The 55,752-nt window shown below is 67.9% G+C and carries 49 protein-coding genes, 2 pseudogenes and 1 riboswitch (1 of these 52 only partly in view); of the genes and pseudogenes, 28 read left to right on the plus strand and 23 right to left on the minus strand.

Annotated features, from left to right (window positions below; all coding sequences use genetic code 11):
• Positions 1–86: 86 nt before the first annotated feature.
• Positions 87–371 (plus strand): hypothetical protein, encoded by a 285-nt coding sequence (locus AC07YH_RS13065; RefSeq protein WP_494747418.1) that lies wholly within the window; start codon positions 87–89, stop codon positions 369–371.
• Between the two features lie 204 nt (positions 372–575).
• Positions 576–2,681, plus strand: a complete 2,106-nt coding sequence (locus AC07YH_RS13070; protein WP_494747419.1) for a TonB-dependent receptor plug domain-containing protein — start codon at positions 576–578, stop codon at positions 2,679–2,681.
• Positions 2,682–2,810: 129 nt separating this feature from the next.
• On the opposite strand, the gene pgi is transcribed toward AC07YH_RS13070, so the two are convergent.
• Positions 2,811–4,430: a glucose-6-phosphate isomerase gene (gene pgi, locus AC07YH_RS13075; RefSeq protein WP_494747420.1), complete on the minus strand. Its 1,620-nt coding sequence runs from the start codon at positions 4,428–4,430 to the stop codon at positions 2,811–2,813.
• A gap of 106 nt (positions 4,431–4,536) precedes the next feature.
• Between pgi and AC07YH_RS13080 the strand changes: the two genes are divergently transcribed.
• Positions 4,537–5,031, plus strand: coding sequence for a hypothetical protein (locus AC07YH_RS13080; protein WP_494747421.1), 495 nt, complete (start codon positions 4,537–4,539; stop codon positions 5,029–5,031).
• Here AC07YH_RS13080 and AC07YH_RS13085 read toward each other — a convergent pair.
• On the minus strand, positions 5,028–5,642 hold the full coding sequence (locus AC07YH_RS13085) for a thioredoxin family protein (RefSeq protein ID WP_494747422.1): 615 nt from the start codon (positions 5,640–5,642) through the stop codon (positions 5,028–5,030). The genes AC07YH_RS13080 and AC07YH_RS13085 overlap by 4 nt on opposite strands.
• Before the next feature lie 172 nt (positions 5,643–5,814).
• Between AC07YH_RS13085 and AC07YH_RS13090 the strand changes: the two genes are divergently transcribed.
• Complete coding sequence (locus tag AC07YH_RS13090; protein ID WP_494747423.1) at positions 5,815–6,546, plus strand: DUF1353 domain-containing protein; 732 nt, start codon at positions 5,815–5,817, stop codon at positions 6,544–6,546.
• Positions 6,547–6,549: 3 nt separating this feature from the next.
• On the opposite strand, the gene AC07YH_RS13095 is transcribed toward AC07YH_RS13090, so the two are convergent.
• On the minus strand, positions 6,550–8,709 hold the full coding sequence (locus AC07YH_RS13095) for a protein-disulfide reductase DsbD family protein (protein ID WP_494747424.1): 2,160 nt from the start codon (positions 8,707–8,709) through the stop codon (positions 6,550–6,552).
• A gap of 113 nt (positions 8,710–8,822) precedes the next feature.
• On the opposite strand from AC07YH_RS13095, the gene AC07YH_RS13100 reads away from it, so the two are divergent.
• Entirely contained in the window at positions 8,823–9,215 is a 393-nt protein-coding gene (locus tag AC07YH_RS13100; protein WP_099581833.1) for a hotdog family protein, read from the plus strand.
• 68 nt (positions 9,216–9,283) lie between these two features.
• On the opposite strand, the gene AC07YH_RS13105 is transcribed toward AC07YH_RS13100, so the two are convergent.
• On the minus strand, positions 9,284–10,084 hold the full coding sequence (locus AC07YH_RS13105; protein ID WP_494747425.1) for a SapC family protein: 801 nt from the start codon (positions 10,082–10,084) through the stop codon (positions 9,284–9,286).
• 322 nt (positions 10,085–10,406) lie between these two features.
• Positions 10,407–12,443 carry a TonB-dependent receptor gene (locus AC07YH_RS13110; protein ID WP_494747426.1) on the minus strand — a complete coding sequence of 679 codons (2,037 nt, stop codon included), beginning with the start codon at positions 12,441–12,443 and terminating at the stop codon, positions 10,407–10,409.
• A 146-nt stretch (positions 12,444–12,589) separates the two neighbouring features.
• Here AC07YH_RS13110 and AC07YH_RS13115 point away from each other — a divergent pair, with 146 nt between their 5' ends.
• Positions 12,590–13,414, plus strand: a complete 825-nt coding sequence (locus AC07YH_RS13115; protein WP_494747427.1) for an acid phosphatase — start codon at positions 12,590–12,592, stop codon at positions 13,412–13,414.
• A gap of 130 nt (positions 13,415–13,544) precedes the next feature.
• Here the strand turns inward: AC07YH_RS13115 and AC07YH_RS13120 are convergent, their stop codons facing one another.
• The 4 genes from AC07YH_RS13120 to AC07YH_RS13135 form a co-directional block, all read right to left on the minus strand.
• The gene (locus AC07YH_RS13120; protein WP_494747428.1) at positions 13,545–14,072 is read right to left on the minus strand and encodes a GNAT family N-acetyltransferase; all 528 of its coding nucleotides are present in this window, start codon (positions 14,070–14,072) and stop codon (positions 13,545–13,547) included.
• Positions 14,069–14,947, minus strand: a complete 879-nt coding sequence (gene aguB / locus AC07YH_RS13125) for an N-carbamoylputrescine amidase (RefSeq protein WP_494747429.1) — start codon at positions 14,945–14,947, stop codon at positions 14,069–14,071. The genes AC07YH_RS13120 and aguB overlap by 4 nt, the downstream gene beginning before the upstream one ends.
• On the minus strand, positions 14,947–15,948 hold the full coding sequence (locus AC07YH_RS13130) for an agmatine deiminase family protein (protein WP_494747430.1): 1,002 nt from the start codon (positions 15,946–15,948) through the stop codon (positions 14,947–14,949). Before AC07YH_RS13130 ends, aguB begins: the two co-directional genes overlap by 1 nt.
• Before the next feature lie 177 nt (positions 15,949–16,125).
• Complete coding sequence (locus AC07YH_RS13135) at positions 16,126–18,585, minus strand: TonB-dependent receptor (RefSeq protein WP_494747431.1); 2,460 nt, start codon at positions 18,583–18,585, stop codon at positions 16,126–16,128.
• A gap of 186 nt (positions 18,586–18,771) precedes the next feature.
• Here AC07YH_RS13135 and AC07YH_RS13140 point away from each other — a divergent pair, with 186 nt between their 5' ends.
• From AC07YH_RS13140 to AC07YH_RS13150, 3 genes and pseudogenes are all read left to right on the plus strand, one after another.
• Positions 18,772–20,343 (plus strand): ArnT family glycosyltransferase, encoded by a 1,572-nt coding sequence (locus AC07YH_RS13140; RefSeq protein WP_494747432.1) that lies wholly within the window; start codon positions 18,772–18,774, stop codon positions 20,341–20,343.
• 77 nt (positions 20,344–20,420) lie between these two features.
• A complete protein-coding gene (locus tag AC07YH_RS13145; RefSeq protein ID WP_494747433.1) occupies positions 20,421–21,410 on the plus strand; it encodes a DJ-1/PfpI family protein in 990 nt (329 codons plus the stop codon).
• A gap of 4 nt (positions 21,411–21,414) precedes the next feature.
• Positions 21,415–21,531, plus strand: a pseudogene (locus tag AC07YH_RS13150) (hypothetical protein); the annotation flags it as partial.
• Positions 21,532–21,535: 4 nt separating this feature from the next.
• Here AC07YH_RS13150 and AC07YH_RS13155 read toward each other — a convergent pair.
• Complete coding sequence (locus AC07YH_RS13155; RefSeq protein WP_494747434.1) at positions 21,536–22,177, minus strand: 3-oxoacid CoA-transferase subunit B; 642 nt, start codon at positions 22,175–22,177, stop codon at positions 21,536–21,538.
• Positions 22,177–22,887 (minus strand): CoA transferase subunit A, encoded by a 711-nt coding sequence (locus AC07YH_RS13160; protein WP_494747435.1) that lies wholly within the window; start codon positions 22,885–22,887, stop codon positions 22,177–22,179. Before AC07YH_RS13160 ends, AC07YH_RS13155 begins: the two co-directional genes overlap by 1 nt.
• Here AC07YH_RS13160 and AC07YH_RS13165 point away from each other — a divergent pair.
• From AC07YH_RS13165 to AC07YH_RS13175, 3 genes and pseudogenes are all read left to right on the plus strand, one after another.
• Positions 22,790–22,995 (plus strand): annotated as a pseudogene (locus AC07YH_RS13165) (hypothetical protein). The gene AC07YH_RS13160 and the pseudogene AC07YH_RS13165 overlap by 98 nt on opposite strands.
• Positions 22,995–23,588 (plus strand): glutathione-regulated potassium-efflux system oxidoreductase KefF, encoded by a 594-nt coding sequence (gene kefF, locus AC07YH_RS13170; RefSeq protein ID WP_494747436.1) that lies wholly within the window; start codon positions 22,995–22,997, stop codon positions 23,586–23,588. The pseudogene AC07YH_RS13165 and the gene kefF overlap by 1 nt, the downstream one beginning before the upstream one ends.
• A gap of 5 nt (positions 23,589–23,593) precedes the next feature.
• Positions 23,594–25,498, plus strand: coding sequence for a monovalent cation:proton antiporter-2 (CPA2) family protein (locus AC07YH_RS13175; protein WP_494747437.1), 1,905 nt, complete (start codon positions 23,594–23,596; stop codon positions 25,496–25,498).
• A gap of 137 nt (positions 25,499–25,635) precedes the next feature.
• On the opposite strand, the gene AC07YH_RS13180 is transcribed toward AC07YH_RS13175, so the two are convergent.
• The 3 genes from AC07YH_RS13180 to AC07YH_RS13190 form a co-directional block, all read right to left on the minus strand.
• Complete coding sequence (locus tag AC07YH_RS13180) at positions 25,636–26,643, minus strand: sterol desaturase family protein (RefSeq protein ID WP_494747438.1); 1,008 nt, start codon at positions 26,641–26,643, stop codon at positions 25,636–25,638.
• Positions 26,644–26,696: 53 nt separating this feature from the next.
• The gene (gene cerH, locus AC07YH_RS13185; RefSeq protein WP_494747439.1) at positions 26,697–27,749 is read right to left on the minus strand and encodes a ceramide hydroxylase CerH; all 1,053 of its coding nucleotides are present in this window, start codon (positions 27,747–27,749) and stop codon (positions 26,697–26,699) included.
• Positions 27,750–27,861: 112 nt separating this feature from the next.
• Positions 27,862–28,533 (minus strand): YiaD family glycine zipper/OmpA-like lipoprotein, encoded by a 672-nt coding sequence (locus AC07YH_RS13190; protein ID WP_494747440.1) that lies wholly within the window; start codon positions 28,531–28,533, stop codon positions 27,862–27,864.
• 155 nt (positions 28,534–28,688) lie between these two features.
• Between AC07YH_RS13190 and AC07YH_RS13195 the strand changes: the two genes are divergently transcribed.
• Complete coding sequence (locus AC07YH_RS13195) at positions 28,689–29,624, plus strand: isopenicillin N synthase family dioxygenase (protein WP_494747441.1); 936 nt, start codon at positions 28,689–28,691, stop codon at positions 29,622–29,624.
• Between the two features lie 79 nt (positions 29,625–29,703).
• Here AC07YH_RS13195 and AC07YH_RS13200 read toward each other — a convergent pair whose 3' ends face one another.
• Positions 29,704–31,308 (minus strand): ubiquitin-activating E1 FCCH domain-containing protein, encoded by a 1,605-nt coding sequence (locus AC07YH_RS13200; protein ID WP_494747442.1) that lies wholly within the window; start codon positions 31,306–31,308, stop codon positions 29,704–29,706.
• 131 nt (positions 31,309–31,439) lie between these two features.
• On the opposite strand from AC07YH_RS13200, the gene trmD reads away from it, so the two are divergent.
• Together trmD and rplS are read left to right on the plus strand one after the other, a co-directional pair.
• Positions 31,440–32,177: a tRNA (guanosine(37)-N1)-methyltransferase TrmD gene (trmD, locus tag AC07YH_RS13205; RefSeq protein ID WP_494747443.1), complete on the plus strand. Its 738-nt coding sequence runs from the start codon at positions 31,440–31,442 to the stop codon at positions 32,175–32,177.
• 3 nt (positions 32,178–32,180) lie between these two features.
• Positions 32,181–32,576 carry a 50S ribosomal protein L19 gene (gene rplS, locus AC07YH_RS13210; protein ID WP_494747444.1) on the plus strand — a complete coding sequence of 132 codons (396 nt, stop codon included), beginning with the start codon at positions 32,181–32,183 and terminating at the stop codon, positions 32,574–32,576.
• 82 nt (positions 32,577–32,658) lie between these two features.
• Here the strand turns inward: rplS and AC07YH_RS13215 are convergent, their stop codons facing one another.
• A complete protein-coding gene (locus AC07YH_RS13215) occupies positions 32,659–33,411 on the minus strand; it encodes an SDR family NAD(P)-dependent oxidoreductase (RefSeq protein WP_494747445.1) in 753 nt (250 codons plus the stop codon).
• A 136-nt stretch (positions 33,412–33,547) separates the two neighbouring features.
• Between AC07YH_RS13215 and AC07YH_RS13220 the strand changes: the two genes are divergently transcribed.
• The 9 genes from AC07YH_RS13220 (at position 33,548) to AC07YH_RS13260 (ending at position 43,979) form a co-directional block, all read left to right on the plus strand.
• Positions 33,548–34,450 carry an AraC family transcriptional regulator gene (locus AC07YH_RS13220; RefSeq protein WP_494747446.1) on the plus strand — a complete coding sequence of 301 codons (903 nt, stop codon included), beginning with the start codon at positions 33,548–33,550 and terminating at the stop codon, positions 34,448–34,450.
• A 232-nt stretch (positions 34,451–34,682) separates the two neighbouring features.
• A complete protein-coding gene (locus AC07YH_RS13225; RefSeq protein ID WP_494747447.1) occupies positions 34,683–35,642 on the plus strand; it encodes a LysR substrate-binding domain-containing protein in 960 nt (319 codons plus the stop codon).
• Between the two features lie 299 nt (positions 35,643–35,941).
• Complete coding sequence (gene leuC / locus AC07YH_RS13230) at positions 35,942–37,369, plus strand: 3-isopropylmalate dehydratase large subunit (protein WP_494747448.1); 1,428 nt, start codon at positions 35,942–35,944, stop codon at positions 37,367–37,369.
• Positions 37,369–38,286, plus strand: coding sequence for a hypothetical protein (locus AC07YH_RS13235; protein WP_494747449.1), 918 nt, complete (start codon positions 37,369–37,371; stop codon positions 38,284–38,286). Before leuC ends, AC07YH_RS13235 begins: the two co-directional genes overlap by 1 nt.
• A 12-nt stretch (positions 38,287–38,298) precedes the next feature.
• Positions 38,299–38,907 (plus strand): 3-isopropylmalate dehydratase small subunit, encoded by a 609-nt coding sequence (gene leuD, locus AC07YH_RS13240; RefSeq protein WP_494747450.1) that lies wholly within the window; start codon positions 38,299–38,301, stop codon positions 38,905–38,907.
• Between the two features lie 146 nt (positions 38,908–39,053).
• Positions 39,054–39,356 (plus strand): putative quinol monooxygenase, encoded by a 303-nt coding sequence (locus tag AC07YH_RS13245; RefSeq protein WP_494747451.1) that lies wholly within the window; start codon positions 39,054–39,056, stop codon positions 39,354–39,356.
• 12 nt (positions 39,357–39,368) lie between these two features.
• Complete coding sequence (gene leuB / locus AC07YH_RS13250; protein WP_494747452.1) at positions 39,369–40,427, plus strand: 3-isopropylmalate dehydrogenase; 1,059 nt, start codon at positions 39,369–39,371, stop codon at positions 40,425–40,427.
• A 94-nt stretch (positions 40,428–40,521) separates the two neighbouring features.
• The gene (locus AC07YH_RS13255) at positions 40,522–42,327 is read left to right on the plus strand and encodes a methyl-accepting chemotaxis protein (RefSeq protein ID WP_494747453.1); all 1,806 of its coding nucleotides are present in this window, start codon (positions 40,522–40,524) and stop codon (positions 42,325–42,327) included.
• A 65-nt stretch (positions 42,328–42,392) separates the two neighbouring features.
• Positions 42,393–43,979, plus strand: coding sequence for a long-chain fatty acid--CoA ligase (locus AC07YH_RS13260; RefSeq protein WP_494747454.1), 1,587 nt, complete (start codon positions 42,393–42,395; stop codon positions 43,977–43,979).
• 3 nt (positions 43,980–43,982) lie between these two features.
• On the opposite strand, the gene AC07YH_RS13265 is transcribed toward AC07YH_RS13260, so the two are convergent.
• The 3 genes from AC07YH_RS13265 to AC07YH_RS13275 all read right to left on the minus strand — a co-directional run bounded on the left by AC07YH_RS13265 (position 43,983) and on the right by AC07YH_RS13275 (position 45,919).
• Positions 43,983–44,462 (minus strand): GNAT family N-acetyltransferase, encoded by a 480-nt coding sequence (locus tag AC07YH_RS13265; protein WP_494747455.1) that lies wholly within the window; start codon positions 44,460–44,462, stop codon positions 43,983–43,985.
• Complete coding sequence (locus AC07YH_RS13270) at positions 44,459–44,854, minus strand: SRPBCC family protein (RefSeq protein WP_494747456.1); 396 nt, start codon at positions 44,852–44,854, stop codon at positions 44,459–44,461. Before AC07YH_RS13270 ends, AC07YH_RS13265 begins: the two co-directional genes overlap by 4 nt.
• A gap of 66 nt (positions 44,855–44,920) precedes the next feature.
• Positions 44,921–45,919 carry an aldo/keto reductase gene (locus tag AC07YH_RS13275; RefSeq protein WP_494747457.1) on the minus strand — a complete coding sequence of 333 codons (999 nt, stop codon included), beginning with the start codon at positions 45,917–45,919 and terminating at the stop codon, positions 44,921–44,923.
• 94 nt (positions 45,920–46,013) lie between these two features.
• Between AC07YH_RS13275 and AC07YH_RS13280 the strand changes: the two genes are divergently transcribed.
• Together AC07YH_RS13280 and AC07YH_RS13285 are read left to right on the plus strand one after the other, a co-directional pair.
• On the plus strand, positions 46,014–46,907 hold the full coding sequence (locus AC07YH_RS13280) for a LysR family transcriptional regulator (RefSeq protein ID WP_494747458.1): 894 nt from the start codon (positions 46,014–46,016) through the stop codon (positions 46,905–46,907).
• 99 nt (positions 46,908–47,006) lie between these two features.
• Positions 47,007–47,543 (plus strand): hypothetical protein, encoded by a 537-nt coding sequence (locus AC07YH_RS13285; RefSeq protein ID WP_494747459.1) that lies wholly within the window; start codon positions 47,007–47,009, stop codon positions 47,541–47,543.
• 347 nt (positions 47,544–47,890) lie between these two features.
• On the opposite strand, the gene AC07YH_RS13290 is transcribed toward AC07YH_RS13285, so the two are convergent.
• A complete protein-coding gene (locus tag AC07YH_RS13290; protein ID WP_494747460.1) occupies positions 47,891–48,055 on the minus strand; it encodes a hypothetical protein in 165 nt (54 codons plus the stop codon).
• A 498-nt stretch (positions 48,056–48,553) separates the two neighbouring features.
• Positions 48,554–48,634: riboswitch (ZMP/ZTP riboswitch) on the plus strand.
• A gap of 26 nt (positions 48,635–48,660) precedes the next feature.
• Here AC07YH_RS13290 and purH point away from each other — a divergent pair.
• A complete protein-coding gene (gene purH, locus AC07YH_RS13295; protein WP_494747461.1) occupies positions 48,661–50,265 on the plus strand; it encodes a bifunctional phosphoribosylaminoimidazolecarboxamide formyltransferase/IMP cyclohydrolase in 1,605 nt (534 codons plus the stop codon).
• A gap of 12 nt (positions 50,266–50,277) precedes the next feature.
• On the plus strand, positions 50,278–51,033 hold the full coding sequence (locus AC07YH_RS13300; protein ID WP_494747462.1) for a dienelactone hydrolase family protein: 756 nt from the start codon (positions 50,278–50,280) through the stop codon (positions 51,031–51,033).
• Here the strand turns inward: AC07YH_RS13300 and AC07YH_RS13305 are convergent.
• The 3 genes in view from AC07YH_RS13305 to AC07YH_RS13315 are tightly spaced (at most 57 nt apart) and all read right to left on the minus strand, a layout consistent with a single transcriptional unit that may run on beyond the window.
• Positions 51,030–52,235: a DUF418 domain-containing protein gene (locus tag AC07YH_RS13305; protein WP_494747463.1), complete on the minus strand. Its 1,206-nt coding sequence runs from the start codon at positions 52,233–52,235 to the stop codon at positions 51,030–51,032. The two genes, AC07YH_RS13300 and AC07YH_RS13305, sit on opposite strands and share 4 nt — an antisense overlap.
• Before the next feature lie 38 nt (positions 52,236–52,273).
• Positions 52,274–53,593, minus strand: coding sequence for an MFS transporter (locus tag AC07YH_RS13310; protein ID WP_494747464.1), 1,320 nt, complete (start codon positions 53,591–53,593; stop codon positions 52,274–52,276).
• 57 nt (positions 53,594–53,650) lie between these two features.
• Positions 53,651–55,752 carry the 3' portion of an NAD-glutamate dehydrogenase gene (locus AC07YH_RS13315; RefSeq protein ID WP_494747465.1) on the minus strand. It continues 2,725 nt past the right edge of the window, so 2,102 of the gene's 4,827 nt are visible here — the last part of the coding sequence; its start codon lies beyond the right edge, outside the window — the gene reads right to left on this strand; it ends in the stop codon at positions 53,651–53,653.

The raw sequence follows: 55,752 nt of genomic DNA on the forward strand, positions 1-55,752 counted from the left end.
CTTCTCTCCTCCCCCTCTTGGGGGAGGGGGACCGCCGAACGGCGGTGGAGGGGGCCAGCGCCGCGCCCATCAAAAAGGAGAACCCCATGCCCAAGTCCAAGCCCCCGCGCCGCAAGCGCCCGCGCCACGTCGTCTCCCGCACCCGCTCGCTGCTCGACTTCTACGACGATCTGGAACGCCTCACCGCCAGAGCCGAACGCGAGGCCGAGGCGCTGGCCGGCAAGGTCCCGGCCGAGGAGCTGGCGATCATGCGGGCGACCTGCGCCGAGAACCGGCGGATCTTCGCCGAGGGCCGGGCCGACCTGCTGGCGCCCAGTCGCACCCCGGTGCTGGACCGCCTGGCGACCGAGGCGCGGAAAAGGACCAAGTAATCGCCGTTCAGACGTGCGCTGTCCTTGGCCTGTAAATGCTTTCTTAAGTCAAACCCGATCCGGGCCAGACTTATCCACACACCCCTCCGGTATAACCAACATGAACGCCCTGTAATGTGACCTAGAAGTAATGCACATTTCGGTCTTGTAACTTGAGATGAACACCCTAGCCCGGCACTGCTTCCCCCACAGAGGGGAACGTTGATGACCAAGACCATGCTGATGGCCACCGCGGCCATGTTCTGCATCGCCAGCGCGGCTCACGCCGGCGACGCGGAAAAGCCCACCACCGCTCCCGCGCCGGCCGGCCAGGAAGCCGCCCAGACCCCGGTTCCGACCGGTCCGACCGACAAGGCGCCGCTGGACGACGCGGCCCAGCGCGGGGTGCTGGTGTTCCAGCCGGAGTTCTTCGCCGCTCAGCGTCCGAACACCGCCCTGGACATGGTCCAGCGCGTGCCAGGCTTCATCATCAATGACGGCGCCGGGACGCGCGGCTTCGAGGGCGCGGTCGGCAACATCCTGATCAACGGCGACCGTCCGGCGTCGAAGAACGACACCGGCTCCAACGTGCTGGGCCGCACCCAGGCCAACCGCGTCGAGCGCATCGAGCTGATCCGCGGCGGCGCCCCGGGCGTCGACATGCAGGGCTATGCGGTGATCGTGAACGTGATCCTGAAGAAGGGCGTCAGCCGTCAGTCGATCGCGACCTGGAACGCGATGATCTTCGACGGCGGCCACGACATCTACGGCGGCAGCTACCAGTTCACCGCCACCAACGGCGACAAGAGCTGGGGCGTGACCCTGAGCGACGGCATGGGCAGCAGCGACAGCAACGGCCCGGGCACGAACGTGCGCCACGACGGGACCGGCAAGCTGATCCGCGACGAGAAGTTCGTCAACGACGGCTATGGCGGCGGCGACTCGATCCGCGGCAACTACAAGTCGCCGTTCGCCGGCGGCAAGATCGAGGCCACGGCCCGCTACGGCGTCAACGACTGGCAGAGCTGGCAGGAGTGGAGCTCGGCCGCCGCCTTCCGCCGCAGCGCCTATGAGGAAAAGTACCACTCGGGCGAACTGGGCCTGACCTTCACCCGGCCGCTGGCTCCGAACTGGAACCTGGAAACCCGCGCGATCTATTCGGGCGAGACCTTCACCAACCTGTCGACCAGCGACGAGACCCTGAGCGGCGTGAAGGGCGGCCAGCAGAAGTTCTCGGCCGACGGCAAGGACTCCGAGTCGATCTTCCGCGCCCTGGTCCGCCACGACTACAGCAAGGCCATCACCGTCGAGGTCGGCGGCGAGGTGGCCTACAACATGCTGGACGTGAAGCAGGCCTTCACGGTCGGCGGCGCGCCGGTGGCCCTGCCCTCGGCGTCGGTCAAGGTCGAGGAGCTGCGCGGCGAGGCCTTCACCAAGGCGACCTGGCGGGTCAATCCGAAGCTGACCCTGGAAGGCGGCCTGCGGTTCGAGAAGTCGCAGCTGAAGCAGTCGGGCGACGCCGACAACAAGAAGAGCTTCTTCTATGCCAAGCCCCGGTTCCTGGCGACCTGGACGCCGGTGGCCAACAACCAGGTGCGCGTCCGCTTCGAGCGCGAGCTGGGCCAGCTGGACTTCAACGACTTCGCCGCCTCGGCCGAGCTGTCGGACGAGACCGTCTACGGCGGCAATGTCGATCTGAAGCCCGAGCAGCGCTGGATCTCGGAGATCAGCTACGAGCGCCGCTTCTGGGGCGAGGGTATCGTCTCGATCGGCTATCGCCACGACGAAATCATCGGCGTGATCGACCGCCTGCCGCTGCCGGGCAACCTGTCGGCGACGGGCAATATCGGCGACGGCACGCTGGACCGCCTGTCGCTGAACATCGTGGTGCCGACCGACAAGCTGGGCATCAAGGGCGGCCGGTTCACGTTCAAGAACGACTGGAACGAGACCCACGTGAAGGATCCGACGACCGGCAAGGATCGTCCGATCACCCAGGTGCGCCCGACCCAGGCCAATATCGGCTTCCAGCAGGACCTGCCCAAGTACAAGACCCAGTGGGGCATCAACTGGCTGCCGCTACTGGGCCAGGGCACCTACGACGTCGACCAGACCAATGTCTGGCGCGGCTCGAACTATTACGAGGCCTTCGTCGAGTACAAGCCGACCCCGACCTGGGCGATCCGCACCCAGCTGAACATCTGGGACGACTACACGATCCGCCGCACGGTCTTCGCCAACCGCGCGACGGAACGGGCCGTGGCCTATGTCGAGGACCGGGCGATCAACCCGCGGACCTTCGTGTCGATCCGGGTGCGGAAGACGTTCTAGGAGAAGCGCCCTTCCCCCTCGATGGGGGAAGGGTCGGGGATGGGGGTGACCTACTGAGCTGGACGCAGCGCACGGCATCAACCGCCGCATCACCCCCCTCCCCCATCGAGGGGGAGGGAGCAGACTGGGCTACTTCTTCAGGCGCTGAATGAGGGCGCTCGTCGACGGGTCATGCTGGCCCGTCGCGCCGCTTTCCAGTTCGGGCAGGATGCGGCCAGCCATCACCTTGCCCAGCTCGACGCCCCACTGGTCGAAGCTGTTGATCCCCCAGATCACGCCTTCGACGAAGGTCTTGTGCTCGTAGAGCGCGATCAGGGCGCCGAAGGTCTGGGGCGTCAGGCGCTCCAGCACCACCAGGGTCGAGGGCCGGTTGCCGGCGAAGGTGCGCTGCGGGGCCAGGGTCGCGATCTCGGCTTCGGAGACGCCCTTGGCTTGCAGCTCGGCGATCACGTCCTCGGTCGAGCGGCCGACCATGAAGGCTTCAGCCTGGGCCAGCAGGTTGGAGAGGAGCTTCTCGTGCATGCCGGCCGGGCCTTCGTCCGACTTGGCGACGCCGATCAGCTCCATCGGCGTGATGTCGGTGCCCTGGTGCATGCACTGGAAATAGGCGTGCTGGACATTGGTGCCCTCGTCGCCGAACACCACGGTCGCGGTGCCGCGCTTGGCCGGCTGACCGTTCGGACCGACCGACTTGCCGTTGCTCTCCATCTCCAGCTGCTGGAGGAACGAGGCCAGGCGGCGCAGGCGGTGCGAATAGGGCACGACCGAGCGGGCGCGGCGGTCCAGGCCATTGCGGTTGAAGATCTGGGCCAGGGCCACCAGCACCGGCGCGTTCTTCTCCAGCGGCGCGGAGCGGAAGTGCTCGTCCATGGCCGCGCCGCCGTCCAGGAAGCCCTGGAACGCGTCCCAGCCGGCCGCAACGGCGACCGACAGGCTCACCGACGACCACAGCGAATAGCGGCCGCCGACCCAGTCCCAGAAGCCGAACACGCGGTCATCGGGCACGCCGAACGCGGCGGTCTTGTCCAGCGCGGTCGAGATGGCGGCCAGGTGCTGATTGGCTTCCTTATCCCCGAGGGCGGCGGCCAGCCAGGCGCGAGCCGCGGCGGCGTTGGACATGGTCTCCTGCGTCGTGAAGGTCTTGGAGACCACCATGACCAGGGTCTCTTCCGGATCCATGTCGGCCGTCGTCAGGGCGAACTCGGCGCCGTCGACATTGGCGATGAAGCGCAGGTCGATGTCGGGCTTTATCGGGCGCAGCGCGTCCCACAGGAGACGCGGGCCAAGGTCGCTGCCGCCGATGCCGATGTGCAGGATCGCCTTGAACGGCTTGCCGGTCGCGCCCTTGATCTGGCCCGAACGGACCGCCTCGGCGAAGGCCTTCATCCGGACGCGGACGGCCTCGACATCGGCCATGACCGGCTGGCCACCGGCCTTGAAATCGGCGTCGGCGGGAGCGCGCAACGCCGTGTGCAGCACCGCCCGGCCTTCGGACGAATTGATCGCCTCGCCGCCGAACATCCGGGCGCGGGCGCCTTCGACGTCGGCCGCGTGGGCCAGGTCGAGCGCGGCTTCCAGGCCGGCCTCGTCCCAGGCTTGCTTCGAGAGATCCAGATGCAGGCCGGCGACGTCGAGCGTCAGGCTGTCCAGCCTTCCAGGCTCGGCGTCAAAGAACTCGACGATGCGCTTTTCGCCCGCGGCCTTGGCGGCGTCTTCCAGGCGGTTCCAGGCGGTGTCGAGATCGGCCATGAGCAGTCCTCTGAATCTTGGTAAATCGCTGTTTACGATAGCGGGCTTATCAAACGCCTGCCGCCACGTCATGGCAGACCAATGACGTTTTTTGCGGGAGTACCAGATGTCCTGTGACGCCGTCGCCTTTTCCGCCATGCTTTGGATGGCTTCGTTCAATCCGGGGCAGGCCGCTGGCCCGGCGCCGGCCGTGCTGCAACAGCCCGCCGTCCCGCAATCGGTGGCCGGCGAGCCCTTGTTCCAGGACATCGTCAAGCGCGCCAAACAGCTGAAGGCTCAGACCGAGGCCTATCGCTCGGCCCTGGCCAAGGCCGATCCGGCCGGCGCGGCGTCCAAGCTGAAGAACTTCGACGCCTTCTCCGCCAGCATCGGCGACCTGTCGGCGCTGGACATGAAGGGCCACGTGACCCTGAAGGAGCGCGGCGCGGTCGACGACCTCAAGTGCATCCTGCGCGGCATCAGCCAGGACCTGCCCGAGAAGCTCTCGGCGGTCACGGCGGCCACGACGATCAAGACCCAGGACCTGGCCCTGCGCGACATGGTCTATCTGCTGAACGACAATGTCGAAGTGATCACCGCGCCGCCGCAGCCGGCGGCTTAAGCGTCCTTGTATTTCACTGAGCAGCCGTAAGGCGTCGCGAACGGCGTGGCGACCTTGCGGCCGGCCTTCACGTCAGCCAGAGCGGCGGCGACCAGGTTCTTGGCCTTGCCCAGGTCCTCGACCTTGGCCGTCGGGATGTCGTCGATCGCGCCCTCGTAGACGACCGCCCCGGTCTTATCGATGACGAACATGTGCGGCGTGGTCTTGGCCTTGTAGGCCGTGGCGATCTTGTTATCCCCATCCAGCAGCAGCGCCGTCGGCTTGGCGCCCTTGGCGTCCATCCAGGTCTTGGCGGCCGGCCCGTCGAAATAGCCCTGCTTGCCGGGCGCCGACGAGGCGATGGTCAGCCACACCACGCCATCGGCGCGGGCGGCCTGCTGCAGGCCCTGCATGTTCCCCGAATAGTGCTTGCGGACATAGGGGCAGCCTTCGTTGACCCACTCCAGCACCACGGTCTTGCCGCGGAACTCCGACAGCGAGCGGGTCTTGCCGTCGGCGTCGATGGCGGTGAAGTCAGGCGCGGGCTTGGCCCAAGCAATACCGGGAGCGAGGGTCGGGACGAGTGCGGCCAGCGGCAGGGCTGCGGCGACGAGACGGCGGGTGATCGACATGTCGGTTCTCCAGCTCCAGGACTCCCCCGCAGAGACCTTCTCACGGATCGAGGTTTTGCGAAACGGTCGCAGGCTCTATCCTGGCGACTGTCGAAACTCCGCCATTCTTGCTTGATCCAATGGGCCCCGGCGCTCAGAAGATCGCCCAGTCCTCCCCTGCTCTCTCGGCTCGATGTCCCGCACCAAGACCCTCGCCGCCGTCGTCGGCTCCGGCCTGCTCTTCGCCGCCTGCGCCAGCGAGACGAACACCACCGTCTTCGTGCCGGTCGTTGCGCCCGTGCTGCCCAGCTCGCTGACGCCGCAGCCGATCATGCTGTTCAACCAGACCAAGGACGGCCGCAAGCTGTTCACCCTGGACGCCGAGTTCCCCTATTGCGACGTCGAGACCGGCAAGGTGATCGTGGTGCCCCGCTGGTATGTCACCGACTTCGCCAGCGTCCCCTGGTACGGCCAGGGGTTCGTGGACCCGCAGGGTCCGACGGCCCGCGCCGCCATCGTCCACGACTGGCTCTACACCCTGGGCGAGCCGGGCAAGCGCGAAGAGGCCGACCAGATCTTCCTGCGGGCGATGCTCAAGTACGGCGTCACGCCCTTCCAGGCCAACCTCGCCTACCAGGCCGTGCGGCTGGGCGGTGAGAAGGGCTACGGCCTGCCGACCGACTGGCGCTTCGTCGATCCCAAGCAGCAGAACCTGACCCAGCCGCCGCCGTTCGCCAAGCCGCGCACCGGCATGGTCCGCTACCTGCCCAAGTGCCAGGGCTTCGGCGCCCTGATCCAGACCGGCTGGCGCGCCTATCCGCTCAAGACCGCCGCCCCGGTGATCCCACCGCCGCTGGTCGTGACCAAGACCCCGCTCGACAAGGTCAAGGACAGGCTGCCGTTCGGCGGCGACAAGAAGAAGTAGGGCCTAAGCCCCCGCCTTCTCCATCGCCTCGATCACCAGGCCTTCGGTCAGCAGTTGGGGCAGGATGACCGGCGCGCCGCCGTTCTTGGGATAGACCACGTAGAGCGGTACGCCGACCCGATCGAACTCGGCCAGGGCCTTGGCGATGGCCGGGTCGCGGTTGGTCCAGTCGGCCTTCAGATAGACCGCGTTCTTGGCCTTGAAGGTCTCGACGACTTTCGAGCCCGACAGCGCCACCTTCTCGTTGACCTGGCAGGTCACGCACCAGGCGGCGGTGAAGTCGACCAGGATCGGACGGCCCTCGGCCTGCAGCGCTTTCACCTTCTCCGGCGACCAGGCCTCGGCGGCCAAGCCCGGGCCGGACGGCGCCTCGGCCGAGGTGGTCGCGGCGGCGGTCGGCGGCTGGGCGGCCAGGGCCCCGAAGGTCGCGACGGTGATGGCCAGCGCCAGGGCCAGCAGGGCGATGATCGTCGAGACGACCCCGCCCTTGCCCATCGCGCGGCGATTCTGCGCCAGGCCGTAGAGCCAGGCTCCGAAGGCGGCCAGCACGCCGGCGGCCAAGAGGTGCGCCAGCGACAGCGGACCCGACTGCTGGGCGAACACCCAGACCAGCCACAGGGCCGCGCCGTACATCGGGAAGGCCAGGCCCTTCTTCAGCACGTCCATCCAGGCACCGGGACGCGGCAGCAGCTTCAGCAGGCCTGGGATGAAGGCCACGGCCACGAAGGGCGCAGCGAAGCCCAGCGCCAGGGCCAGGAACACCGCCAACGAGATCACCGCCGGCTGGGTCAGGGCATAACCGAGCGCCCCAGCCATGAACGGCGCGGTGCAGGGCGCGGCCACGACGACGGCCAGGGCGCCGGTGAAGAAGGCTCCGGTCGCGCCGCCCTGGGACGAAGCGCCCGAGCCGACGTTCTGCACCGAGGTCCCGATCTCGAAGACGCCCGACATGTTCAGGGCGACCAGCAGCATCAGCAAGGCGAGACCCGCGATGACCAGCGGCGACTGCAGCTGGAAGCCCCAGCCCACGGCCGCGCCGCCGGCCCGCACGGCGAGCAGCAAGCCGGCAAGCGCCAGGAAGGTCGCCACGACGCCGAGCAGGAAGACGAGGCCCTGCAGGCGGGTCTTGCCCGCGTCGTGGGCGTGACCGGCCAGGCTCGCGGCCTTCATCGACAGCACGGGGAAGACGCACGGCATCAGGTTCAGGATCAGCCCGCCGACGAAGGCGAACAGCAGGGCGCCGGCCAGACCGCCAGCAGCTTCACCGCCTTCAGCGGCCTTGGCCTCGGCCGGCGGCGGACCCATGCCGGCGGCGGTGGCGGGCGGTTCGCCCGGCGTCGCGGTGACTTCCCAGGCCCCGGCCTTGGTCGAGATCACCCCGGCCAGTTCGGTCGGCGCGGTCCCGCCGCCGACGAAGTCGTAGCCGGGCTTCAGCGAAACGGTCAGGCCCTCGGGACCGCGATCGACCACCTGGTCGGCGGCGTGCTCGATGACCTTGGGCGAATAGGGGAAGAAATAGGCGCCGGCCATGTCGGCGCCCTTCAGCGGACCGCCGGTGACGGCCAGTTTCAGGGTTTGGCCGTCCAGCTTGAACACGGCCTTCAGACCAGCGGGCTTGGGCGCCTTGGCCAGGGCCTCGCCGACGATCGCGCCCCACTTGGGATCGGCGGCCGGCGCGGCCACCACGGGCAGCAGCAGGGAGAGCTTGGCCTCCTCGGGCACGCAGACGTCCTTGCAGACCAGATAGAAGACGTCGGCGCTCAGGCTGATCGTGGTCCCGACCTGGGCGTTCGCCGCCGCCGTGATCGGCACGGGGATCAGCACCTCGCCCTCATAGGCGTAGTCCAGCAACGGACCCAGCTTGGCGGTCCGGGGCGTCGGCCAGACCATGTCGCCGGCCTTCCAGCCGGCCGGCAGGGTCCAGGTGATCTTGGTCGCCTCGCCCGCATCGCCCGGATTGCGCCAATAGGTGTGCCACTCGGGGATGATCTTCTGGCGCAGGGCCACATAGACCGTGCCGCCCGGCGCGATGCCGGTCTCCTGAGAGACCAGTTCGGACTCGATGTGCCCGGAATTGACCACCGGCCCGGCCAGCGCGGCGCTGGCCAAGAAACTCGCGGCCAGCAGGGCTTGCAGGGCGAGGACGGCTCTCTTGAGGAACATGCGCGGGTCCGGAGGCAGAAACGACGGCGGACGCACACATGGCCCGGCCAAGTTGGCTCGACAATGGCCAAGACGCGGCCGACAGTACATTCCGGAATCACCCGGAGACGTTCATGCCCGCCGCGTTCGACGATATCGAGATCGGCCAGGTCGTGAACCTGGGCTCGCGGGCCGTGGACGGGAAGGCTCTGGACGCCTTCATCGCCGCCTTCACCCCCGGCTGGCCGGTCGAGAACGGCGCGCCCGACGGCATGGTCTTCGCCATCTGGACCCGCCTGGACGGCGAGGCCAGCGCCGCCTGGCCGCAGACCAAGCGCCTGGGCGTCGACGCCCTGCGCTGGATGCGCAACCCGCCCGTCGGCGAACTGCTGCGCGGCCGCATGACCGTGATGGGCAAGGACCCGGTCGGCGAAGGCAAGGGCATCGTCATCGCCCAGCACGACCTGCTCGACGAGGCCGGCCGTCTGGTCTTCTCCTGCCTGACCCGCAGCATCTTCGCGCGGTAGCACCAGCCAAAGAAAAAGGCGGCGGAGCCGAAGCCCGCCGCCCTCTCATTCTCAGCTGTCGCCGAGCCTTAGTTCAGGCTCGTGGCGGCGGCTTGGGCTTCGGCCTGGCGCATCACGGTCTTGTTGACCAGACGGTCCCAGCCGAGCAGCGACACCAGGTGCGCGTAGATCTGGGCCAGGGCGCCGTTTTCCTGCAGTTCCTTCAGCTTGGCGGCCGGCAGGGCGTTCAGCTTCTCTTCCGAGACGCCGTAGTACTCGGCGACCACGACCGGCTCGCCCGAAGCGGCGCCGGTTTCATCCTGCGGCTGGAAGGTGGCCTTCTTCAGCTCGAACAGGTCCAGCTCCTTCAGCAGGGCGATGAAGTTGTCGGTGCGGCGGCGCTCCAACTCGAAGTCGTCGCAGAACTTGATGCAGCTCTGCGTATATTCGGTCGGCTCGCCCTTGGCGTCGAACAGCGGGGTGTCGCCCTTTTCCGACAGCAGGTCCGAACCGCGGTCGATGCAGACGATCAGACGGTCTTGCGTGTCGTCATTGGCCAGCACGAACGGATAGCGGCGGATATAGGCCGGGATGTAGACGTTCGGCTCGACGACGCCTTCGGCGCTGATGAACAGGTTCTCGGCGTTGTTCAGGCCCATCACGGCCAGCGGCACGCGGTCGTCGCCGGCGAAGATCACCGGGAAGGTCAGGGCGGCCGGACCGAATTCCGAGACGGTCAGCGGCACGGCGGTGCCGGCGGCGGCGAAGCCGTAGGGGTTTTCCTTGTGGACCAGGGCCAGCTTGGCGTGCTGCTCGCGGTTCAGCGGCTCCGGCGAATTGTAGAACAGGACGTTGCCGGAGATTTCGCCGGTGGACTGGGTCGTGGTCATGAACAGCTCTACGACAGAATAGGAAACGGACGCTCGAACGCTTCAAGACGACCGCAAAGGCTCGGCGTTCTAGCCGATCCAACGGGAACCGGCAATCTAAGCCGCTGTCATAGCGGGACTCGACGACCGTTATTCACCGTCCGCGCGAACCGTTAGGCTTGATATCCGCCCCGTGGGGCGAGCCGGAGCCCGGCGGAAGGGGCCAGGCTCCGGCGCGCGGCGGGACCTCTCTCTGGGGCTGGTCGAGAGGCCCGCTTCTTCACCTGGCTTAGAAGCGCCAGGCGAAAGTGTGAGCGGTTTCGCCGCCTAGGCGCTTCAAGGATCAGAAGCGCCAGGCGAAACCGGCGCGGACCGAGCGGCCCGGCGAAGGCGCGAAGTCCTTCAGGAACGAGACGTGCTCGCGGATGGTCTCGTTGGTCAGGTTGCGGCCATCGAGGAACACCCGCAAACCGGAGTCGCCGACCTTGTAGGTCGCCATGGCGTTGAACGCGGTGTAGCTGTCGGTCGGCAGTTCGAAGGTCGAGACGCGGTTCTGGCTGGCCACGTGACGGACCTCGCCCTGCACCTCCAGGCGCTCGTTGCTCCAGATGGCGCGGCCGGTCACGGCCCACGGCGGCACGCGGGCCGGGATGCCCAGGTCGGTCGAGCCACGCACCCAGTCGTAGCTGCCTTCCAGCTTCAGCGACTGCTGGCCCTCGCGCCAGGCGACGTACGAGGTCTCGACCTCGGCGCCGTGGAACTTGGCGTCGGTCTGGCTGTACTGGAACACCGGCAGGCCGTCTTCCTCGGCGCCCGTGCGGGCCTCCTCGATGAAGCCGTTGTACTGGGCGCCCCACAGGTGGGCCTCGGCGCGCAGACGATCGCCGGTGTAGCGGTAGGTCGCCTCGACCGAGACCACCTTCTCGGACTTCAGGTCGGCGTCGCCGACCTCGAAGCCGCCGGTGCCCGGGTGCGGACCGTCGGCGAACAGCTCGGCCTCGGTCGGGGCGCGGCCGTTGCGCGACACCGTCAGGGCCACGAACTGGTGCTCGGCCGGCTTGTAGAACACGCCCAGCGAGCCGGAGACGTTGTCGAAGGTCTTGTCGGCGAAGCTGGTCCTCAGCTCGCGGCTGTCGAAGCGCAGGCCCGCGTCGACGCCCCAGTTACCCTTGTCCAGGCGCTGCAGGGTGAAGACGCCGTATTCGGTGATGTCGGTCGAGGGCACGAAGGCCTCGTCGCCGATGGCCTCGAAGTGGCGCTTCAGGGCCTGGAAGCCCACCGCGCCCTGCCAGCCGTCGCGCTCCTTCTGGACCAGCTCCAGGCGGCCCTCGGTGCCGTCCGACAGGAAGCGGGTGCCGACCTCGCCGCTGTCGACGCCGATCTCCGCGTGCTCGTACTTGGCGTGGCCGACCGACAGGCGGACCTTGTCGAACGGGCCCAGATCGACGTCCTGCTCGCCGCGCAGGTCATAGCGGGTCTGCTGCAGGTGGATCTCGACGGGGCCTTCGGCGGCCGGATCGATCGGAGCCAGGATCTGCTCGTAGGGCACGCCGTAGGTCGTATCGATCTTCTTGACCGAGACCCCGAAGAAGCCGCTGTCGTGGACGTAGGAGACGCCAGCGCCATAGGCGTCGACCTCGACGTCGGCGTTCTTGACCTTGTGGTCCGGATCGACGGTCAGGCCCTCGGAGGCGGCCAGGCGGGCCGAGACCGGGGCGGTCGGGACGTCATAGTCGCTGCTCTTGCGATGATCGGCGTCGATGGCGAACACCAGCGGGCCTTTGCCGAACTTGGCCGAGCCGTTGATCGACTTGCCGTCGTCCACCGACGAGACCGAGCCGGCCAGGCGGCCTTCGAAGCCGTTGGCGGGCGCCGACGAGGGCACGCGGTCGTCGATGACATTGACCACGCCGCCGATGCCCGAGCCGCCATAGGCCAGGGTCGAGGGGCCGCGCAGCACTTCCACCCGCGAGGCCTCGCCCGGATCGGAGGCCACGGCGTGGTCGGGCGACAGCGACGAGGCGTCGACCTGGCCGACGCCGTTCTGCAGCACCATCACCCGAGGGCCCGACAGGCCGCGGATCACCGGACGGCTGGCGCCGGGACCGTAGAAGGTCGAGCGCAGGCCCGGCTGGCCGTTCAGCATGTCGCCCAGGCCGGCGGGCGGCAGGACGTCCAGCTTGTCGCGCGTGATGACGTTGACGCTGCTGGTCACCGTATCCAGCGACACCGCGTACGGCGCGGCGGTGATGACGACCTTGTCGACCGCGTTAGCCTGATCTTCGGCGGTCGCGGGCGCGGCGGGCTCGGCGGCATGAGCGGAAACGGCGACGGCGAGCGCGATGAGGCTCGCTGCGGAGAAGGCGACGCGACGGAGCATGGGCGGTCCTGAAACGACTGAAACTTGGCCGGGGGAGCGGCCGAGGTGGAGTGTTATGAAATAACATATCTCCTCGTCAATCCGCTTTCGCTTGACGCACGACTTTCCCGCCGCTCTGTGGGCGAATGACCTCACGGAAGCATTCGATGGCCCGTTTCGCGCTCATCGCCGTCGTGGCCTCGGGCCTGGCCCTGGCGGGCTGCTCGGCCACGGACGGCCTGCCCAATCCGTTCGCGAAGGGCGCGGCGCCGGCCGCTCAAGTCGCCACGACCGCGCCCTCGGCCGGCTGGGTGAAACCCCCGCCGGGTTACCTGCCCGCCGGCGCGATCGACGCGGCGACCATCATCGGCCCGCCGCCCGCGCCCGACAGCCCGCGCGGCAAGGCCGAGCGCGCCCAGTTCGACGAGACCCGCAAGCTGGTCAACACCGAGGCCTGGAGCCGCGCGATCGCCGACGCCGACCTTTCCGGCAAGAACGGCATGAAGGCCTTCTCCTGCGCGGCCGGCGTCACGCTCAGCGCCGAGGCGACCCCGACCCTCGCCAACCTGCTGCTGCGCCTCACCGACGACGCGGCCAAGATCTACCAGCCGGCCAAGGCGGTCTATCAGCGGCCGCGCCCGCCGGTGGGCAACACCGCGCCGATCTGCGTGCCGCGCGAGGCCTGGATCGAGACCGACGGCTCGTATCCGTCCGGCCACGGACTGATCGGCTGGGCCTGGGCCTCGGTGATCGCCGAGCTGGTCCCGGAGAAGGCTTCGCCCATCCTGGCGCGCGGCAAGGCGTTCGGCGACAGCCGCATCGTCTGCGGCGTCCACTTCCAGAGCGACGTCGAGGCGGGGCGGTATCTGGGCTCGGCGATGATGACCCGGCTGCATGACGATCCGGCGTTCATGGCCGATCTGGCCAAGGCGCGGGCGGAGGTGGCCGCGTCGAAGGCCAAGGGCGCGCCGGAGGGGTGCGGGGCTAGCTAGGCTCCCCATCCCTTGTCATCCCGGAAGCCTCGCAGAGGCTGTCCGGGACCCAGGGGCCACCGCATTGCCATTGGCCCCTGGGTCCCGGCTCTCCGCTTCGCTGCGGCCGGGATGACAAGCTTTTTGGGCGTTAGGCCTTGGCCACGAACACCACATGCGCCCGCAGCGGATGATCCTCGGCCAGCCCCGGATGATCGAAGTCCCGCGCCGGATCATGCTCCATCCCGATCCGCCGCATGACGCTCTGCGACGCCAGGTTCGTGCGGGCCGTGAAGGCGATGATCTCAGGCAGCTTCAACGTCGTGAAACCATAGGCCAGCGCGGCGCGCGCGGCCTCGGTGGCGTAGCCCTGGCCCCAGGCCTCGGGATGGAAACGCCAGCCGATCTCGACGACCGGGGCCATGCCCATCTCGGGAGGAACCCACCAGACGCCGGTCATGCCGACCAGGCGCGTATCGGCCTGGCGCTCGACGACCCAGAAGCCGAAGCCATGCTGAGCCTCATGCGCCTGGACCCGGTCGACGAAGGCGTCGCTCTCAGCGCGGCTGCGCATGCCGCCCAGCCAGGCGCCGACCCGCGCATCGCCGTTCAGGGTGGCGATGGCGTCGCGGTCGGTATCGACCGCCGGGCGCAGGACCAGGCGGTCGGTGCTGATCACGCGGGGCGGCCGGTGGCCAGCGACGTGTAGAACTCCGGCCGGCGATCGCGGAAGAAGCCCCAGGCGGCGCGGTGCGTCGTCAGGAAATCCAGGTCGAAGGTCGCGTTGACCAGGCCCTCGTCGGCCCGGCCCAGCTCGCTGACCAGATCGCCACGGTGGTCGGCGATGAACGACGAGCCGTAGAAGGTCTGGCCGCCGTTCGGATAGCCGTCCCACGGCTCGAAGCCGATGCGGTTGGCGCCGATCACCGGGATGACGTTGCTGACCGCGTGACCTTGCATGGCGCGCCGCCACGGCAGGGCGGTGTCCAGGCTGGGGTCATGCGGCTCGCTGCCGATGGCGGTCGGGTAGAACAGGGCCTCGGCGCCCATCAGCGCCATGGCGCGGGCGGCCTCCGGGTACCACTGGTCCCAGCAGATGCCGACGCCCAGACGGCCGAAGCGCGTGTCCCAGACCTTGAAGCCGGTGTCGCCGGGCCGGAAATAGTACTTCTCCATATAGCCCGGACCGTCCGGGATATGGCTCTTGCGGTAGACGCCCAGCAGCGAGCCGTCGGCGTCGGCCATGACCAGGCTGTTGAAATAGTGCGGGCCCTCGCGCTCGTAGATCGAGATCGGGATCACCACGCCCAGCTCGCCGGCCAGCGGCGCGATGGCCTTGACCACCGGGTGTTCGCGCCACGGATGGGCCTCGGCGAACCACCGCTCTTCCTGAGCCACGCAGAAGTACGGGCCCTGGAACAGCTCCGACGGCAGGATGACCTGCGCGCCCTTGGACGCCGCTTCACGGATGAAGGCTTCGGTCTTCTTGATGTTGGCCTGCAGATCCATGCCGTACGAGGTCTGGATCGCGGCGACGCTGAGGGTGCGCGCCATTAGACGGGCTCCTGCTGGCTGATGCAGTGGAACGAACCGCCGCCGGTCAGGATGGCGGTGGAGGCCAAGCCGATGACCTGACGCTCGGGGAACAGGCCCTTGATCACCTCGACGGCGAAGGCGCCCGACTCCTCGGCGTAGATCGGCACGATGACCGCCTCGTTGGCGATCAGGAAGTTCATGTGCGAGGCGGGGATCGGCTCGCCGTCCTCGTCCAGGATCTTGCCCGGCGAGGGGATGCGGGCGACCTGCAGCGGGCTGCCGCGGCTGTCGGTCATGCTGGCCAGCAGGCGGGCGGTCTCGGCATAGACCTCGGCGTTGGGATCGTCGGCGCCGAAGGCCATCGGGCAGGCCACCACGCCCGGCGCGACGAAGCGGGCCAGGTTGTCGACGTGGCCGTCGGTGTGGTCGTTCAGCAAACCATCGCCCAGCCACAGCACCTTCCGGGCGCCCAGGGCGTCGGCGAGCGCGGACGTGGCCGAGGCCTCGTCCCAGCCGGGGTTGCGGTTCTCGTTCAGCAGGCACTGGCGCGTCGTCAGGATCGTGCCGTTGCCGTCGTGATCCAGGGCGCCGCCCTCGAGGATGAAGGGATTGCGGACCAGCGGCGCGCCCGAGGCGGCGGCGATCTGCTCGGCGACGATATCGTCGCCCTCCAGGCTGTACTTGCCGCCCCAACCGTTGAACTGGAAGCCGGCCGCGCTGGCCGCGCCGTTGCGGTCGACGAAGATCGGACCGGTGTCGCGCAGCCAGATGTCGCCGAACTGGCCGCGGACGATCTCCACGGTCGTGTCGCCCAGCAGGGCGCGGGCGGCGGCCTCGGCCTCGTCGCCGACCACCATCAGGCGCACGCGCTCGCCGCCCGGACCGGCCAGGGCGCGGGCCAGATCGGCGACTTCCTGCTGCGCCTGCTCCAGGTCCTCCTGCCAGAGGTCGGCGTGGCTGGGGAAGCCTACCCACATGGCGCGGTGCGGAGCCCACTCGGCGGGAACGGTGACGGTCATTTCAGGGAACCCAGTGAAGGGGAGAAAAACGAAGGGGGCGCAGATGGCCCCCCAATGCGTCTAGGTCAAGGGGCCGGGGTCAAGCGGCCCTTCACTAGCAAATCCACGTGACAAAGAAAAAGGGCGGCCCGGAAGCCGGGCCGCCCTCGTCCTTAGTCGTTGCGTGGAGCCGGGTTCTTAGAACTCGGTGCGCAGGGTGAACTGCATCGTGCGCGGCGCGCCGATGAAGTAGGTCGGAGCGCCCGTGCCCGTCACGCCGGTGATCGGCAGCGCGTTGGTGCGCGAGCTGATCGAACCGAAGTAGGTCTCGTTGAACAGGTTGTTCACGTTCAGCTGAGCGTAGGTGTGCTTGGCGAACGGCAGGTCATACTTCACCGACAGATCCCACACGGTGTAGCGCGGAGCCACTTCGTCGTTCACGTCGGTCGAGAAGCGCTGGCCGGTGTACTTGCCTTGGACGCCAACGCTCAGAGCGTCGGTGATGTCCCAATCGACGCGACCGCCGAAGGTGTACTTCGGAGTTTCGACGATCTGCTTGCCCTTCAGCGGGATCACGTTGCCGGCGGCGGCGCCGTTCAGCAGGTCCTGCTGGATCTCGCTCTTGTTGTACGAGAACGAGGCCGTGAACGTGATGTACTCTTCCGGCTGCCAGGCAGCTTGCGAGTCGAAGCCATAGGCCTTCACCGCGCCGACGTTGCGGTCGATGCTGATGCCCAGGTCCGGATCGTACGATTGCACGATGCGGTTGGCGTAGTCGGTCTTCCACAGAGCGGCCGTGGCCATCAGGGTCGGGGCCGAGTAGCGATAGCCCAGGTCGTAGGTCTTCGTCGTTTCCGGACGGGTGTCAGCCGGGCGGCCGACGCCGTTCACGAGGGTGGCGGTATAGAGGTTGTCAGTACGCGGCGACGAGAAGCCCTCGGCGTAGCTGGCATAGACCGTGCTGCCCGAGCCCAGATCGAAGCTCACACCCGCGTTCGGCAGGACCTTGTCGTACTTCAGGGTCGAGCTGTACGGCTTGATGTACTTCAGGTTCGCGGCGGTGCCGGCGACGAACTGGACGCTGCCGTCGGCGTTGGTCACGACCGGAGCCTGGGTGGTGCAGCTCACGTTGAAGCCCGAAACCACGCCGGCCAGCGTCGAGGCGTTCAGGGTATAGCAGTACTGGTTCAGCTCGCGCTTGAAGAAGGGCGCGCGGACGCCGATGTTCACGATCAGGCGGCTGTCCATGAACTTGCCGCGGTATTCGGCGGCGGCCTGGTTCAGCTGGGCGATCGAGAAGCGGTCGCGGTTGCGCAGGAAGCTGCCGTCCGAGGTGATGACCTTGGCGCCGTGGCCGTCCTTGCCGCCGAACACGTTGGTCGTCGTGCCATCGGCGTTCAGGGTCGTGAACTCGCCGGTCTGGCGGTGACGGCCGTAGTCGCCGGTGTAGGCGACGCGGATACGGTGATCGTCGTTCAGATCCCAGATCAGCGAGCTGGTGACGGTGTAACGGCGGGTGTTGGTCACGCTCGGCGCGAAGAACGCGACGGTGTCACCGATGACGCCGTTGCCGTTCAGGTCCTTGCCCGTGGCGCTGGTGCCACGAACGCGGCCGTCGGTTTCGCTGATGGTGCCCAGCTGACCGCCACCGTCGGCCAGCGTGTACTGGAACGACGGGTCGACGGTCAGACGCACGTTGTCGGTCAGGTGGAACAGGGCCGAGCCGCGGACGCTGCCGGTGTTCGACGGGTTGACCTGACGGCCGTAGAAGTTGGTGCAGTTGCCGGGAACGACGACGCCGCTGACGGCCGCCGGGTTACAGACGTCGTCGAAGTCGTAGTTCTTGCCGAACGTACGGAAGTCGGCCAGCGTCAGCGAACGGATGTTGTTGTTGCGGTTCTCGTTGTAGTTCGCGGCGAGGCTGATGAAATCGCCACGGTCGCCGATGTCCTGCATGATGCGGGCGTTGAACTGCTTCTTCTCAAGCGTGCCCTTGCCCTTCCACTTGTCGTACTTCTGCCAGGAGCCGGCCACGAAGGCCTTGGTGCCCCAGGGACCGAAGCGACCCGAGTCCAGCATCAGGAAGGCGCGACGATAGTTGTTCTCGCCGATCGAGGCGTCGGCGATGCCGCCGAACTCGTTGCCCGGCTTGCGGGTCACGTAGTTGATCGTGCCGCCGGTGGCCGACGCGGTCGGGCTGTCGACGTCGGTCGTGCCCAGGTTGACGCTGGCGCGGCTGATCAGCTCGGCGTCCAGTTGTTGGTTGGGGTACACGGCGTAGTTGCCGGTGTCGTTCAGCGGAACGCCGTCGAAGGTGACCGAAACGCGGTTACCATCGAAGCCGCGCAGGCGCAGGTTGCCGCCCGACGAGCCGTACGGGTCGTTGTTGGTGAAGCTGACGCCCGGCAGCAGGTTCAGCGATTGGAAAACGTTCTGACCGGTCGACTGCGAGGCCAGGAAGGCGGCGTCCACCGAGGCGCGCGACTTCGGCAGCGTCTCGACGATCTGACCGGCGACGGCGCGTTGACCGGCGGCGCGGACGACGACGTTTTCGACTTCGTTAGCTTCCGTACCCGTCGATTGGGCCATGGCCGAACCGGCCGAGACCATGACGGCGACCAGCGCGGTCGTCGCCAGGGCGAAATTTCTCATGTTCATCTTGAAGATCCCCTCATTATTCGACACGCCCGCCGTGACCGGCATGTATGAGCGTCGTTGGGGCCGTTTAGCGAAAGTTTTAGAAGGTTTGGTGACGGAAAGGCCACGCCTTCCCCCAAACTGTCATAAACGGCGGATAACGCGGAAGAAATGGTCAGATTTTTCTTACTTGGCTAATTAGGCGTCATGGCAACCGCACACGAATCTTCGGAATTTTCGATCCAGGCCCGCGCCTGGCGGCTGACCCTGATCGGGGTCGCCGTGCTGACGCTGGTGCGGCTCGTCGCCCTGTTCGCAACGCCGCTTGAGCTGTACCCGGACGAAGCCCAGTACTGGCTGTGGTCCCGCGAGCTGGCCTTCGGCTACTTCTCCAAGCCGCCGATGATCGCCTGGCTGATCTGGGCCACGACCCATATCGGCGGCGACGCCGAGGCCTGGGTGCGACTATCCGCCCCACTCCTGCACGGGGCCACCGCCCTGGTCGTCCACCGCATCGCCCGCAAGCTCTACGGCGGCTGGGCGGGGCTGGTCGCGGCGGCGATCTACAGCCTGATGCCGGGCGTCGTGCTGTCGTCAGGCCTGATGGCCACCGACGCCCCTCTCCTCTTCTTCCTGTCGCTGACCATCTGGGCCTATGTCGCCCTGGCCGAGGAGACCGCGCCCCGCCGCTATTTCGTCGCCGCCGGCATGGGCGTGGCCCTGGGCCTGGCCTTCCTGTCGAAATACGCGGCCGTCTACGCCCTGGGCAGCATCGTCATCCACTACGCCATCTCCAAGCCGGCGCGCGAGCGCTGGTGCATCGCCGCCGCCGTGCTGTTCGTGACCGCCTTCGTCCTGACCCTGGCCCCGAACCTGGCCTGGAACGCCGCCCACCAGTTCGCGACGGTCAAGCACACGGCCTCGAACGCCAACTGGGGTTCGCACCAGCTATTCAATCTCCGTGAGCTGATCGAGTTCGTGGCCTCGCAGTTCGGCGTGTTCGGCCCCGTGCCGTTCGCGGTGCTGCTGGGGGGCGCGATCTGGCTCGGCGTGAAGAAGAAGCTGCAGTCGCCGGACCTCCTGCTGCTGTGCTTCTGCGCCCCGCCGCTGATCATCGTGGCCGGCGAGGCCTTCGTCTCGCGCGCCAACGCCAACTGGGCCGGGGCGGCCTTCGTCTCGGGATCGGTGCTGGCGGCCGGCTGGCTGCTGCGCTGGAACGCCCGCCGCTGGCTGATCGCGGGCCTGGGGTTCGAGGCCCTGTTCGCCGTCTTCTTCGTGGTCTGCATGGTCAACCCCAAGGCCGCCGACGCGGTGGGCCTGTCGAACGGCTTCAAGCGCGTGCGCGGCTGGGACCAGACCGTCCAGGCGATCATCGAGCGCTCGCGCGAGGAGCAGGCCCTGCGCGGCCCCTTGAGCGCCGTCGCGATGGACGACCGCTTCGTCTACAACGCCGCTGCCTATTACGGCCGCGACTATTTCGGCCAGCCGGGCGCGCCGCCGCTGCGCATGTGGGTGCACGAGGCCCATCCGCAGAACCAGGCCGAGACCGAGACGCCGATGGACGCCGACTACGGCCGCCGCGCCCTGATCGTCAGCCTGGAAGGCGGCTATCGCCCCGAGATCGAGCAGGACTTCAAGACCACCTCCGACATGCAGATCGCCCGCGTGCGCCTCGACAAGAAGCGCTCGCGCCGCATCGACCTGTTCATCGCCCAGGGCTTCGCGCCGCTGCCGCGCGATCCGGTGACGGGCCTGCCGCCGGCGCCGAAGAAGAAGTAGGCAGGTTTCGAGGGATCACCGTCCTTTCGTAAGCGCCGCCGTCGTCGAGACTTCCCGCGTGTTTCGGGAGGTTCTCCATGCTGCGTCTGTTCGTCTTCCTGCTGGCCCTGCTGACGGCCGCGCCGGCCCTGGCCAAGCCCCTGGTCGTGATCCTGGCCGAGCCTCGCGGGACCGAGGCCACCGACCTGATCGCGCCCTATGCGGTGCTGGCCGAGTCCGGATCGGTGGAGGTGCGGGTGATCGCGCCAAGCCTGACGCCCGTGCGGCTGATGCCGGGCCAGGCCTGGATCCGTCCGCAGACGACTTATGCCAGCTTGAGTCAGCGGCCGGACGTCATCGTCGTGCCGTTCATGATGCCGGCCGTCGATCCGGCCCGTGACGCCTGGCTGCGCGAGCAGGCCAAGGCCGGCGTGCGCATCGTCTCGATCTGCGCCGGGGCCGAGACCCTGGCCCATGCCGGCCTGCTGGACGGCCGCGAGGCGACGACCCACTGGTACGAGATGAACCGCCTGGCCAAGGCCTATCCCCAGGTCCGCTGGCGCAAGGACCGCCGCTGGATCGTCGATGGCGGCGTGACGACCACCGCCGGGGTTACGGCTTCGATCCCGGCCAGCCTAGCGCTGCTGCGCGACCTCGCAGGCGACGAGGTGATGAAGGCGACGGCGGCGCGGCTGAAGGTCCCCCTGCCCATCCAGGCCCACGACGGCGCGGCGTTCCGGGTCGGGACGGATGCGGCCATGACCGGCCTGGCGGGCTGGGCCAACGCCTGGCGCGGCGAGAAGGTCGCGGTGCGGATCGCGGACGGCTTCGACGAGCTGGCCTTCGCCACGGCGCTGGACGCGTGGTCACGGACCAACCGCTCGGAGGCCTTCGCCAGCCGGGACGCGGTGTCCAAGCACGGGCTGGCGGTGATCGCGCCGGCGAAGGCTCCGCGTGCGGGGCGGACGGTGGAGGCGGACGCGGGCGATCCGACTGTGGTGCTGGGAGAGATCGCCGGCGCTTACGGGAAGCCTATCGCTCGCTACGTCGCGCTGACGCTGGAGCATCCGTACTGGCTGGCGAAATAGCAAAATGGCTTGTCATCCCGGCCGCAGCGAAGCGGAGAGCCGGGACCCAGGGGCAACCGCGATGCGCCGGCCCCTGGGTCCCGGACAAGCCCTACGGGCTTTCCGGGATGACAAGTTGTGGGGTGTTAGACCGCGACCTCGAACGCCGCCTCGGTCTTGGCCTTCACTTCGTCCACGGTCACGCCCGGGGCCAGCTCGATCAGCGTCACCGGCGACTTGCCGCGGTTGATCTCGAAGACGCCCAGTTCGGTGATCAGCAGGTCCACCACGCCCGCGCCGGTCAGCGGCAGCGAGCAGGCCTTCAGCAGCTTCGGCGCGCCGGACTTCTCGCAGTGGTCCATGACCACCACCACGCGCTTGACGCCGGCGACCAGGTCCATGGCCCCGCCCATGCCCTTGACCATCTTGCCGGGCACCATCCAGTTGGCCAGGTCCCCGGTCTCGGACACCTGCATGCCGCCCAGGATCGACAGGGCGATGTGGCCGCCGCGGATCATCGCGAAGCTGTCGGCCGACGAGAAGTACGAGCTGGACTCCAGCTCGGTGATCGTCTGCTTGCCGGCGTTGATCAGGTCGGCGTCCTCTTCGCCCTCATAGGGGAAGGGGCCCATGCCCAGCATGCCGTTCTCGCTCTGCAGCGTCACGGACATCCCCTCGGGGATGTAGTTGGCCACCAGGGTCGGGATGCCGATGCCCAGGTTCACGTAGAAGCCGTCCTGCAGCTCCTTGGCGGCGCGGGCCGCCATCTCATCGCGGGTCCAGGCCATTACGCTTGTTCCTTTGCACGGGTGGTGACGCGCTCGATGCGCTTCTCGAACTTCGCGCCCTTGACGATGTTGTCGACATAGATGCCGGGCGTGTGGATGGCGTCCTTGTCCAGTTCGCCGATCTCGACCAGCTGCTCGATCTCGACCACGGTCTTCTTGCCGGCCGTGGCCATCATCGGATTGAAGTTCCGGGCGGTCTTCCGGTAGATCAGGTTGCCCTCGGCGTCGCCCTTCCAGGCCTTGACGATGGCGAGGTCGGCGGTCAGGCCGCGCTCCATCACGTACATCTCGCCGTCGAACTCGCGGGTTTCCTTGCCCTCGGCCACCAGCGTGCCGTAGCCGGTGCGCGTGAAGAAGGCCGGGATGCCCGCCCCGCCCGCACGGATGCGTTCAGCCAGCGTGCCCTGCGGATTGAACTCCAATTCCAGCTCGCCGCTGAGGTAGAGCTGTTCGAACAGCTTGTTCTCACCCACATAGGACGAGACCATCTTCTTGATCTGACGGTTCTCCAGCAGGATCCCCAGGCCGAAGCCGTCGACGCCGCAATTGTTGGAGATGACCGTGAGGTCCTTTGTCCCCGCCTCGCGGATCGCCGCGATCAGGTTCTCCGGAATGCCGCAGAGGCCAAAGCCGCCCGCCATGATGGTCATGCCGTCGAACAACAGCCCGGCGAGGGCCTCGACGGCGTCCTTCTTCACCTTGTCGACCATGGTGTCTCCCTGTCCCGGTGATGGTAGTCCGGTGTTTGGCGAACCGTGTCGCCCGAGCCGCGAAGAAATTCAACCCTTGATGAATTATTTTACCGAAGGGTCGTTTGATGACCGACGCTAGCACCGGCTCCGTGACGCCCGCCACCCCAAGGAGCGCCCCTGGCGTGTTGCTTGTGCTGGCCCACCCGGCGCTTGAACGGTCTCGCGCCAATCGCGCCCTGGCCAAGGCGGCCAAGGGCCTGTCGGGCGTCACCTTCAAGGACCTGTACGAGACCTATCCGGACTTCGTGGTCGACATCGAGACCGAGCAGGCGGCCCTGGTGGCCCACGACGTCATCGCCCTGCAGTTCCCGCTCTATTGGTACTCGACCCCCGCCCTGATGAAGGAGTGGCTGGACATCGTCTGGCTGCACGGCTTCGCCTATGGCGAGGACGGCGTGGCGCTGAAGGGCAAGAAGCTGTTCGTGGCCTGCTCGACCGGGGCCAGCGCCAAGGCCTATCACATGCACGGCTACAACCGGTTCAGCATGGACGAGTTCCTGCGCCCGCTGGAGCAGACCGCCCATCTGTGCGGCATGGAATGGGAGACGCCGTTCGTCGTGCATGGCGCTTCGGTGAAAGACGACGCGGCCCTGAAGGCCGAGGCTGAGCGCTACAAGGCGCGCGTGGCCTCGCTGCTGCCCAAGAGCGTGGAGGCGTAGACCGCATGGAGAACTTCCTCACCCAGACCCTGGTCTATCTGGGCGCGGCCGTCGTCTCGGTGCCGATCGCCAAGCGGCTGGGGCTCGGCTCGGTGCTGGGCTACCTGATCGCCGGCGTCATCGTCGGCCCGTTCGCCCTGGGCCTGATCGGCGCCCAGGCCGACGTCATGAAGTTCGCCGAGTTCGGCGTCGTCATCCTGCTGTTCCTGATCGGCCTCGAGGTGCAGCCCTCGATGCTGTGGGACATGCGCAAGGCGATCTTCGGCTTAGGGGGCGCGCAGGTGCTGGGCACGGCCCTGGCCATCGCGGCGGCCTCTCTCGCCTTGGGCCTGCCCTGGCAGACGGCCCTGGCCGTCGGCCTGGTGCTGGCCATGTCCTCCACCGCCATCGTGCTCCAGACCCTGGACGAGAAGGGCTTGAGACAAGGTCCTGTCGGCCGCGCCGCCTTCGGGGTGCTGCTGCTGCAGGACCTGGCGGTGATCCCGATGTTCGCCCTGCTGCCCTTGCTGGCCACCGGCGCGCCCGAGCACGCCGCCGACGCCGGCGGCCATGGCGGCGGGAGTCTCGTCGCCCACCTGCCGATCTGGGCCCAGACCCTGTCGGTGTTCGCCGCCGTGGCCGGGGTGATCGGCGGCGGCCGCTATCTGGTCAAGCCGCTGTTCCGCTTCATCGCCCGGGCCCGCCTGCGCGAGATCTTCACCGCCTCGGCCCTGCTGATCGTCGTGGCCGTGGCCAGCCTGATGCAGATCGTAGGCCTGTCGCCCGCCCTCGGGGCCTTCCTGGCCGGTGTGGTGCTGGCCGAAAGCGAGTTCCGGCGCGAGCTGGAGACCGACATCGAGCCCTTCCGGGGCCTGTTGCTGGGCCTGTTCTTCATGACCGTCGGGGCGGGCGTCGACCTGCCGCTGGTGGCGCGCCAGCCGCTGGTGCTGGCGGGTCTGGTCATCGGCCTGATGAGCTTGAAGTTCCTGGTCATGTACGGCATCGCCCGCCTGTTCGGCGCCCCCAAGCGCGGGGCCATGGCGGTGGCCACGGCTCTCGCGCAAGGCGGTGAGTTCGCCTTCGTGCTGCTCAGCTTCACCGTCGGGGCGGGCGTGATCGGCGCCCAGCTGGCGGCCCTGCTGACCGCCGCCATCGCCGTCTCCATGGCCCTGACGCCGGTGGCCATGATCCTCTACGAGCGCGTCGCGGCCCTGATGGACGCGGCCATTCCCGACGTCGTCCCCGACACCGGCGACTTCGACGAGGGCGAGCCGGACATCATCATCGCCGGCTTCGGGCGTTTCGGTCAGATCACCGGCCGCCTGCTGCAGGCCAACGGCTTCAAGTCGACCGTTCTGGACAGCGACATCGAGCAGATCGAGCTGCTGCAGCGCTTTGGCCGCCGGGTGCATTATGGCGACGCCACGCGCCTCGATTTGCTGCGCGCCGCCGGCGCCGAGCGGGCCCGGATGCTGATCGTCGCCGTGGACGACCGCGAGAAGACCGTCGAGCTGGTCGAGACCGCCCGCAAAGCCTTCCCGAACCTGACCATCCTGGCCCGGGCCTGGGATCGCCGCCACGCCTACGACCTGCTGGCCAATGGCGCCGACGCGGTCGAGCGCGAGACCTTCGAGTCCGCGCTGGCGCTCGGGACCTCGGCTTTGCAGAAGCTGGGTTTCCGCGCCCACCGCGCTCACCGCGCCGCCGCGTTCTTCCGCCGCCACGACCGGCGGATGTTCGAGGAGCTGCGGCCGATGTGGGGTCAGGAGGAGGCCTATATCCTGGCCTCGCGCGACGCGGCCCAGACCATGGATCGCCTGCTCAACGCCGACCTCCACCGCATGCGCCCCGGCGACGCCGGCGGCGCCTGGGACACGGCCAGCCTGGACGAGGAACTGCGCGAGCGGGCCGAGCAGGAGGGGGCGGAGTAGGCCGCGCGTGATCCTCGTTCGGAGTTTATCCGCGGGCCGACTTCGTCGGACCCGTGGGACAAGCTCAGGATGAGGATCAATGCCGAGGCCGTAGTAAAACCTCACCCTGAGCCTGTCGAAGGGCGAGGTTTCAGCCCCTACTCCGCCGGAATGGCCACGGGGTCGGGAGCCCGCTCGCCCGTGAACGCCTCGACGAACGGGATCGCCAGGCCGCCGGTCAGGCTGTGCGGGTCGGTGGCGACCGCGCCGAAGGCCAGGCCCCGGGGCCGCTCGCCCGGCATGTGCAGCGTGCCGAACAGGCGGTCCCAGACGGACAGCACGCTGCCCAGGTTCTTGCCGAAGTGGGCGGGGTCGGCCGAGTGATGGATCTGATGGTGGGCCGGGCTCATCAGCCAGCGCCCCCACGGCCCGAAGGTGATCCAGGCGTGCGAGTGCTGCAGGTGCAGCACCGTCAGGACGAACAGCATGAAGAGCGCGTTCTGGCCCAGCACCAACGGCGGATGCCAGGCGGGGCCAAAGGCCCAGGCCAGCAGGCCGCCGACCGAGCCGGTGGCCAGGGCCAGGATGTTGGCGAACTTCAGGGTCTCCATCGGATGGACCCGGAAGTTGGTCAGCGGCGTCAGCACCTCGGCCGTGTGATGGGTCTTGTGGAAGGCCCACAGGAACGGGACCTTGTGGCTGAGCCAGTGGTCGAACCAGTAGCCCAGCTCGTAGGCCAGGAAGCCCAGCACGGTGCCGACCACCGCCACGAGCGGCCACGGCGCATGCGGGAGCGGCCCAGCGCCGAGCGTCTCGCCCAGCCAGCCGCCGACGGCCTTGGCCACGACGCCGCTGGTCAGCAGGGCCGCGCCGATCATCAGGCCGGTGACCCAGGCGTTGAGGGCGAAGAAGACGAGGTCCGCGCGGGTCGATTTCGACAGCCAGAGCTTGCGCGGGAACATCGCCCGCAGCAGCAGGCGCGGCGAGGTCTTGCGGCCTCGCGCCCGGCGGCTCAGCACCAGGTGGACGGCGGCGATCAGCAGGGCGCAGCTCAGCGACAGGATCGAGAAGGTCGAGCCCAGCGGCAGCAGCAGCTTCAGCACCGGCTCGGCCAGCCGCGCGCCGGCTCCGGACAGATCGATCAGAGACGCCAGATCAGCCGGCATGAAGGGCCCCGTGGAACAGGCGCCCTTCTTAGCTGAGAGGCCTCAACCGCCGCTTAATGCGCCGGCTGCTTGGCGGCGTTCTTCTCGCCGACCCGCTTGAAGAGATCGGCCAAGGCCTCGAACAGGCCCTTCTCGGACGCGTGGTGATACGGCGAGTCCGGGCCCAGGGCCTCGGCCAAGCGCGCATGGGCCTTGCCCAGGTTGTGGTAGGGCAGGCGCGGCAGCAGGTGGTGCAGGGCGTGGTAGCGCAGGCCGACCGGGGCCCACAGCTCCGAGGCCAGGTTCGGCGGCGGCACGTTGACCGAGTCCAGGAACTGCTCGTCCAGGGTCATCTTGTCGCCCTCGTTGTCCCAGAGGTGGGCGACCAGGGTGCGGGCCTGGTTGACGAAGGTCGCGACGGCGAAGATGGCCAGGCCCGTCAGCAGGGCGCGCAGCGGCAGCACGCCGGCGATCGTGGCGGCGATCACCGCCCACGACCACAGCCAGCAGCCGATGTCCTGCAGCACCCAGGCGGTGCGCCAGCGATTGAGGTCCTCGCGCACGAAGTCGGGATTGATGATCAGGGCCGACAGCTTGGTCTTCAGGTACTTGCGCAGCGGCGGGACCACGAACGACAGCGGGATCAGCACCACCGAGCGCAGGATCACCCCCAGCGGCGCCAGCAGCGCCACGAACAGGAAGCCGGCCAGGCCCAGCGGCGTGAAGCGCGACAGCGGCAGGTATTCCGGATCCAGCGCCGTGCCGAAGCGGTCCTTGATGTGGTGGATGTTGTGCACGCCCTCGTACATCAGCGACGGAGTCATCAGCGGGATGCCGACCAGGATGTTCCAGCCGGTGCGATAGCCCGGGGCCTCGTCGTCGCGGATGTGGGTCAGCTCGTGGATGAACGACAGGGCGCGATAGAGGGCCAGCACGCTGACCAGACCGGCGGTCAGGCCGATCGCCAAGTTCCCGGTAGTCGCGGCGACGTACAGGCCGCCCCACATCAGGACGACCGAGACGATCGTGTCGATCCAGTAGATCGCCGCGTTCGGCGTCATCAGGTCGTCGACCAGGCCATAGGCCTGCTTGGTCAGACTGACGCCTTGGCTCGCCATCTTGTTCACTTCGACCTCGCGCCCCGCCCGTAACCTGCAACAGGCATGACGAATTGGCGACGGCGCGAGGGAAAAGCAACCGTTTGGATCAAAGGCGCGACAATTCCACGCCCTTAAGCGCTTACTGCGTCAGCGGCCGCAGGATGATCTCGACCCGGCGGTTCTGGGCGCGGCCCGCGGCCGTGGCGTTGTCGGCGATCGGCTGGCGCGAGCCCATGCCGGCCACGAAGACGCGGTCGGTCATCACCCGGCCCTGGCGGGTCAGGTAGTCGGCCACCGCGCTGGCGCGGCGCTCCGAGAGGCCCTGGTTGTAGTCGGCGCCGCCGCTCGAGTCGGCGTGGCCGACCACGTCGATCGTGGTCTGCGGATAGGCGTTCAGCGTGCGGGCCACGTCGTCCAGCACGCGGGTGAACTGCGGCTGCACGTCGGACTTGTCGACGGCGAAGGTCACGTCGCTGGGCATGACCAGCACGATCTGGTCGCCGTTGCGGCGGATCATGACGCCCGAGGTCTCCAGGCTGCGACGCAGGTCGGCCTGCTGGCGGTCCATGTAGTTGCCGACCGCGCCGCCGGCCAAGGCGCCGATGCCCGCGCCGATCAGCGCGTTCTTGCGGCCCTGCTCGCCCTTGTTGGTGTTGGTCAGATAGCCCAGCAGCGCGCCGCCGGCGGCCCCGGCCAGCGCGCCGGTCCCGGTGTTGTTGCGCACCGGCATGCCCGTATAGGGATCGGTGGTGGTGCAGGCGACCAGGGCGGTGGCGCCCATCAGCACGGCCATCAAAGCAATCTTGCGCATCCTACGCCCCTTTGCTGTAGATCAACGTCAAACGGGCAAACGCCCTTCTTATGGTCAAGTTCCAACATCGCACCTGACGGCAGGATGAACGGCCTTCGTTTCGCCCGGCCCGCAGTGTAGTAATAAAGAACTTACTCATCTCAAGGCTCCAAGACGTGTCGACCTCCGCCATCGAACCGATCTCGTTCACCCTCTACAGCAAGGACTTCCCGCGCTTCGCCCAGGAGCTGGGCGCGTCGTTCGAGCGCTACGGCTTCGCCGTGCTGTCGGAGTACGACATCCCGCAGGACCGCATCGACGCGGCCATCGCCGACACCAAGGCCTTCTTCGCCCTGCCCGAAGAGACCAAGAAGCAATATGCCGGGGTCAAGGGCGGCGCGCGCGGCTACATCCCGTTCGGGGTCGAGACCGCCAAGGGCGCCACGCACCACGACCTGAAGGAATTCTGGCACATGGGCCGCGACCTGCCGCCCGGCCACCGCTTCCGCGCCACCATGGCCGACAATGTCTGGCCGGCCGAGATCCCGGCCTTCAAGCACGACGTCAGCTGGTTCTACAACGCGCTCGACACCATGGGCGGCAAGGTGCTGGAGGCGATCGCCACCTACCTGAAGCTGGACCGCGACTTCTTCAAGCCGACCGTCGAGAACGGCAACAGCGTGCTTCGCCTCCTGCACTATCCGCCGGTCCCGCTGGACGTCACCGGCGTGCGCGCCGGCGCCCACGGCGACATCAACACCATCACCCTCTTGATGGGCGCCGAGGAAGGCGGGCTGGAGCTGCAGGACCGCAATGGCGACTGGCTGCCGATCAACCCGCCCCCGGGCTGCATCGTCATCAATATCGGCGACATGCTGGAGCGCCTGACCAACCACGTCCTGCCCTCGACCATCCACCGCGTGCAGAACCCGCCGCCCGAGCGCCGCCACATCCCGCGCTACTCGACGCCGTTCTTCCTGCACTTCGCGTCGGACTACGAGATCAAGACGCTGCCCAACTGCGTCACGCCTGAGAACCCGGACCGCTATCCGGAGTCGATCACGGCGGATGAGTTCCTCCAGCAGCGCCTGCGCGAGATCAAGCTGGCCTAAGCGCCACGCTAGATCCCCGACAAGACAAAGCCCCGCCGATCGGTCGGCGGGGCTTTTTCGTTGGGCTCTGGCCTGATCGCTACTTCGCGATCCGCAGGTTGGAAATCCCCTGGGCGATCGACTTGAACGAGGACTTGAGGTCCGAACCCGTCGCCGGGAAATAGACCTTCTCGCTATCGGTCGCGCAGTACTTCAGCATGTCCTTGGCGTCGCTGCTCGTGACCGTGAAGCCCACCGTGTAGATGGTGAGGCCGTAGGTCGACTTCTTCATCTCGTCGCACATGGCCTTCGTCTGCACGAAGGGGTCGCCATTGCTGGCGTTGCAGTTGATGTGGTCGGTGGAGTTGCCGCTGCCGGAGTCGGCGTCCTTGGCGATGACGCCCTTGCAATAGGGCGTGTTGAAGTCACCGTCGGTCATCAGCACCACGACCTTCATCAGGTCCTTGGCCTTGTAGGCGGCCGGACGCTGGGCGGCGGTGGGCCACAGATAGCCGAAGTTCGGCGCGATCATGTACCAGCCCCAGGCGAAGCCGATCTGACCCGCCGTCGAGCCGCCGGCGGCCAGGCCGTTGATCGTGGCCTTCAGGGCGGTGCGGTCGCTGGACAGCGGCGTGATCGTGGCGGTGGGGCACGGGTTGTTGTCGGCGTCGTAGTTGCGGCCGACATAGGTCGTGCTGGGCGCGGCGTCGGTATAGATGTTGGTCCCGACCCGCTCGCTGACGCAGTTGCTGATGCCCAGCGTCTGGCTGCTGCCGGCGGCGCTGGTGAAGGTGAAGTTCTTGCAGCCGGGATTGGTGCTGGTGTCGCAGGTGGCCGTGCCGCCCGACGAGTAGCTGTTGGTGCTCGACGTGTTGGCGTTGATCGTGAAGGTGTTCGTGGCGACGTTGCTGACCGTGTAGGTATTGCCGTTCAGCATGGTCATGCCGTTGACGCCGCTGAACGTGACCTTGTCGCCATTGATCAGGCCGTGGCCGTTCGAGGTGACGACCGCGTTGTTGGCCTTGCTGACCCCGGTGACGGGATAGGCGTTGATCGGCCCACGGATGGCGTCGGCGTACGTGCCGACATTGACCCCGACCGAATAGGGCACGATCGCCACCTTCGAATAGAAGGGCGATTGCACGTCCTTGACGACGATGTCGATCAGGTCCGAGGCGCCGGTCTTCAGGTCGGACAGGCGCGTGCCCGCCATCGAGCCGGTGATGTCCAGCACGATCGCGACTTCCAGGTTCTTGGACGCGCGCACCACGTCGGACGTCGCCGTGATGGTGATGTTGTTCTTGGTCCACAGGTTGGCGATGATCGGCGACAGGGTGCCCGTCGCCGTGCCCAGGATGTGGTTGTCGGCCCCGGCCGAGAAGGTCGAGTTGGCGCCGGTCAGGCCCAGGTTCAGACCGGCGATCTCGGCGACGAAGGCCGGGTCGCCGATGGCGTCCAGGTCGGCGTTGGTGGTCGCGGTCGAGCGGGCGGCGATCAGGGTGGCCGCGTCCAGGGCGTCCTGCATCTGCCGGCGCTGCAGGCTGACGCGGCTGATGTCCACGAGGCCGAACACCAGCACCGCCAGCGGCAAGGCCAGCAGGGCGAACTGCACGGCGATGGCGCCGCGCTCGTCGCGCCGCAGACGACCGCAGAAGGCGGTGAAGCCTTCGGTCAGGCGTCGGAGGAAGCGGCTCTGCGTCGACATAGATCGGGTTCCGGGCGTGATTTCTCGCCGTGACCTTCGCTCATGAGGGTGAATAAGCCGAAAACGCCGTTGGTGAACGCGCCCCTCGACACCCCTTCGACTCTGGACGCGGGTGCGGCTAAAGAGCGCCCATGCCGTTCACCGCCACCGTCCTGACCATGTTCCCCGAGGCCTTTCCAGGCCCGCTCGGCGTTTCGATGATCGGAACCGCCTGGACCGAGCAAGACCTGTGGCGTCTGGAAACGCTGGACATTCGGGCCTTTTCCAAGGATAAGCGCGGCTTCCTCGACGACACCCCCGCGGGTGGCGGCGCGGGAGCCGTGCTCAAAGCGGACGTCATCGCCTCTGCGCTGGACAGTGTGGAGCTGAATGGGCGGCCGCTTTTGTACATGAGCGCCCGGGGCAGGCCCCTGACCCAGGCGCGCGTAAGGGAGTGGTCCAAGGCGCCCGGTATCGTGGTGCTGTGCGGCCGCTTCGAGGGGGTGGATCAACGGGTGCTCGACGCCCGGGGGTTCGAGGAGATCTCGGTCGGAGACGCTGTCCTCGCAGGAGGAGAAACGGCGGCGATGGTCGTGATCGAGGCGTGCGTTCGACTTGCCCCGGGTGTTCTGGGGAACATCGAGAGCACGCTGGAAGAAAGCTTCGAGGACGGCCTCCTGGAGCATCCGCAGTACACGCGACCGCGGACGTTCGAAGGACTGGATATCCCCGAGGTGCTGCTGTCGGGCGATCACAAGCGGATCGACCAATGGCGCAAGACCATGCGTGAAGAAACGACCCGCGAGCGGCGTCCAGATCTCTGGGAAGCGCATCTCGCCAATCAACAGGCAAAAGGCGACCCGAAAACGGGTAAGCCCAAAGGAGACTAGACCATGGCGATCAACATCGTCGCTCAACTCGAGCAAGAAGAAGCGGCCCGTCTGCTGGCCGTCCGCGCGATCCCGGACTTCCGTCCCGGCGACACCCTGCGCGTCAACGTGAAGATCAAGGAAGGCGAGCGCGAGCGCGTTCAGGCCTACGAAGGCGTCTGCATCGCCCGCGCCGGCACGGGCGTCCACGAGAGCTTCACGGTCCGCAAGATCTCGTTCGGCGAAGGCGTGGAACGTCTGTTCCCGCTGCTCTCGCCGAGCATCGAAAGCATCGAAGTCAAGCGTCGCGGCGTCGTCCGTCGCGCCAAGCTGTACTATCTGCGCGACCGTCGCGGTAAGTCGGCCCGTATCGCCGAGCGTTCGGGCGGCCCGAAGGCTTCGGCCTCGACCGAAGCCTAAGCTTCCGGTCCACCGACATGAACGAGGCCCCGGCGGAAACGCCGGGGCCTTTTTCTTTGTCCGTTCGAGAAAGGATGGCCCGTCAGATGTGCGTGCCGCCCGAGACCTCGATCCGCTGGGCGTTGACCCAGCCGAAGTCGTCCGACAGCAGGCCGGCGATCACCGGCCCGACGTCCTCGGGAACGCCGTGGCGACCCAGGGCGGTGTTGTCGGCGACCATCTTGGCGACCTGCGGATTGTCGCGGACCATGCCGCCGCTGAAGTCGGTGGCGATGGCGCCGGGGGCCACGACATTGGCGCTGATCCGGCGCGGCCCCAGCTCCACGGCCATGTAGCGGGTCAGGGCCTCGACGGCGGCCTTGATCGGGCCATAGCCCACCCGGCCCGGCATGGCGAAGCGCGCCAGGCCCGACGAGATGTTGACGATCCGCCCGCCGTCATTGATCAGCGGCAGCAGCGCCTGGGTCAGGAACATCGGCCCCTTCAGATGCACGGCGTACAGGCCGTCCATCTCGGCCTGCGTGATCGTCGTCAGCGAGGCGGCCGAGGACGTGCCGGCGTTGTTGACCAGATAGTCGAAGCGCTCGGCGCCCAGCGTGGCCAGCGCCCCGCGGACCTGCTCGGCGAAAGCGGCGAACGAGCCTGCGTCGCCGACGTCGAGCTGCAGCGCGACCGCCTTGGCGCCCGCCTGCTCGATCAGCGCCACGACGGCGTCGGCTTCGGCCTTGCTGGACTTGTAGGTGATGATCGAGCGCACGCCGCGTTCGGCCAGGCGCAGGGCGGTGTCACGGCCGATGCCGCGGCTGCCGCCGGTGATGATCGCGATCTTGGACATGGGGGGGAGGCTCCGGTTGGATCGATGAACCGATCTTGCGCCTCGTCCCGCGCGGACGGGATGCCGGGACTTTTCGATTTCTTGCCTATTTCTGCTCGCATCCTACATTGAAGACGCCTTGAGACCGGAGCCGTCCATGCCGAGCCCGCTGGCCGAAACCCTGCTGCGCTACACCGAGCGTCAGACTGGAGAGAGCCCGTTCTTCACGGCGATCCCGGGCGTGGCGGTGATGCGCTCGGACCAGCCCAAGCCGCCCAGCCACATCCTGTCGGGCCCGGCCGTGTGCCTGGTGGCCCAGGGCGCCAAGTGGGGCAATTTCGGCGGCCAGCAACTGGAGTACCGCGCCGGCCAGGCCTTGGTGATCGGGGTCGAGACGCCGTCGGTCGGCCGGGTGTTCGAGGCCCGGCCCGGCGCGCCGTGCCTGGTGCTGATGTTCGCCCTGGACCTCACCGTCCTGCGCGAAGTGGCCGAGACCCTGGAATCCCTGCCCGACGTCAGCGGCCCGCCGCGCCGGGGCGTGTTCGTCGCCGAGTTCGACGGCCCGCTGGCCGACTGCGCCCTGCGCCTGGCGCGTCTGCTGGAGACGCCCCAGGCGGTCCCGGCGCTGTATCCCGGGATCATGCGCGAGATCTGCTACTGGCTGTTGGTCGGCCCGCACGGCGGCGACATCGCCCGACTGGCCCTGAAGACCGGCCCGTCGCGCCACGTCACCGACGCCCTGCGGGCCTTGCGCGAGCGCTTCCGCGACACCGTCCGGGTCGAGGACCTCGCCCAGATCGCCCATCTGAGCGTCTCGGCCTTCCATCGCCAGTTCAAGGCCCTGACCTCTTACACGCCGCTGCAATACCAGAAGCACCTGCGGCTGCTGGAGGCCCGCCGGCTGATGGTCGCGCACGCCTTCAATGTCGAGGCCGCCGCCTTCGAGGTCGGCTATGAGAGCCCCTCGCAGTTCAGCCGGGAATATGCCCGCCTGTTCGGCGCGCCGCCCAAGCGGGACGTCCAGCGCCGGCAGGCCGCGCCCGAGCGCGACGCGGCCTAGGCTCGCTTATCGCGGGGCCAGATAGCGTCGGCCCGGACGGGACATGGGCGAGCGCAGAGCGCTCCACACGCGTTGCAGGGCCAGCACCCAGCCGAACGTCATTTCCCTATGGGTCTTGAGGGCTTCGTCCATCATCGTCGCCGCTCCTTCTGGTTCTTCGACACAACCGAAGATCGGCGTTATGCTGACGGAGAACAAACGCGGCCTCCTTGGCCGCCCATAAGGTCTGCTTATGGCTGATGTCCTCGCCCGCCTGCCGCTCAGCGCCATCCGCGTGTTCGAGGCGGCCGCGCGCCTGAAGAGCTTCACCCGCGCCGCCGAGGAGTTGGGCGTCACCCAGGCCGCCGTCAGCTGGCAGGTGAAGGCCCTGGAGCAGCAGCTGGATCAGCCGCTGTTCAACCGCCTGCCGCGCGAGGTGACCCTGACCCCGCCGGGCGAGCGCCTGTCGCGCGTGGCGACCGAGGCCCTGTCCCTGCTGCGCTCGGCCGTGTCGGACCTGGTCGAGACCGAGGAAGGCGTGCTGTCGATCACCACCGTCCAGAGCCTGGGCGGCCAGTGGCTGGCCCCGCGCCTGGGCGGCTTCCAGATCGCCCATCCGCGCATCGCCGTGCGGCTGGAGGCGTCCAGCCGGGTCATTGACCTGGGCCGCGAAGGCGTCGACATGGCCCTGCGCGGCGGCCAGGGCCAGTGGCCGGGCACGACATCACATTTCCTTATACCCGCCGTGCAGACGCCTCTTTGCACGCCGGAGTTCCTGGCCCGGGTCGGCGGGGTCGAGTGGCCAGACGACCTTATGGATCTGCCCCGCATCGGCGTCGCCCGCGAGTGGGCCGAGTGGTTCCAGGCCGCCGGCGTCGCGGGCGCCGACCGGGCCGCTCCGCGCCTGGCCTCGGACGCCCAGGCGCTGGAGGTGGCCAGCGCCCTGGCCCACCACGGCGTGGCCCTGGGCTCGCCGATCTTCTTCGCCCGCGAGCTGGCCGAGAAGCGGCTGGTCCAGCCGTTCGAGACCGTGGCCCGCTACACCGGCGGCTATTGGCTGGCCTATCCCAGCGATCGCTCGCGGGTGCGCAAGATCGCCGCCTTCCGCGACTGGGTGCTGGCCCAGGCCGCCGCCGACCCGCTGATCGCCCATTACGCGGCGATGGAGCCGACCGCGACCGAGGACGCCTCGCCGCTCAGCCGGCCGCTCTAGTCAAGCTTAAGTGCGATCGCACGCTTGTTGACAAAACCCCGTTCCGTGAGATGGTGGCTTCACCCCCGGCCCTGGCCGGGCTTCCAGACCGTCTCCTTTCTAGTGGACGGCCCTTTCCGGGCGGAGCCATCGGCCCCCGGAAGCAAAGAATGATGCTAGGGCGCGCCGAAACCACTGGCGCGCCCTATGTCGTTTCCAGGGCTCATCAGCCTGGGCCGGCAAGCCACAGAAGGGAATAATCCGTCGCAGGGCCGGGCTCCCACTGGATTTCGACGCACGATCCGCCCTATATCCCCGCCATGTCCGGCAAAACCCTCTACGACAAGATCTGGGACGCTCACGTCGTCAACGAAACCGACGGCGAGGCGATCCTCTATATCGACCTGCACCTCATCCACGAGGTCACCACCCCGCAGGCCTTCGCCGGCCTTCGCGCGGCCGGTCGCAAGGTGCGCCGGCCCGATCGCACCCTCGCCGTGGCCGACCACAATATCCCGACCGAGGGCCAGGCCCTGGGCGTCGACGCGGTGGCGGACGAGGAAGCGCGCCTGCAGCTGAAGACCCTTGCCCGCAACGTGGCGGACAACGGCATCGAATTCTTCCCGATGGGCGACATCCGCAACGGCATCGTCCACGTGGTCGGCCCCGAGCAGGGCCGCACCCAGCCGGGCATGACCATCGTCTGCGGCGACAGCCACACCTCGACCCACGGCGCCTTCGGGGCCCTGGCCCACGGCATCGGCACGTCGGAAGTCGAGCACGTCCTGGCCACCCAGACCCTGCGCCAGAAGAAGGCCAGGAACATGCTGGTCCGCGTCGACGGCAGCCTGGCGCCCGGCGTCACCGGCAAGGACATCGCCCTGGCCGTGATCGGCGAGATCGGCACCGCCGGCGGCACCGGCTATGTCATCGAGTTCGCCGGCCAGGCCGTGCGCGAACTGTCGATGGAGGGCCGCATGACCCTCTGCAACCTGACCATCGAGGGCGGCGCCAAGGCCGGTCTGGTGGCGCCGGACGACAAGACCTTCGAGTACATCAAGGGCAAGCCGTCGGCCCCGAAGGGCGCGGCCTGGGACATGGCCGTCAGCCACTGGAAGACCTGGTTCACCGACGAGGACGCCGTCTACGACCGCACCGTGGTCATCGACGGCGCGGCGCTGGTCCCCATGGTCACCTGGGGCACCTCGCCCGAGGACGTCGTGCCGGTCACCGGAAACGTCCCCGATCCGGAAAGCTTCGCCACGCCCGACAAGCGCGCGGCCGCCCACCGGGCGCTCGATTATATGGGCTTGACCGCTGGTCAACCGATCTCGGAAGCCCGCATCGACCGCGTCTTCATCGGCTCGTGCACCAACAGCCGCATCGAGGACATGCGCGCCGCCGCCGCCGTGGTCCAGGAAGCCTTCCTGCACGGCCGCCTCGTCGCGCCGCACGTCAAGGCCATGGTCGTTCCCGGCTCGGGCCTGGTGAAGGAACAGGCCGAGGCCGAAGGCCTGGACGCCATCTTCAAGGCCGCCGGCTTCGACTGGCGCGAGCCCGGGTGCTCGATGTGCCTGGCCATGAACCCCGACAAGCTGGCCCCGCAAGAGCGCTGCGCCTCGACCAGCAACCGCAACTTCGAAGGCCGCCAAGGCCGCGCCGGCCGCACGCATCTGGTGTCGCCAGCGATGGCGGCGGCGGCGGCGATCGCCGGTCACCTGGTGGACGTGCGGACGCTGTTGTCGTGATGGCTCTCGCCGCCCTGCTGATGGCGGCGGAGGCGGTGTCGTTTCCGCTGGTCCTGCCCAAGCCCGCGCACGTCGAGATGCGGGTCGAGCAGACGCGTGAGGACAGCCGTAACGGTCAGGTCAACCAGGTCAAGGTGACCAGCACTTTCGACAAGACGATCGCGCCGACCGCCGACGGCTATCGCGTCACGCTGAAGCCGCTGGAGACCAAGCTGCCGGACACCGGCTCGACGACCGAGCAGGCCAAGCTCCAGGCGATGGTCGAGAGCTTCTCCAAGCGCACCTACATCTATGCCGCCGACGAGAGCCTTCGTCCGACGGCGATGGAGGACTGGCCCGGCGTCGTGGCCGACATGGGCAAGACCCTTGCCATCATGGCCGCCGACCAGCCGAACGCCGCCAAGGCGCTGGAGACCACGGTCGCCATGTTCGCGCGGATGAGCCCCCAGCAGGCGGCCGGCGTCATGCTGCGCGAAGATGGCATGCTGACCATGCCGATCAACGCCACCTTCGAGGTGGGCAAGCCTCGCGTCTACGAGGACCAGTTGCCCAACCCCCTGGGGGGTCCGCCGATCAAGGCCGACGGGGCGATCAACCTTGAAAGCATCGACCAGGCCAAGGGCGTGGCCCTGGTGCGCTGGACCCTGACCCTGGACCCGAAATCAACCAGCGCCAGCATCAGCCAGGCGATCAAGGGCATGCTGGACGCGCAGGGCAAGTCCAACACGCCCGAGGCCGCCGCCATCATCGACAAGATCAAGCTGGAGCGCGCCAGCAGCTGCCTCTACGAGGTCGACCTGAAGATCGGCCTGCCCGTGAAGGCGGACTGCGCCACGCGGATCGTCAGCAGCGACCCGACCGGCCAGACCGCCACCCGCAACGAACGCTGGGTCATCACCCAGACCCTGAAGAACTGAAGGAGGGGCGCCATGAAAGCCTTCACTCGCCTCGACGGCCGCGCGGCTCCGCTGGAGCTGGCCAATATCGACACCGACCAGATCATCCCCAAGCAGTTCCTCAAGACCGTGGAACGCGAGGGCCTGGCCAAGGGCCTGTTCTACGATTTCCGCTTCGATGGCGACGGCAACGAGATCAGCGATTTCGTGCTGAACCGGCCGGAGTACAAGAACGCCAGCGTGCTGATCGCCGGCGACAATTTCGGCTGCGGCAGCTCGCGCGAACATGCGCCGTGGGCGCTGATGGACTTCGGGATCATGTGCGTGATCTCGACCAGCTTCGCCGACATCTTCAACAACAACTGCTTCAACAACGGCCTGCTGCCTGTGGTGGTGACGCCCGACGAGCTGTCGCTGCTGATGGACGAGGCCAAGGGCGGCAACCACATGGTCAGCGTCGACCTGGAGGCCCAGACCGTGGTCTCGCCGTCGGGCAAGACGATCTCGTTCGACATCGATCCGGTGCGCAAGGAGAAGATGCTCAAGGGCCTGGACGCCATCGGCGAGACCCTGCAGCACGGCGGCGATATCGATGTGTTCGAGAGCAAGCGCGCGATCAGCCAGCCCTGGCTGGAAGCCTGATCAACCTCCCCTCCCCTTGATGGGGAGGGGTAGGGGTGGGGTGGTGCGGCGGTAGATACCGTCACGGCCCCGCTCCATCCTGACAGGCTGGTTCACCCCATCCCCAACCCTTCCCCCATCCAAGGGGGAAGGGGGAGAATGCTGAGATGACCCTCATCCTCGCCGGCACGATCCGCATCGCCCCCGAGCGCCTGGCCGACCTGCGCCCCCATCTCCGCGCCCAGGTCGAGGGCACGCGCGCCGAGCCGGGCTGCCTGGACTACGCCCTGACCGAGGACCCGCTCGACCCCGGCCTGATCCGGGTCTACGAGCACTTCGAGAGCGACGCGGCCTTGGAATTCCATCGCGCGACCCCGCACATGGCCGCCTGGCGCGCCGCCTGCGCCGAACTGGGCGTGCACGGCCGCGACCTTCAGTCCTTCGACGTTTCCGACTACCGCAAAATCTGAGCGAGAAGCCCCATGTCCACCCTGCTCCTCCTGCCCGGCGACGGCATCGGCCCGGAAGTCTGCGCGCAGGTGCGCCGCGTCGCGGCCGCCATCACCCCGGACCTCGAGGTCTCCGAAGCCCCCTATGGCGGCTCCAGCTATGACGCCCACGGCACGCCGCTGCTGGACGAGGTCCGCGACCAGGCCATCGCCAGCGACGCGGTGCTGATGGGCGCCGTCGGCGGCCCTCAATGGGCCAACGCCCCGCGCCACCTGCGCCCGGAAGCGGGCCTGCTGGGCCTGCGCAAGGCGATGAACGTCTATGCCAACCTGCGCCCGGCCTATTGCTTCGAGGCCCTGGCCGGCGCCTCCAGCCTGAAGACCGAGCTGGTCTCGGGCCTGGACATCATGTTCGTGCGCGAGCTGGTCGGCGGCGTCTATTTCGGCGAGCCGCGCGGCATCGAGACCCTGGCCGACGGCCAGAAGAAGGGCTTCGACACCGCCGTCTACACCACCAGCGAGATCGAGCGCGTCGGCCGCGTGGCCTTCGAACTGGCCCGGGGCCGGACCAACAAGGTCCACTCGGCCGAGAAGTCGAACGTCATGGAGTCGGGCCTGCTGTGGAAGCAGGTGATCACCGAGCTGCACGCCCGCGAATACGCCGACGTCCAGCTGGAGCATATCCTGGCCGATAACTGCGCCATGCAGCTGGTCCGCGCGCCCAAGCAGTTCGACGTCATCGTCACCGACAACCTGTTCGGCGACATCCTGTCGGACGCCGCGGCCATGCTGACCGGCTCGCTGGGCATGCTGCCCTCGGCCGCCATCGGCGATCCGAACAAGCCGGGCCTGTACGAGCCGATCCACGGCTCGGCCCCCGACATCGCCGGCAAGGGCCTGGCCAATCCGCTGGCCGCCATCCTGTCGTTCGAGATGGCCCTGCGCTGGTCGCTGAAGCAGGTCGAGGCCGCCGATGCTCTTCTTGCGGCAGTCAAGAAGACTCTCGACCAAGGCGCGAAGACTCGCGATCTGGGCGGATCCCTGAACACTGCTCAAATGGGCGACGCTGTTATTGCGAATATTCACAATTAACAGAACCTTGTTCTTTGCAAATTTTGCAATGAGTTTTTAAGATTAATCGCCGATTTCCTGAAGCACTTCATGTGTGTTTCGGGGATTCGGCGATATGTCTTTCAAGGACCTGAATATACCTGCCAAACTCGGCGTGGCCTTCTGCACGCTGATCATCGTCTCGGCGATTTCATCCGCTGTGGTGTTCGCCAGTCTCAAGCGCATCGACGAGGCGTCGATCTCCAGCCAGCGCAGCATGTCCCTGGCCGCCCAGGCCGAGGAGATCATGGCCCTGGTGCTGGAGCAGCAGAACGCCCTGCGCGGCTACGCCCTGATGGGCGACCCGACCTTCGCCAAGACTTATGGCCAGGCCAAGGACAAGTTCGACGCCCGCCTGGACGCCTTCGAGGCCAAGACCACCGTCCCGGCCCAGAAGGACCGCATCCAGCACCTGCGCGCGGCGATGACCGCCTGGCGCCATGACATCGCCGATCCCGCGCTGGCGGCGATGGCCGACCCCGTAGCCGGCCGCGAACAGGCCAGCCAGCTGCTGGGCAAGAAGAGCCTGACCGAGATCCGCGCGGTGCAGCAGGAGCTGCTGGAAGCCGCCAAGGGTCGCGTGGCCGTCCGCATGCAGGAAGCCAAGGCCAATCAGGACCTGGCCAACCTGGCGCTGCTGATCGGCGGCGCGGCGGCCCTGGCCATCGCGGCCCTGATGGGCTGGCTGCTGTCGACCGCCATCGGCGCTCCCGTCGCGGCCATGACCGCCGCCATGCGCCGGCTTTCCGCCGGGGAGCTGGACATCGAAGTTCCCGCCGTGGGCCGCAAGGACGAGGTCGGCCAGATGGCCGACGCCGTGGCCCGCTTCAAGGACGCCGCGATCGAGAAGCTGCGCGTCGAGCGCGAGGCCGGCGCCCAGCGCGTGGCCGTCGACAACGAGCGCGCCGCCAACGAGGCCGAGAAGGCCGAGATCGCCCGCAGCGACGGGGTCAACATCGCCGCCTTGACCCAGGCTCTGGACCGCTTGGCGGCCGGCGACCTGACCCACCGCATCACCATCCCGTTCTCGCCCAAGGCCGAGAGCCTGAAGACCAATTTCAACGCCGCCGCCGACAAGATCCAGCAGGCCTTGCAGGCGATCAACGCCGCGACCGGCGGCGTCAACAGCGGCGCCGACGAGATCGCCGACGCCTCGGACAACCTCTCGCGCCGCACCGAGCAACAGGCCGCCAGTCTGGAAGAGACCGCCGCAGCGCTGGACGAGATCACCGCCACCGTCCGCAAGACCGCCGACGGCGCGCGCGAGGCCTCGGCCCTGGTGGCCCAGGCCCGCAACGGCGCCGAGCGCTCGGGCCAGATCGTCGACCAGGCGGTCAGCGCCATGAGCCAGATCGAAAGCTCGTCGGCCCAGGTCAACCAGATCATCGGCGTGATCGACGAGATCGCTTTCCAGACCAACCTCCTGGCGCTCAACGCCGGCGTCGAGGCGGCGCGCGCGGGTGAGGCCGGTCGCGGCTTCGCCGTCGTCGCCCAGGAAGTGCGGGCGCTGGCCCAACGTTCGGCGGACGCGGCCAAGGAGATCAAGACGCTGATCTCGACCTCGTCGCAGCAGGTCGGCGCGGGCGTGGACCTGGTGGCCCAGACCGGCGAGTCCCTGCGCGCCATCGTCGGCCAGGTGGCCTCGATCGACGCCTTGGTCCGCGAGATCGCCGCCTCGGCCCAGGAACAATCGACAGGCCTGCATCAGGTCAATGTCGCGGTGAACCAGATGGACCAGGTCGTCCAGCAGAACGCCGCCATGGTCGAGGAAGCCACCGCCGCCAGCCACTCGCTGAAGGGCGAGGCCGGCGAGCTGTCGGTGCTGGTCGGGCGGTTCCAGGTGGGCGCGGCCGAAACGCAGCGCCGCCGACGCGCGGCCTAGACGCCTTTCCCTGAACAGCGTTCACGTTCTAGGCTCCTCCCAACGACAAGAGTTGGGAGGAGCCGATGATCGCGGGCCTGATGCAGACGACGCCGCTGATGATCAGCGGCATCCTGACCTATGCCGCCCAGGCCCACGGGGCGCGCGAGATCGTCTCCAAGCTGATCGACGAGCCGACGTGGGCTTACGACTATGCGGGCCTGGCCCGTCGCAGCGCCCAGCTGGCGAACGCCCTGAAGCGCCTGGGCGTGGGGCCCGGCGACCGCGTCACGTCCCTCGCCTGGAACACCCACAGGCATCTGGAGCTGTTCTACGCCGTCCCCGGGATCGGCGCGGTGCTGCACACGGCCAATCCCCGCCTGTTCGACGAGCAGATCGTCTACACGGTCAATCACGCGGAAAGCGGCGTGCTGTTCTACGACCGCAGCTTCGCCGCCCTGGTCGAGCGGATCAGGCCGCAACTGACCACGGTGAAGACCTTCGTCATGCTGTCGGCCGACGACTACGACGCCCTGATCGCCGGCGAGGCCGAGGCCATCGACTGGCCGGTCTTCGACGAGAATGCCGGCGCCTTCCTCTGCTACACCTCGGGCACGACGGGCGATCCCAAGGGGGTGCTCTATTCGCACCGCGCCGTGGTGCTGCACGCCATGACCGGCGGCCTGAACAGCGCGTTCGGCTTCACGGCGTTCGACGTGGTCATGCCCTGCTCCAGCCTCTACCACGCCACCGCCTGGGGCCTGCCGTTCAGCGCGCCGATCTGCGGGGCCAAGCTGGTCCTGCCCGCCGACAAGATGGACGGCGCGTCCCTACACGCGCTGATCGAGGGCGAGGGTGTCACCTTCACCGGCGGCGTGCCGACCATCTGGACGATGTATCTGGATTGGCTGGAGAAGACCGGCCAGCGGCCGGACAGCCTCAAGAAGGTCGTCATCGGCGGCAGCGCCGTGCCGCGCGCCATGGCCGAAGCCTTCAAGCGGCTCTACGGCGTCCAGACCCTGCAGATTTGGGGCATGACCGAGACCTGTCCGATCGGCGTCGTCTCGACCCCCACCCCGGCCCTCGCCGCCCTGGGCGAAGAGGCCATGGATGAGGCCATCTGGACCCGCCAGGGCCGGCTGCAGTTCGGCATCGCGTTGCGGGTCGAGCTGGAGGACGGGACCGAGGCCCCGCACGACGGCGAGACCTCCGGCGCCCTGCTGGTGCGCGGCCCGTGGACGGTGCGGCGCTACTTCCGCAAGGAGGCGGACGTCGCCCGCGCCGACGGCTGGTTCGACACCGGCGACATCGCCACCCTGGACGCTCACGGCTTCATGCGCATCACCGACCGCCAGAAGGACGTCATCAAGTCCGGCGGCGAATGGATCAGCTCCATCGACCTGGAAAACGTCGCCGCCGGCTGCCCCGGCGTGAAGATCGCCGCCGTGGTCGGCGTCCCCCACCCCAAGTGGGAGGAGCGGCCGCTGCTGGTCATCGAAGCCCACGACGGCGCGGCGATCGGCAAGGCCGAGGTGCTGGACTACCTCGCGCCTCGGATCGTCAAGTGGTGGACGCCGGACGACGTGGTGTTCGCCGCCGTGCCGCTGACCGCCACGGGCAAGATCGATAAGAAGGTCTTGCGTGAAGCCTGGAAGGGCCACCTCACGGAGTGAGCCCTACAGCTTGAGCCGCCAGCTCTCCGACACCAGGTCCTCGCCGAAGCCATCATAAGGCCAGCTTGTCTCTAGCTGGAACCCGAACCGCGCGTAGAGCCGGCGCGCGGGCAGCAGGTTGCTCTGCGTCCACAGCACCATCTCGGCATAGCCGGCCTCGCGGGCGCGGGCGATGCAGGCGCTGATCAGGGCCTCGCCGACGCCCAGGCCCCGCGCCGTCGGTTCGACCAGCAGCAGGCGCAGGCGGCCGACCGTGTCGCTTTCCCTGGCCAGCATGATCGAGCCGACATTCCGGCCGTCATGCTCGGCGATCCAGCAGGCGTCGAAGGCCGGGTCGTAGGTCTTGACGTAGTCGGAGACCACGCCGGCCACCACGCCCTCGAACCGGTGGTCCCAGCCCTCCTCGGCGGCGTAGAGCGCGCCATGGCGCTGGACGATCCAGCCCAGGTCGCCCGGCCCCGGCGCGCGCAGCGTGACGCTCATGCCTCGACCAGCGCCTTCAGCTTGGCCAGGTCCCGCGCCACCGCCGCCGCGTCGCGATCATAGGCGGCGTCGTCGAACATGTTGGCCGGCCGGTAGAGGGTCATGCCGACCTCGGCCCCCTCGCCATTGGCGACCACGCGCAGCGGCATGTAGAGCTCGGTCCCGTCCGGCAGGGTCACCCAGTGGTCGAGCACGCCATAGGCGTTCTCCGGCGAGAACTTCACGTGGACGTCGCCGCCCGGCCCGTGGGCCACCCATCGCTCGCCGTCCTTCGTCAGGCCCGAGGCCAGGCCCGCCGCCCACTTGGTGAAGCTCTCGGGATCCTTGGTGAAGGCGTAGACCGCCGCCGCCGGCTTGTGGATGCGGATGCTGATGTGCCGGGACTCGAACATGAAGCCTGCTCCGTCGTCATCTGGGGGTCTCCATCTGACGACGGCCGCAGCGCCTAGCGCAAGAGGTCAGCGCTCGCTGTCGAGGTGGTGCATCATCGCCTCGGCGTAGCGCGTGCCCGCCACCGCTTCGGCCGGCACGGCGGCCTCGATGGCGGCCAGGTCCGCAGGCGTCAGGTCCACCGCCAGCGCGCCCAGGGCCTCGCTCAGGCGGTCGCGACGACGGGCCCCGATCAGCGGCACGATGTCGTCGCCGCGTGAGGCCACCCAGGCGATGGCGGCCTGGGCCGTGGTCACGCCCTTGGCCTCGGCGACGCCGCGCAGGGCCTCGACCAGCGCCAGGTTGGCGTCCAGGTTCTCGCCCTGGAAGCGCGGGCTGATGGCGCGGAAGTCGCGACCGACGCCCTCGCTGCGGGCCTTGCTCCAGTGGCCGCTGATCAGGCCGCGCGACAGCACGCCATAGGCTGTCATGCCGATGCCCAGCTCGCGCAGGGTCGGCAGGATCTCGGCCTCGACGCCGCGCGAGACCAGCGAATATTCGATCTGCAGGTCGACAATCGGGGCTACTTTGGCGGCGCGACGGATGGTCTCCGCGCCCATTTCCGACAGGCCGATGTGGCGGACATAGCCGGCCTGGACCATCTCGGCGATCGCCCCGACCGTGTCCTCGATCGGCACGTCCGGATCCAGGCGCGCCGGGCGGTAGATGTCGATGTAGTCCGTGCCCAGGCGCTTGAGGCTGTAGGCCAGGAAGTTCTTGATGGCGTTGGGCCGGCCGTCATAGCCCAGGAAGCCGCCGGCCGGATCGCGCAGGGCGGCGGTCTTGACGCTGATCACGATCTGGTCGCGCTTGTGGTTCTTCAGCGCCTCGCCGATCAGCATCTCGTTGTGGCCCATGCCGTAGAAGTCGCCGGTGTCGACCAGGGTGATCCCGGCCTCGATGGCGGCGTCGAAGGTGGCCAGGCTCTCGGCCCGGTCGCTGGGGCCGTACATGTCCGACATGCCCATGGCGCCCAGGCCGAAGGCGGAAACGATAGGGCCGGTACGGCCGAGTTGACGGGTCTTCATGGCGGTCTCTCCGTGTGGTGCGGAGGGTTATGCGCCCGAACAGGTCGTGCGATAATCCAAGCAAGTCCGTACGGGCTGTTCTGGATTTCGCACAATGCAGCACGCCGACTTCGCCGATCTCGACGCCTTCACCGCCGTGGCCCAGGCCCGCGGCTTCCGCGCCGCCGCCACGGTGCGCAACGTCTCGGCCTCGTCGCTGAGCGAGGCCGTGCGGCGGCTGGAGACCCGCCTGGGCGTGCGCCTGCTCAACCGCACCACCCGCAGCGTCACCCCCACCGAGGCCGGCCAGAAACTGCTGGAGCGCCTTTCTCCCGCCCTGGCCGACGTCGCCCTGGCCCTGGACGAGGTCAACGCCTTCCGCGACAGCCCGACCGGCACGCTGCGCCTGAACGTCGCCACCGTCGTCGCCCGCTACGTGCTGCCGAAATTCCTGCCGCGCTTCCTGATCGCCCATCCCGGCGTGTCGGTGGAGATCATGGCCGACGACAGCTTCATCGACGTGCTGGCGGCAGGCTTCGACGCCGGGGTGCGCTACGACGAGCGGCTGGAGAAGGACATGATCGCCGTGCCGCTGTCGGGCCCGCAGCGGTTCGTCACGGCCGGCTCACCCGACTATTTTGCCACTCACGGCCGCCCCACGCACCCCCGCGAGATCCTCGACCACGCCTGCATCCGCCACCGCTTCGCCAGCGGCGTCTCCTATCCCTGGGAGTACGAGAAAGACGGCCAGGTCATCCGCATCGACCCGCCCGGCCGCCTGATCAGCAGCAGCGTCGACCTGGAACTGGCCGCCTGCGAGGCGGGCCTGGGCCTGATGACCATCTTCGAGGACGTCCTGGCGGCGTCCATCGCGGCGGGGCGGCTGGAGACGGTGCTGGACGACTGGCTGCCGCCGTTTTCAGGGCCGTATCTGTACTATCCGAGCAGAAGGCACATGCCGGCGCCGCTGCGGGCGTTCGTGGATTTCGTGAAGGCGGAGCGGGGGTAAAGCGTCGGCTAGGGCTCGTTAGCGGACTCGGCAACACACCATTCGGGCGCCGTAAATGACCGTAGCGCGGTAAGATGCTCGTTCGACGACGAGGGCCGCATGCCGGATCAGCTCTACATCCACATAGCGCAGGCAGCGAAGTCTTGTACGGACCCTGCGATTCTATGCTGGATGGAAAGCCATCCAGGGTTGGCCTCCTGGGCGCAGTTCGCTGGCTCTATGCTCGCGATTATGATTGCTCTGTTCGCGGCGTGGCTGCCTCGCTACTTCGAAAAACTCGACCGACGCTCACGGGCCCAGCGAGCGAGACCGCTACTCGGCGAAGCAATGTCAGCAGCACGGACCGATGCTTTAGAGGTATTTCGCTGCTCCGTATCTTCACCTAATGAAATCAAATCAATCGAACTTGGTGACACCATCACCAAATTCGAAAAAGTCGCTTGGGGAGATCTGAGCGATCGCGACCACAGTTTAGGGATGTTCGCATATCGGCACGCGCAGCAAGTCGCATTAGAGAAAGAAAAGATCGAACGAAGCATAGAATCGAAAAAAGATATAACCCTTCTTGCAAAGATAATATCCGCTCAATATGATTTCTTACACGCACTCCACATGAATTTTCTTAAAAGTAAATAGCCCAATAGATTTCCGAAGCAGCATCAGATTGACACCAGCGCCGCCTCCTGGCCCCTACTCATGCCCCCTCGTCGCCTTCCGACCTTGGTCGGTGCGATCCTTAAATCTCTTGGAGGCTGCAGCGTGCAGGGCTGATCAGGTCAGTCAAGGACCGCCTCCGGCGGCCGCACGCGGCGACGCGCAGCGTCGTCCTTGAGTGACCTGATCAGCCCTGCGATCGTCTCGCCGTGAGATGTAAGGAGGGCGCTCTTCCGTGGTCGGAAGGCGTCTTTGGACGGAAGCGGGGTCGCCCACAGGAAACCCTCTCTCTAAGAGAGAGGGGATTGAGGGCGCTTTGTCCTCGGCGTTCACGAGATCGAACCCAGCGAAATCAAGCGCTTGTCGATTTTACGCACCTCTGAATGATCCGCCTTCAGCGCCGCCCCATACTCTTCCTCACCTGACAGCGCGAAAGGGACGTCCGGCCGGCGATCGTGACGGCTGTCAGGGGCGGTCGAGCGGGTAGCGTTCATCGGCGCGGAGGAAACTCCGCAACTGCATCCTTCTAGCGGCGGTCGGCCCTGGAACACAGAAACGACGTGGGATGTCGGGTCGATGGCGCAACAGGTACGGGCTGAAACCGCCTGTGCATTCCGGACGAGGCAGCCAGCCTCTCCGCCCGTCGGAGGCGATGTCGGAAGCGGGTTAAAACCCCGCGCTTTGACGGCTTCCGGATAACGGCTGCGCGGGGCGCCTGGCTTCGTCGAAACGGTACTTCACTCACACACTCCGGGCGTGGCCCGGCGCTCCGCGGTCCCTTTCTTGAACTTCAGCGAGTGATCGCGTGAAGCAGTGGACGTGCGTCCAGCTCAGCACAGGCCCCCACCTGACCTGCTGCGCAGGTCTGTCCGCCCCCAAGCGGGGCGGAGAGTAGAGCGCTCTCCTCCCCCGCTTGGGGGAGGGGGACCGGCGAAGCCGGTGGAGGGGCCAGCGCTGTGCATTGACTCCCCCGCCCGCCCCCGTATTTTCCGCCGCGTTCGCGTGACTGGCGTTGAAGGTGGGAAACCACCGGGGAGCTCGAACCTCATAAGCCGCGCGCCTGGGCTCCCTTCTGACAACCACAGACCTGGAGTCCGCCGTGCCCGCAGCGCCCGATTATCCGTCCGCCCCCGATCTCGTCGCCCCCAAGCGCGCCCTGCTGTCGGTCTCCGACAAGACCGGCCTGGTCGAAGCCGCCCAGGTGCTGCACGCCGCCGGCGTCGAGCTGGTCTCGACCGGCGGCACCAAGGCCGCGATCGCCGCGGCCGGGATTCCGGTGAAGGACGTCTCGGACCTGACGGGCTTCCCCGAGATGATGGACGGCCGGGTGAAGACCCTGCACCCGGTGGTGCACGGCGGCCTGCTAGGCGTTCGGGATGCTCCCGAACATGCCCAAGCCATGGCCGACCACGGCATCGGCGGCATCGATATCCTGTACGTGAACCTCTATCCGTTCGAGGCGACCGTCGCGAAGGGCGGCAGCTACGCCGAGTGCGTCGAGAACATCGACATCGGCGGCCCGGCCATGATCCGCTCGGCGGCCAAGAACCACGGCTATGTCGCCGTCTGCACCGACCCGACGGACCTGGCCGAAGTGCTGGAAGCCCTGAAGGCCGGCGGGACGACGCTCGCCCTGCGCCAGACCCTGGCGGCCCGCGCCTATGCCCGCACGGCGGCCTATGACGCGGCGATCTCGGCCTGGTTCGCCCAAGTCTTGGAAGAGGGGCCGCTGGAGCAGGACTTCCCAGCCCGCAAGTCGATCGCCGGCGAGCTGCGCCAGACCATGCGCTATGGCGAGAACCCGCACCAGAAGGCGGCCTTCTACACCTTCCCCAACCCGCGCACCGGGGTGGCCACGGCGACCCAGCTGCAGGGCAAGGAGCTCAGCTACAACAACATCAACGACACCGACGCGGCCTTCGAGCTGATCGCCGAGTTCGATCCTGCTCAGGGTCCGGCCGTGGCGATCATCAAGCACGCCAATCCGTGCGGCGTGGCGGTCGGCGCCAACCAGCGCGAGGCCTATGAGCGGGCCCTGGCCTGCGACCCGACCTCGGCCTTCGGCGGCATCGTGGCGGTGAACTCGCGCCTGACCCGCGAGGCTGCGGAAGCGATGGTCGAGATCTTCACCGAGGTGGTCATCGCCCCCGAGGCCGACGACGACGCCATCGCCGTGTTCGCGGCCAAGAAGAACCTGCGCCTGCTGGTCACCGGCGGCCTGCCCGACCCGCTGTCGACCGGCGACACCTTCAAGAGCGTGGCCGGCGGCTTCCTGGTGCAGTCGCGCGACGACGCGCGGATCAAGGCCTCGGACCTGAAGATCGTGACGAAGCGCCAGCCGACGGAAGACGAGATCCGTGACATGCTGTTCGCCTTCACCGTCGGCAAGCACGTCAAGTCCAACGCCATCGTCTATGCCCGCGCCGGCCAGACCCTGGGCGTCGGCGCCGGCCAGATGAACCGCAAGGACTCGGCTCGCATCGCGGCGCTGCGGGCCGCCGATTTCGGGCTCGACCTGAAGGGCTGCGCCTGCGCCTCGGAGGCCTTCTTCCCATTCGCCGACGGCCTGATCCAGGCGGCGGAAGCGGGCGCGACGGCGATCATCCAGCCGGGCGGCTCGATGCGCGATCCTGAAGTGATCGAGGCGGCCGACAAGCTTGGCCTCACAATGGCCTTCACCGGTGTGCGAGTGTTCCGGCACTAGCTCTGCTTTGAGGTGAAGATGGACAGCGCCGCCTGGGGCGAGAAGGTCGCCAAGCACTCCCGGGTGTTCAAGCCCGCGGGTCCGGGACCGTTCCCGGTGGCGCTGATCCTGCACGGCTGCGGTGGCAAGACGCCGTTCCTCGAGGAATACGCCCGAACGGCTGTGCAGCAAGGATGGGCGGCCGTGGTGGTCGACAGCTTGAAGCCGCGCGGCATGTCCAGCCTGGACGCCAAGCTGTTCGTCTGCACGGGCGTGGCGCTGCGCGGCCTGACGCGGGCCGCCGACGTCTTCGCCATGCTGGCCTGGCTGGAGACGCAAGCCTGGGCCGATGCGAACCACGTCTTCCTGGCCGGCTGGAGCCATGGCGGCTGGACGATCATGGACAGCTACGCGATCGGCGAGAACGCGGCGCGGGCCACCAAGCTGGCCGACGCCGATCCGGCCCGGCTGCGGCGATCGGTGAAGGGCGCGCTGCTCGTCTATCCGTATGCCGGCTATCCGTCCCTGACCTCGCGCCGGGGCTGGGGCGAGGGCCCGCCGGTCTGGTCCGTGCTGGCCCGCAAGGACGCCGTGGTCGGCTGGAAGCTGCCCGCCAAGGCGCTGGACCGGCTGGCGGGCGACGGGCTGCGCGTGGATCGCGTCATGTTCGACGACGCCACCCACGCCTTCGACGACGACAAGGCCAACGATCCCCGGGCGCGGTACAGGCCCGACCTTTTCCAGGAGGTGCGAACCTATTTCACCGGCGCGCTGACGGCTTGCGGCTAGGCCAGAGCGGCTTCGAGCTTGGGCCGACGCAGACGGGTCGGGCCGCGATAGAGGCGGCGCCAGACCCACTCGAGTGGGCCCATCTCGAACCGGTCCATCCACCAGCGTGACCACAGGATCTGGACGATCCAGGTCGCCACGGTCAGGGCCGCCAGCCCCGGCCGATCGACCTTGCCGTGGAGCGCCAAGCCCCGGCCGCCGTAGAAGATCGCGGTCATGATCAGCGACTGGGTCAGATAGTTCGTGAACGCCATCTGCCCGACCGGGGCCAGGGTCTTGGGGATGGCGCTCCAGAAGCCTTTCGACCGGGCGGCGAAGACCATCAGGCCGACATAGGCCAGGGTCGTCAGAGGCGCGGTCATCCACTGGATGCCCGTGAAGATCATGCCCAGGGGGCGCGGTAGGCCCAGCATCAACTGGGCGACGATCAGGCCGGCGATGACGGCCGAGGCGGTCAGGCCGACGGCGATCAGATTGACATAGGTCCGCTTGCTGGCCTCCCCGGTCAGCACGCCCAGCTTGAAGCAGCCCAGGCCGATCATCATCAGGGCCGAGGTCATGACGAAGATGAAGGGCTCGCCGGGCAGGAATTCCAGGCGATCCTTGGCGTTCTGGATCAGCGACTGCAGGAACGTCCCGCCGTACTGGACCTCGGCCGCCTTGGATTGGGCGATGGCCTTGGCGGTCTCCAGAGCGGCCTTGGCCGCATCGTGCTGGAAGACGATGGCGGCGGTCATGCCGGCCGTCATCAGGAGCGAGAACACGACCCAGATGGTCACCCCGGTGCGGATCAGCTTCTTCGGCGCCCAGGACCGGACCCGCAGCACCGCAAAGCCGGCCAGGGCATAGCTCAGCAGCACGTCGCCGAACCAGATCGCGAAGCCGTGCAACAGGCCAAACAGCACCATCCAGGCCAGGCGCTTCCTCAGGATCGCGCCGCGCTCCAGGTCCGAGCGCTCGCCGCCGACCAGGAAGATCGAGACGCCGAACAGCATGGCGAACAGGGTCACGAACTTGCGCTGGAACAGCCACTGGGTGACGGCCCAGACGCCCAGGGTCGCCGGCCCGGTCCCGTGCGGCCAGTGGGCCACCGACTCCGACAGCGGCGGGGCCACCGCGAAGTCCGGCATGTTGCACAGCAGGATGCCCAGCACGCCGAGACCTCTCAGCGAGTCGAGCAGAACGATGCGATCCTTGGTCATGAGCTCCCCCTCAGGAAGAGAGCCTGCCCTGTTCCGCCCTACGGGACAACTGGGGCGCGTCTCGGCGCGCTGGCCAAAACGAGGGCGCCCAGGGCCATGAACGCCGCCGAGACCACGACGGCGATCCGCTGGTCGCCGGCCAGGCGGGTGCCGATGGCGATGACCAGCGGCGCCAGGAAGGCCGTGGCCTTGCCCGACAGCGCATAGAGCCCGAACCACCGCCCGGTCTCGCCGGCTGGCGCCAGCTCGGCCATCCAGGCGCGCAAGGACGACTGGGCCGTGCCGAAGGTCAGGCCGACGAAGGTCGAGAAGAACAGGAAGGTCCGCTCCGGCACGCTGGAGAACAGCCCCTCGACCGCCTGGGCCGGGGTCACGAGGATGACGAAGAAGATCGTCTCCTTGCCGACCATCCCGACGCCGGCCGCGCCGAACAGCACCACGCCGGTGGCGATCAGCACCGTGGCCTTCGAGCCCAGCTTCTGATCGACCCGCCCGCCGATGAACGTGCCGATCCCGGCCGCCACCGACAGCAGGATCGCATAGAGCCCCAGCTGCGTCGTCGTCCAGCCGAACAGGCCCGCCGCCAGCACGCCGCCAAAGGCGATGAAGCTGGAAATGCCGTCGCCCAGCAGCATCCGCCCGATCAGGAACTTCAGCATGTGCGGCCGACTGGGCAGGCTGCGGATCGTCGCCCACAGCTGCGCCAAAGGCTTCTCGCCGGCGCCCTCGGAGGGCTTGGGCGCGACCAGCATCAGCGGCCAGGCGAACGCCAGGAACCACACGGCCACCAAGGGCCCGACGATCCGGTCCGGCTCGTGCAAGGCCTTGGACAGGCCCAGCATCGGGACCTTGGGCAGCGAGAAGCAGAAGAGGACGATGAACAGGGTGATCAGCGCCCCGACATAGGCCAGGGCCCAGGCTGTACCCGACAGCCGCCCGATCTGCCCCGGCTTGGCCACCACCGGCAGCAGGGCGTTCATCACCGTGACGCCCAGCTCGGCCACGACGCTGGCCACGACCAGGCAGCCGAGGATGAACGGGATGCGCGAGGTCTCGCCCGGAGCCGCCCACCACAGGCCGGCGCTGGCGATCACGAACGGAACGGCCAAGAGGACCAGCCAAGTGCGCGGATTGCGCCGGGCGTCCAGCGTCGCGCCCAGCAGCGGGCTCAGCACCGCGATGGCCAGGCCCGACACCACGCCGGCATAGCCGAGCAGGCTCTGCCCTCGCACCGGATCGCCGACGAAGCCGGCGGCGAAATAGGGCGTGAAGATGAAGGTCGCGATCAGCGCCCAATAGGGCTGCTGGGCCCACTCGTAGAGCGTCCAGGCAACTCGCCGACGATCGCCCTGATCCATGCTACACGCTCCCTCTTACCTCCCCTGCCTAAGGCAGAGGAGGCGAAGGGGCCAGCCTTAAGCGGCGGTCGACAGTTCCCGCAGCGCCGCGTTGGCGATGGTCAGCTTGGCGAAGGTCCAGCCGCCGCCGGCCTGCTCGATGTCGTCGATCGTGCGCTTGACCGTCTTGACGCGATCGCCGCGCAGCGAGCCCCAGGACGTGATGGCGGACTTGGCCGAAGCCTCGTCGTCGCCGGCCTGGGCGTTGGCGGCGAACTTCAGCACCGCCTCCGTGATCGAGGTCTGCTCGGTCAGCATGTCCTCGATCAGGCGGCGGACCGCCAGGCGCTCGAAGGCGTCGCCGCCCACGAACGAGCCGGCCGCGCCGCGCAGACGGTCGAAGCCGAAGGCCGCGCCGACCTGATGGTACAGGCGGGCGACGTTCTCGACGCTCCAGCTGGAGGCGTTGGCCAGATCGACGAGGTCGGCCGCCGTGGTCAGCGGCTGCAGGGCCGCCACGGCCTGGGCCAGGGCTTCGGGCGCACCGTCGGCGACATAGGCCTTCACCCGCTTGGCGACGGTCTTCTGCTCGAACGGCGACAGGATGGCCGGAGCCATGCCGGTCAGGGTCTTCACCGCCGGACCATAGGCCTCGACCAGCTGCTGGACGGTGGCCTTGTCGCGCACCGCGCGGCGGGCCAGCCAGAAGCTGAGGCTGCGCAGCGCATAGGCCAGAGCCTTGTACAGCGCCGTCTGGCCATCGGCCGAGGCCTTGTTGTCCAGCGCGTTGACCTGATCCCACAGCCCGTCGATGCCCAGAATCTCGCGGGCGGCGGTGAAGCCCACGACCACCGCGCCGACATCGGCGCCGGCGGCGGCCTTCAGGCGGCTGACGAAGGTCGGGCCGCACATGTTGACCATCTGGTTGCCGACCACCGTGGCGATGATCTCGCGCTTCAGCCGGTGCTTCTGCATGGCGTCGGCGTACTTATCGAGCGCCTTGGGGAAGTAGCCGCGCAGGGTCGCCTCGAACCAGGGATCGTCCGGGGCCTGGCTGGCGACGATCTCGTCGAAGAGGTCCAGCTTGCCATAGGCCAGCAGCACCGCCAGTTCGGGCCGCGTAAGGCCCCTGTTGGCGCTCTTGCGCTCAAGGAGCGTCGTATTGGTCGGCAGGCCCTCGACCTTGCGGTCCAGGCGGCCGCGCTGCTCGAGATCGACCATGTAGCGGATCTGGGCGTCGACCTCCGAGACCGCGTCGCTTTCCAGCAGGGTCAGGGCCAGGGTCTGGTCGTAATTGTGCTCCAGCACGTGATGGCCGACGTCGTCGGTCATCGAGGCCAGCAGCGTGTTGCGGCTCTCGCGGGTCAGCTCGCCGCCGCGCTCCAGGATCCCGGTCAGGATCTTGATATTGACCTCGTGGTCGGAGCTGTCGACGCCGGCCGAGTTGTCGATGGCGTCGGTGTTCATGTGACCACCGGCTTGAGCGAACTCGATGCGGCCGGCTTGCGTCAGGCCCAGGTTGGCGCCCTCGCCCACGACCTTGACCCGCAGGTCCGAGCCATTGATGCGGATGGCGTCATTGGCCTTGTCGCCGGCGTCGGCGTTGCTCTCGCCCTTGGCCTTCACATAGGTGCCGATGCCGCCGAGATAGAGCAGCTCGGCCTTCGACTTCAGGATCGCGGTCATCAGCTCGGCCGGCGAGACGGCCTCGGCCTTGATCTCGAACAGGTCGCGGACTTCCTTCGACAGCGGGATGCTCTTCAGGCTACGGGCGAAGACGCCGCCGCCGGCCGAGATCTTCGACTTGTCATAGTCCTCCCACGACGAGCGCGGCAGCTTGAACATCCGGTCGCGCTCTTCCCACGACGACGCCGGATTCGGGTTCGGGTCGACGAAGATGTGACGGTGGTCAAAGGCGGCCAGCAGCTTGGTCTGCTTGGACAGCAGCATGCCGTTGCCGAACACGTCGCCCGACATGTCGCCCACGCCGACCGCGGTAAAGGGCTGGGTCTGGATGTCCTTGCCAAGCTCGCGGAAGTGGCGCTTGACCGCTTCCCAGGCGCCACGGGCGGTGATGCCCATGACCTTGTGATCGTAGCCGACCGAACCGCCCGAGGCGAAGGCGTCGCCCAGCCAGAAGCCGTAAGCTTCGGCCACGCCGTTGGCGATGTCGGAGAAGG

It is taken from the genome of Caulobacter sp. GW456-12-1-14-TSB4, assembly GCF_059424195.1.

Excerpts from the sequence above, each read along its gene's own strand:
- AC07YH_RS13065 (WP_494747418.1), top strand. The coding sequence starts at position 87 with ATGCCCAAGTCCAAGCCCCCGCGCCGCAAGCGCCCGCGCCACGTCGTC.
- AC07YH_RS13070 (WP_494747419.1), top strand. The coding sequence starts at position 576 with ATGACCAAGACCATGCTGATGGCCACCGCGGCCATGTTCTGCATCGCC.
- pgi (WP_494747420.1), bottom strand. The coding sequence starts at position 4,430 with ATGGCCGATCTCGACACCGCCTGGAACCGCCTGGAAGACGCCGCCAAG.
- AC07YH_RS13080 (WP_494747421.1), top strand. The coding sequence starts at position 4,537 with ATGTCCTGTGACGCCGTCGCCTTTTCCGCCATGCTTTGGATGGCTTCG.
- AC07YH_RS13085 (WP_494747422.1), bottom strand. The coding sequence starts at position 5,642 with ATGTCGATCACCCGCCGTCTCGTCGCCGCAGCCCTGCCGCTGGCCGCA.
- AC07YH_RS13090 (WP_494747423.1), top strand. The coding sequence starts at position 5,815 with ATGTCCCGCACCAAGACCCTCGCCGCCGTCGTCGGCTCCGGCCTGCTC.
- AC07YH_RS13095 (WP_494747424.1), bottom strand. The coding sequence starts at position 8,709 with ATGTTCCTCAAGAGAGCCGTCCTCGCCCTGCAAGCCCTGCTGGCCGCG.
- AC07YH_RS13100 (WP_099581833.1), top strand. The coding sequence starts at position 8,823 with ATGCCCGCCGCGTTCGACGATATCGAGATCGGCCAGGTCGTGAACCTG.
- AC07YH_RS13105 (WP_494747425.1), bottom strand. The coding sequence starts at position 10,084 with ATGACCACGACCCAGTCCACCGGCGAAATCTCCGGCAACGTCCTGTTC.
- AC07YH_RS13110 (WP_494747426.1), bottom strand. The coding sequence starts at position 12,443 with ATGCTCCGTCGCGTCGCCTTCTCCGCAGCGAGCCTCATCGCGCTCGCC.
- AC07YH_RS13115 (WP_494747427.1), top strand. The coding sequence starts at position 12,590 with ATGGCCCGTTTCGCGCTCATCGCCGTCGTGGCCTCGGGCCTGGCCCTG.
- aguB (WP_494747429.1), bottom strand. The coding sequence starts at position 14,947 with ATGGCGCGCACCCTCAGCGTCGCCGCGATCCAGACCTCGTACGGCATG.
- AC07YH_RS13130 (WP_494747430.1), bottom strand. The coding sequence starts at position 15,948 with ATGACCGTCACCGTTCCCGCCGAGTGGGCTCCGCACCGCGCCATGTGG.
- AC07YH_RS13135 (WP_494747431.1), bottom strand. The coding sequence starts at position 18,585 with ATGAACATGAGAAATTTCGCCCTGGCGACGACCGCGCTGGTCGCCGTC.
- AC07YH_RS13140 (WP_494747432.1), top strand. The coding sequence starts at position 18,772 with ATGGCAACCGCACACGAATCTTCGGAATTTTCGATCCAGGCCCGCGCC.
- AC07YH_RS13145 (WP_494747433.1), top strand. The coding sequence starts at position 20,421 with ATGCTGCGTCTGTTCGTCTTCCTGCTGGCCCTGCTGACGGCCGCGCCG.
- AC07YH_RS13155 (WP_494747434.1), bottom strand. The coding sequence starts at position 22,177 with ATGGCCTGGACCCGCGATGAGATGGCGGCCCGCGCCGCCAAGGAGCTG.
- AC07YH_RS13160 (WP_494747435.1), bottom strand. The coding sequence starts at position 22,887 with ATGGTCGACAAGGTGAAGAAGGACGCCGTCGAGGCCCTCGCCGGGCTG.
- kefF (WP_494747436.1), top strand. The coding sequence starts at position 22,995 with ATGACCGACGCTAGCACCGGCTCCGTGACGCCCGCCACCCCAAGGAGC.
- AC07YH_RS13175 (WP_494747437.1), top strand. The coding sequence starts at position 23,594 with ATGGAGAACTTCCTCACCCAGACCCTGGTCTATCTGGGCGCGGCCGTC.
- AC07YH_RS13180 (WP_494747438.1), bottom strand. The coding sequence starts at position 26,643 with ATGCCGGCTGATCTGGCGTCTCTGATCGATCTGTCCGGAGCCGGCGCG.
- AC07YH_RS13190 (WP_494747440.1), bottom strand. The coding sequence starts at position 28,533 with ATGCGCAAGATTGCTTTGATGGCCGTGCTGATGGGCGCCACCGCCCTG.
- AC07YH_RS13200 (WP_494747442.1), bottom strand. The coding sequence starts at position 31,308 with ATGTCGACGCAGAGCCGCTTCCTCCGACGCCTGACCGAAGGCTTCACC.
- trmD (WP_494747443.1), top strand. The coding sequence starts at position 31,440 with ATGCCGTTCACCGCCACCGTCCTGACCATGTTCCCCGAGGCCTTTCCA.
- rplS (WP_494747444.1), top strand. The coding sequence starts at position 32,181 with ATGGCGATCAACATCGTCGCTCAACTCGAGCAAGAAGAAGCGGCCCGT.
- AC07YH_RS13215 (WP_494747445.1), bottom strand. The coding sequence starts at position 33,411 with ATGTCCAAGATCGCGATCATCACCGGCGGCAGCCGCGGCATCGGCCGT.
- AC07YH_RS13220 (WP_494747446.1), top strand. The coding sequence starts at position 33,548 with ATGCCGAGCCCGCTGGCCGAAACCCTGCTGCGCTACACCGAGCGTCAG.
- AC07YH_RS13225 (WP_494747447.1), top strand. The coding sequence starts at position 34,683 with ATGGCTGATGTCCTCGCCCGCCTGCCGCTCAGCGCCATCCGCGTGTTC.
- leuC (WP_494747448.1), top strand. The coding sequence starts at position 35,942 with ATGTCCGGCAAAACCCTCTACGACAAGATCTGGGACGCTCACGTCGTC.
- AC07YH_RS13235 (WP_494747449.1), top strand. The coding sequence starts at position 37,369 with ATGGCTCTCGCCGCCCTGCTGATGGCGGCGGAGGCGGTGTCGTTTCCG.
- leuD (WP_494747450.1), top strand. The coding sequence starts at position 38,299 with ATGAAAGCCTTCACTCGCCTCGACGGCCGCGCGGCTCCGCTGGAGCTG.
- AC07YH_RS13245 (WP_494747451.1), top strand. The coding sequence starts at position 39,054 with ATGACCCTCATCCTCGCCGGCACGATCCGCATCGCCCCCGAGCGCCTG.
- leuB (WP_494747452.1), top strand. The coding sequence starts at position 39,369 with ATGTCCACCCTGCTCCTCCTGCCCGGCGACGGCATCGGCCCGGAAGTC.
- AC07YH_RS13255 (WP_494747453.1), top strand. The coding sequence starts at position 40,522 with ATGTCTTTCAAGGACCTGAATATACCTGCCAAACTCGGCGTGGCCTTC.
- AC07YH_RS13260 (WP_494747454.1), top strand. The coding sequence starts at position 42,393 with ATGATCGCGGGCCTGATGCAGACGACGCCGCTGATGATCAGCGGCATC.
- AC07YH_RS13265 (WP_494747455.1), bottom strand. The coding sequence starts at position 44,462 with ATGAGCGTCACGCTGCGCGCGCCGGGGCCGGGCGACCTGGGCTGGATC.
- AC07YH_RS13270 (WP_494747456.1), bottom strand. The coding sequence starts at position 44,854 with ATGTTCGAGTCCCGGCACATCAGCATCCGCATCCACAAGCCGGCGGCG.
- AC07YH_RS13275 (WP_494747457.1), bottom strand. The coding sequence starts at position 45,919 with ATGAAGACCCGTCAACTCGGCCGTACCGGCCCTATCGTTTCCGCCTTC.
- AC07YH_RS13280 (WP_494747458.1), top strand. The coding sequence starts at position 46,014 with ATGCAGCACGCCGACTTCGCCGATCTCGACGCCTTCACCGCCGTGGCC.
- AC07YH_RS13285 (WP_494747459.1), top strand. The coding sequence starts at position 47,007 with ATGCCGGATCAGCTCTACATCCACATAGCGCAGGCAGCGAAGTCTTGT.
- AC07YH_RS13290 (WP_494747460.1), bottom strand. The coding sequence starts at position 48,055 with ATGAACGCTACCCGCTCGACCGCCCCTGACAGCCGTCACGATCGCCGG.
- AC07YH_RS13305 (WP_494747463.1), bottom strand. The coding sequence starts at position 52,235 with ATGACCAAGGATCGCATCGTTCTGCTCGACTCGCTGAGAGGTCTCGGC.
- AC07YH_RS13310 (WP_494747464.1), bottom strand. The coding sequence starts at position 53,593 with ATGGATCAGGGCGATCGTCGGCGAGTTGCCTGGACGCTCTACGAGTGG.